Source organism: Delftia sp. JD2 (assembly GCF_001682645.1).
Classification (GTDB): domain Bacteria; phylum Pseudomonadota; class Gammaproteobacteria; order Burkholderiales; family Burkholderiaceae_C; genus Comamonas; species Comamonas acidovorans.
The window spans coordinates 1-55,805 of sequence record NZ_LFJT01000009.1; the positions used below are offsets into that span (position 1 = coordinate 1).

A 55,805-nucleotide genomic window follows, 5' to 3' on the forward strand; every position below is an offset into this window, starting at 1 on the left:
GGCGTGGCGCCGGTCAGCGAAGCCGTTGCCACGCCGGAGCTGGTCAGCGCCGAGGTGCTGACGCCTGTGGCTGCGCTGAAGCCCACCACGGTTCCATCGGCGGCATTCACGCCATCGGCCAGAATACCTGCGCGCAGGGTCAGTGCCGAGCCTGCAGTCACCACGTCCCTGGCAGCCGGGGCCGTCCATTGCACGGTGACCGAGGTCACTCCGGGCTGGCCGGTGCCGCCGTCACCCCCATTACCGCCATTGCCACCGCCAGCGTTGCTGTCACCACCGCCGCCTCCGCCGCAGGAGGCCACCGAGGCGGCCAGGGCGAGCATGCCGAGTCGCAGGACAAGAGGAGAGGGAGCGGGGGAGCGTTGCATGACAGAGGAGGGCTGAGCGGGGGAAAGGCTATATTCAAGCATGAAAGTTACATCTTCCTTTCCCGCAGTAACAGCTTTACCTGCGGCCGCGCAAGCTCCCGGCGCCTGCGCTGATGCATGGCAGGGCCTGCCCGCCATCCGCCTGCGCCTGGCCTGCGGCGATACCGCCCTGGTGGCCTTGCAGGGCGCGCAGCTGCTGTCCTGGCAGGCAGGTGGCGAGGAGCAACTGTTCCTGAGCCCTCATGCCGCCCATGACGGCCACACACCCATACGCGGCGGTATTCCGGTCTGCTTTCCCCAATTCAACCAACGCGGCCCGCTGGTCAAGCACGGCTTTGCGCGCACCCTGCCGTGGCAGGCTGATGCAGCACAGGCCGAGGTTCTTGCCGGCGATGGCTTGTTCCTGCGGCTCAAGCTCGCCGACACGCCGCAGACGCGCGCTGTCTGGCCGCATTCCTTCGAGACCTGGCTGGAGGTGACGCTGTTGCCTGGCCGGCTTGACGTGGACCTGGTCGTGCACAACCGGGGAGACACGCCTTTGGCCTTCACTGCCGCCTTGCACAGCTACCTGCGCGTGGCGGACGTGGAGCAATGCCGGCTGCAAGGCCTTGACGGCCTGCCCTACTGGGATGCCGTGGCCGACACCCATCCCACGCAGCAAGGCGACGTGCGCTTTGGCAAAGAGCTCGATCGCGTCTACCCCCGGCCCGGGAAGACCATGGAACTGGCCGTTCCTGCCGGAGGCTTGCGCATCTCGCAGGATGCCGCCTGGAGCGAGACCGTGGTCTGGAACCCCGGCCCCGCGCTGTGTGCCCGCCTGGCCGACATGCCGCCACAAGGGTGGCGGCAGATGCTGTGCGTGGAGGCCGCCGCCATCGATGCGCCCGTGCATGTGGCGCCCGGCGCGCATTGGCGCGCGGCGCAGCGTTTGCACAAGCGGTAGTCCGGCACCCGCTCTTGAACGAAAAAAGCGCCTGTGAACAGGCGCTTTTTCCATGGGTTCGTAAGCCGGGTCAGCGGCGCTGCATGCGTTGTGCCGACTGCGCAGGGCGCAGGCCCGGGGTGATCTGCAGCTCCACGGGGCCTTCGCCACGGCGCACATCGAATTTCGCAGCCTCGCCGGGCTTGAGCGCGGCCACCGCGGTCAGCAGCTCGGACACATTGCGGATGGGCTTGTCGCCCACCTGCACGATCACATCGCCCGGGCGCATGCCGGCCTGGGCCGCGGGGCCTGCCTGCAGCACGCCGGTGATGATCACGCCGGAGTCGGCCTTCACGCCAAAGGTCTCTGCCAACTCTGGCGACAGTTCATTGGGTTCCACGCCGATCCAGCCGCGCACCACGCGGCCGTCCTTGACGATGCCGTCCAGCACCAGCTTGGCCGTGGATACGGGAATCGCAAAGCCAATGCCCATGCTGCCGCCCGAGCGCGAATAAATGGCGGTATTGATGCCAAGCAGATTGCCGCTGGCATCCACCAGTGCGCCGCCCGAATTGCCGGGGTTGATGGCGGCGTCGGTCTGGATGAAGTTCTCGAAGGTATTGATGCCCAGCTGACTGCGGCCCAGTGCACTGACGATGCCGCTGGTCACCGTCTGGCCCACACCGAAGGGGTTGCCGATGGCCAACACGCGGTCGCCCACGTCGATCTGGTCGGAATTGCCCAGAACGATGACGGGCAGCTTGTCCAGGGCGATCTTGAGCACGGCCAGGTCGGTCTCGGGATCGGTGCCGATCACCTGGGCCTTGGCCTGGCGGCTGTCGGTCAGCGTGACCTCGATGTCGTCCGCACCCTCGACCACGTGGTTGTTGGTCAGGATGTAGCCGTCGGTGCTGATGATCACGCCGCTGCCCAGGCCTGCCTGCTCCTGCGTGCCCTGGTCGCCGAAGAAAAACTGGAACCACGGATCGTTGCTGCGCGGATGGCGCACCGCCTTGCTGGTGTTGATGCTCACCACGGCCGGCGCTGCCTTCTTGGCGGCAGGAGCAAAGCTGCCGGGGCTGACTTCTCCGACGGGCGTGGCCGGCGCCTCCAGCAACGCGATGCCGGCATTGCTGCGCACGGCTCCACGGCGCAGCCAGTCCGGCTGCAGGGTGGCGACGACAAAGTAGGCAGCCACCAGGATGGTGACCGCCTGCGAAAACAGCAGCCAGGTGCGTTTCATGAAGTGTGGTGTTCTGTGCGGGAGTACAAGGCCTCATTGTGAGGCATGTCGTGTAAGGGCTAGCACCGGCAGACCGGCCCCCAAAGCCGCGCTCCCCACACAGCTACAGTACAAACCCTAGAATCCCCCGACGACTGCGCCACGCCGCGTTCGCTGTTGCGCCGGCCCACAAGCCGGCCCCAAGAGAGAGCCAAGTCCTCCGATCCCGAAGTCTTGCAGAACGATCTGCCACCGCACGCCCATCCGTTGCCGTGGCATCCACCGCGCCGTCCTGCTGTTCGACCCCTGGAAAAAAACCATGACTACGCTTGACCAAGCGCAGCCGGGCATGGCCCCTGCTGTTGCGACCGCACGTCCTCTCAACCGACAGGACTACAAGACCCTGGGCCTGTCGGCCCTGGGCGGCACCCTGGAGTTCTACGACTTCGTCGTTTTCGTTTTCTTCGCCAACGTCATCGGCAAGCTGTTCTTCCCGGCCGAGATGCCGGACTGGCTGCGCCAGTTGCAGACGCTGGGCATTTTTGCGGCGGGCTACCTGGCCCGGCCCATCGGCGGCATTCTGATTGCGCACTTTGGCGACATCCTGGGCCGCAAGAAGATGTTCACGCTGTCCATCTTCCTGATGGCCGTGCCCACGCTGGTGATCGGCCTGCTTCCCACCTATGCATCCATCGGCATTGCCGCGCCGATTTTGCTGCTGGCCATGCGCGTGCTGCAGGGGGCGGCCATTGGTGGCGAGATGCCGGGCGCCTGGGTCTTCGTGGCCGAGCATGCGCCGGCGCGCCACTATGGCTTTGCCATCGGCTCGCTGACTTCGGGCATCACGGGCGGCATTTTCCTGGGCTCCATCATCGGTGTCTGGCTCAACAGCACCTACAGCGCCGAGGAGATCCACGACTGGGCCTGGCGCATGCCCTTCATCCTGGGCGGCGTGTTCGGCCTGGTGTCGGTCTACCTGCGCAAGTTCCTGCATGAGACCCCCATCTTCCAGGAGCTGATGGCTCGCAAGCAGGCCGACCGCGAACTGCCCCTCAAGACCATCGTGCGCGACCACCGCCAGGCCTGCGTGCTGGTGGCGCTGATGACCTGGGTGCTGTCCACGGCCATCGTGGTGGTGGTGCTGTTCACGCCTGCCTATCTGCAGAAGGTCTTCCACATCGACGCGGCCCTGGCCATGAAGGCCAACGCCGTGGCCACGGTGACGCTGACGCTGGGCTGCGTGTTCTGGGGCTGGCTGTCCGACAAGATGGGCACGCGTGTGGCCATGGTCACGGGCTGGCTGGGCATGACGGTGACGGCCTATGCGTTCTATCTGAACCTGCCGGGCACGGCGTCCTCGCTGGTGTGGAGCTATGCGCTGGTGGGCTTTTTCGTGGGCAGCATTGCGCTGCTGCCGGTGGTGGGCGTGCGCGCCTTCCCGGCCGAGGTGCGTTTCACGGGCCTGTCCTTTGCCTACAACATGGCCTATGCGGTGTTCGGCGGCATGACGCCCATGCTGGTGTCCGTGTGGCAGCAGGTGGATGTGATGGCGCCTGCGCACTATGTGGCGGCCATGGGCATCCTGGGCGCGGCCATCGGCTTCTGGCCCCTGGCCTGCCGTGGTTGGCAACCCAAGCGCGGCTGAGCTTGGCAGTGGAATGAAGGGCAGCATGGCTGCCCTTTTTCTTGGGCGCCGCATGGATCGCTGACAATCCTTTCATGAGCACCACGCGACAAGAACTCCTGGCCCACTTCGACGGTTTGCTGCAGCCCGAGCGCTTCAAGGACTATGGTCCCAACGGCCTGCAGGTGGAGGGGCGCGGCGAGATCCGCCGCATCGTCAGCGGGGTGACGGCCAGCCGCGCGCTGATCGAGGCGGCCATCGAGGCGCAGGCCGATGCCATCTTCGTGCACCACGGCCTGTTCTGGCGCGGCATGGATGGCCGCATCACGGGCTGGCTCAAGGAGCGCATCCGCCTGCTGCTGGCCCACGACATCAACCTCTTTGCCTACCATCTTCCGCTGGATGCCCATCCGCAGTGGGGCAACAACGCGCAGTTGGGCGTGCAGCTGGGGCTTGAGGGCCAGGCAACGTTTGGCGAGCAGAACCTGGGCTGGATGGCCGCGGCGGAGTTTGCCGACGCGGCGGCGCTGGGCAGGCATGTGGAGCAGGCGCTGGGGCGCACGCCTGTCTGCGTGGGGGGAGAGCGCCCCATTCACCCCATTCGCCGCATTGCATGGTGCACGGGCGGCGCGCAAGGTTTCTTCGAGGCCGCGATTGCCGCTGGGGCGGATGCCTTCATCACGGGCGAGATTTCCGAGCCGCAGGCGCACCTGGCCCGGGAAACGGGCGTGGCCTTTCTGGCGGCAGGCCACCATGCCACGGAGCGCTATGGTGCGCCGGCCCTGGCGGGGCAGGTGGCATTGGAGCTGGGGCTGGAGCACCGTTTCATCGAGATCGACAATCCGGCCTGATGCTGGCCTGTTAGTGGCCCACTATTGGCCCGCCCAGGGGGCGAGGCCTTTTGCTGCAAGCGCGGTGCGAATGACCGGCTTGCCTGATCCGGATACCGAAAATGCCTGATTCCACACACCCCCAAGCCGCGATTGCCATCACCCAGGGCGACTCTGCAGGCGTAGGGCCCGAGACCATCGCCAAGGCATTCATGGAAGTGCCCGAGGTCATGCGCGGCTGCTTCGTCGTCGGCGAGTTGCAGACGCTGCGCCGGGCAGCCGCCGTGGCGGCGCGTGCGCGCGATGGCGACAACGCCATTCCCCTGCCCGTGGCCGTCATCGAGTCGGCTGAGCAACTGTGGCAGGTGCCGCGCCACTGCATCCCTTTGCTGGAGCTGCCCGGGCTGCCCGGTCCCGCGCCCTGGGGCCAGGTGAGTGCCAGCGCCGGTGACGCGGCTGCGCGCTGCGTGGTCTGGGCCGCGCGGGCTGCCTTGCGCGGCGAGATCGCGGCGCTGGTCACGGCGCCTCTGCACAAGGAGGCGCTGCATGCTGCGGGCGTGGACTTTCCTGGTCATACCGAGCTGCTGCAGTTCGAGGCTGCGCAGCATGCGGGTGTGGGTCTGGACCGCATGCCGGTGCGCATGATGCTGGCCAACGATGAGCTGCGCACGGTGCTGGTCAGCATCCATACCTCGCTGCGCAAGGCGATCGATGCGGTAACGAAGGACAACCTGCTGCAGACCTTGCGCATCACGCATGAGGCCCTGTCTCGCAGCCTGGGCCGCCCGCCGCGGATCGGTGTGGCAGGGCTGAACCCGCATGCGGGCGAGGGCGGCCTGTTCGGCAGCGAGGAGGTCGAGATCATCGCCCCAGCCATCGCCCAGGCGCGCGCCGAGGGCCTGGACGCCCATGGACCTTTTGCGCCCGATACGGTGTTCATGCGCGCCCGCAATGCGCCCGGCCACCCCGGCGAGTTCGACGTGGTGCTGGCCATGTACCACGACCAGGGACTGATTCCCGTGAAGTACCTGGGCGTGGAAAAGGGCGTGAATGTCACATTGGGACTGCCGCTGGTGCGCACCAGCCCGGACCACGGCACGGCTTTTGATATTGCGGGGCAGGGCGTTGCAGAGGCGAGTAGCCTGATTGAGTCCGTGCGAATGGCGCGCAAATTGGCGGCTTGAATGGCTAGCCCAAGCATCGGGAATCTGCAGTAATGGAAAACGCCCGTGGCAACCGTGCCACGGGCGTTTTGATTTGCATCAAAACACGGATTTCAGCGCTTGAGGCTGTCGCGAATCTCGCGCAGCAGCACGATGTCTTCAGGTGTGACGGGGGCCGGCGCGGGGGCGGCCGGGGCCTCGCGGCGCAGGCGGTTGATCTGCTTGACCATCATGAAAATGATGAAGGCCAGGATGATGAAATTCACCGCCACCGTGATGAAGTTCCCATAGGCAAATACGGGGACGCCGGCCTTCTTGAGGGCATCGAGCGTCATCGCTGTTCCGGGGGGCACGCTGCCCAGCACGACGAACAGATTGGAGAAGTCCAGCTTGCCGAAAACCAGGCCAACGACCGGCATGATCAGGTCGTTTACCACGGAATCGACGATTTTGCCAAACGCTCCGCCGATGATGACGCCCACGGCGAGATCTACCACGTTTCCCTTAACTGCGAACTCACGAAATTCCTGCATCATGCCCATGGCTGGCTCCATCTGGAAAGAGTTTGAGATAGCGCAGTATTGCGCGGCTTTGGAGCCTGTCAATGTCGGAGTCGGTATGGAATAACCATACTCGCCCCGCTACAATTTATTGTTGACCCCAACTCAAGCGACGTAGTTCGAGGAACCCCATGAGTGACACTCCAATCGACTCCAGCAAGCGGACGTGGATCATCACGTCGGCGTGTGCTGGCGCGGTGGGCGGCGTGGCGACAGCCGTCCCGTTCGTGAGCACCTTCCAGCCATCCGAGAAGGCCAAGGCCGCCGGGGCTGCAGTGGAGGTCGATATCTCCGCACTCAAGGACGGCGAGAAGCTCACGGTCGAGTGGCGCGGCAAGCCAGTCTGGATCATCAAGCGCACGCCGGAACAGATCAAGGAACTGCCCGAGCTGGACAGCCAGCTGGCCGATCCCCAGTCCAAGCGCCACCCTGAAGAGTTCACGCCGCCCTACGCGATGAATGAAGCCCGCTCGATCAAGCCCGAAGTGCTGGTCGTCGTCGGCATCTGCACGCACCTGGGCTGCTCGCCTTCCGACAAGTTCCAGCCCGGCGCGCAGCCTTCGCTGCCCAATGACTGGAAGGGCGGCTTCCTGTGCCCCTGCCATGGCTCGACCTTTGACATGGCTGGCCGTGTCTTCAAGAACAAGCCGGCCCCCGACAACCTGCAGGTGCCACCGCACATGTATCTGTCGGAGACCAAGCTCCTCATCGGTGAAGACAAGGCTTGAGGGAGACAAGAACAATGGCCCACGAATTCAAGGACATCGATCCGAACGCGCCTGCGGGCGCCAAGCTCACGAACTGGTTCGAGAACCGTTTTCCAACGGCTTTCGACGCCTACCGTGTGCACATGTCGGAGTACTACGCTCCGAAGAACTTCAACTTCTGGTACATCTTCGGCTCGCTGGCGCTGCTGGTGCTGGTGATCCAGATCGTCACCGGCATCTTCCTGGTGATGCACTACAAGCCGGACGCCGAGAAGGCGTTCGCCTCGGTCGAGTACATCATGCGCGATGTGCCCTGGGGCTGGCTGATCCGCTACATGCACTCCACGGGCGCGTCCGCCTTCTTCGTCGTCGTCTATCTGCACATGTTCCGCGGCCTTCTGTACGGTTCGTACCGCAAACCGCGTGAACTGGTCTGGATCTTCGGCTGCGCCATCTTCCTGGTGCTGATGGCCGAGGCCTTCATGGGCTACCTGCTGCCCTGGGGCCAGATGTCGTACTGGGGCGCCCAGGTGATCGTGAACCTGTTCTCGGCGATCCCCTTCATCGGCCCTGACCTGGCGCTGCTGATCCGTGGTGACTATGTGGTGGGCGATGCCACGCTCAACCGCTTCTTCAGCTTCCACGTGATCGCCGTGCCCCTGGTGCTGCTGGGCCTGGTCGTGGCCCACTTGCTGGCGCTGCACGACGTGGGCTCCAACAATCCGGACGGCATCGAGATCAAGGGCCCCAACGCGCCCAAGGACGCCAAGGGCCATCCGCTGGACGGCATCCCCTTCCATCCCTACTACACGGTGCACGACATCTTCGGCGTGACGGTGTTCCTGTTCCTGTTCTCGGCCGTGGTGTTCTTCGCGCCCGAGTTCGGCGGCTACTTCCTGGAGTACAACAACTTCATTCCGGCCGATCCGCTGAAGACGCCTTCGCACATTGCGCCGGTCTGGTACTTCACGCCGTTCTACTCGATGCTGCGTGCCATCACCAGCGAGATGATGTATGTGCTGATCGCCTGCGTGTTGCTGGGTGCGGGCTTTGGCGTGCTCAAGTCGCGCCTGCCGGCCGCCGTCAAGGGCGTGGTCGCCATCGTGGCCCTGGGCGTCATCGCCATGATGCTGTCCATCGACGCCAAGTTCTGGGGCGTGCTGGTGATGGGTGGCGCCGTGATCATCCTGTTCGCGCTGCCCTGGCTCGATTGCAGCCCGGTCAAGTCCATCCGCTACCGTCCGAGCTGGCACAAGTACCTCTACGGCATCTTCGTGATCAACTTCGTGATCCTGGCCTATCTCGGTGTGCAGCCGCCTTCGCCCATCGGCGAGCGCGTGTCCCAGGTCGGAACGCTGTTCTACTTCGGCTTCTTCCTGCTGATGCCCTGGTGGAGCCGCCTGGGCAAGACCAAACCCGTTCCCGATCGTGTGACGTTCAAGCCGCACTGAAGCTGGAGAGAACAACAATGAAGAAACTGATTCTCACGTTGATCGCGGCCCTGGGCATCATGACCGGTGCACAGGCTTCCGAAGGCGGCATCGCCTGGGACAAGGCCCCGGGCAAGACCAATGACACGGTATCGCTGCAAAACGGCGCCAAGCTGTTCGTCAACTACTGCCTGAGCTGCCACTCGGCCGCATTCATGCGCTTCAACCGGCTGCAGGACATCGGGCTGACCGAGCAGGAAATCAAGGACAACCTGCTGTTCACCACCGACAAGGTGGGCGAGACCATGAAGGCGGCCATCAACCCGAAGGAAGCCAAGGAGTGGTTCGGAGCCAATCCGCCGGATCTGACGGTGATCGCGCGCTCGCGCGCAGGCCACAACGGCACGGGCGCCGACTACCTTTACACCTTCCTGCGCACCTTCTACCGCGATGACACCAAGGCCACGGGCTGGAACAACCTGGCCTTCCCCAGCGTGGGCATGCCCCATGCACTGTGGCAACTGCAGGGCGAGCGCCGTGCCATCTTCGAAGAAGCCGAAGAGCACGGCGTGAAGACCCAGGTTTTCAAGGGGTGGGAGCAGGTCTCTCCCGGCTCCATGAGCCCAGTGCAGTACGATCAGGCAGTTGGCGATCTGGTGAACTACCTGCAATGGATGGGTGAGCCGGCACAGAACAGCCGCATCCGCATTGGCGTGGGCGTGCTGCTTTTCCTGGCGGTCTTCATCTTCATTGCATGGCGCCTCAACGCCGCGTTCTGGAAAGACGTCAAATAAAACCGTGACTGCAGAAGGTCGTGCAAGCGATTGCGCGGCTGAACTGTGTGCAGAGTGGGCGCCGCGAGCGACCCACTCTTTTTGATTTTTAGGAGCCTCCACCATGATGGTGCTTTATTCGGGAACGACCTGCCCCTTTTCACACCGTTGCCGTTTCGTCCTGTTCGAAAAAGGCATGGACTTCGAGATCCGCGATGTGGACCTGTTCAGCAAGCCTGAAGACATCAGCGTGATGAACCCGTACGGCCAGGTGCCCATCCTGGTCGAGCGCGACCTGATCCTGTACGAATCGAACATCATCAACGAGTACATCGACGAGCGCTTCCCGCATCCCCAACTGATGCCCGGCGACCCGGTGGACCGCGCCCGCGTGCGCCTGTTCCTGCTGAACTTCGAGAAGGAACTGTTCGTGCACGTGAGCACGCTCGAGGAGCGCAACGTCAAGGGCAACGAAAAGGCCATCGAAAAGGCGCGCGCCCACATCCGCGACCGCCTGACGCAACTGGCTCCCGTGTTCCTCAAGAACAAGTACATGCTGGGCGAGAACTTCTCCATGCTGGACGTGGCCATTGCCCCGCTGCTGTGGCGCCTGGACTACTACGGCATCGAGGTGTCCAAGAACGCCGCCCCGCTGCTCAAGTACGCCGAGCGCATCTTCTCGCGCCCTGCCTACATCGAAGCGCTGACGCCTTCCGAGAAGGTGATGCGCAAGTAATTCGCATCGGTTGACGACTGATTGCGCGGGCAGGGAAGGCGGTCAACCGGTCGCCATCCTGCCCGTTTTCGTATTACGACCACTCTTTTCCTGGGATCGTCATGACTGCCCCCGAAGCAACTTCCACCCGCCCCTACCTGATCCGGGCCCTGTACGAGTGGTGCACCGACAACGGCTTCACACCCCACATCGCAGTGCGCGTGGACCGCAACGTGCAGGTGCCGCGCGAGTTCGTGCGCGACGGCGAGATCGTGCTCAACGTCAGCTACGACGCCACCAGCGGCCTGCAGATGGGCAATGACTTCATCAGCTTCACGGCCCGCTTTGGCGGCAAGCCACGCGAAATCATGGTGCCTGTCGAGCAGGTGATGGCCATCTACGCACGGGAGACCGGCCAAGGCATGGCTTTCCCGGCGCCGGAGTCGGATGCCGACGCCGACAACGAAGTTTCGGTCGAGCAGGAATCCGATGAGCCTGTGTCGCAGGACGCAGCTGCTGAAGTGCCGGCCGAGCCAGCTGCCGACGAACGTGTGGTGCAGTTGGTGAGTATCCAGAACGAGGGTGATGATGAAGAGCCCCCGCGCACGCCGCCGCCCTCGGGCACGCGGCCCTCGCTGAAGCTGGTGAAGTAGGTTTTTCGTATCCCGGGCCTGCGATCACGCGCGCAAGCGTGTTCGCAGACGCCGGGAACGGCTGAAGCAGTCTTTTTCTGCGCTAGAATTCGTGCTTCGCCGGTTTAGCTCAGTTGGTAGAGCACCCGCCTTGTAAGCGGTAGGTCGTCAGTTCGAATCCGACAACCGGCACCAAAAGGTCTCCTTCGGAGGCCTTTTTTCATTGCTTTCTTCATTTCCGGCCGCGTTTGTTTCAGCTGCCGATCAGGCCTGCACTTTGAGCCGGATCTCGGTCACATCCCACCCCTTGGTGCGCAGGTGGGCGGCCATGGCGGGCAGCAACTGGCGGATCTTGGCGGCGGCCGCATTGTTTCGCACCAGCAGGCACCAGGTGCTGCCCTCGATGGGGCCCGCCTGAAGGCTGGCGCGCAGCAGCGGCGGCACCAGGGGCAGGATGGCCGTCAGGCGGTTGCTGGAGTCCCGGGTGAGCTGTGCGAGCCGCGCCAGCGTGGGCGAGTTCTCGACGGCGTGCAGGGCGGTGACGGCGTGGTGGCGGCGTGTGAAGGTCATGGGCTTGAAGGGCTGGACTGGCAGCGTTGGCATGCGCCGGCCCGGAGGGTCGTTATAGCAGCATCTGCGGTGTGGCGCGGGTCCGGGGATTCGGGTTCGGGGCTGTGCGGCTGCATGCGTCGGCCTGCCTGAGAGAGGGTTGGACAGAGGCAGTTAGAATCAATTGTTCGGTTCTCGCTTCGGCCCGGTCGCATGTGTTCTTCAGAAGAGCACTTGCAGGCAGGTGGAGCGGCCCCATCTGAAATCCAACAATCTAGGGATTCCAGGCACACCGCAGTCCGCTTCAGCGGGCGGCGGTGTGTCTTTTTCGCATGGCCACCAACTTCCTCACCAAACTATTCGGCAGCCGAAACGATCGGCTTCTCAAGCAATACCGCAAGACGGTTGTTCGCATCAATGCGATGGAGCCCGACTACGAGAAGCTCAGCGACGAGGCTCTGCGTGCAAAGACGCAGGAGTTCAAGGAACGTGTGGCCAAGGGCGAGTCGCTGGACGACCTGCTGCCCGAAGCCTTCGCCGTGGTGCGCGAGGGCTCCAAGCGCGTCATGAAGATGCGCCACTTCGACGTTCAGCTGCTGGGCGGCATGGCGCTGCACTACGGCAAGATCGCCGAAATGCGCACCGGCGAAGGCAAGACGCTGACCGCCACGCTGCCGGTCTACCTGAACGCACTGTCGGGCAATGGCGTGCACGTGGTGACCGTGAACGACTATCTGGCCAATCGCGATGCGACCTGGATGGCCAAGCTGTACAACTTCCTCGGACTGTCGGTGGGCATCAACCTGCCCAACATGCCGCGCGAGGAAAAGCAGGCCGCCTACAACAGCGACATCACCTACGGCACGAACAACGAATACGGCTTCGACTACCTGCGCGACAACATGGTCTACGAGTCGGGCGATCGCGTTCAGCGCGTGCTCAACTACGCCATCGTCGACGAGGTGGACTCCATCCTGATCGATGAGGCCCGCACGCCGCTGATCATCAGCGGCCAGGCCGAAGACCACACGGCCATGTACGTGGCCATGAACAAGATCGTTCCCAACCTGGTGCGCCAGGAAGGCGAGGCCGACCCGCGCACCGGCGAAGGCGTGACCAAGCCCGGCGACTTCACCGTGGACGAGAAGAGCCACCAGGTGTTCCTGACCGACCAGGGCTACGAGGCTGCAGAGCGCCTGCTGGGCCACGCCGGCATGATTGCCGAGGGCGCCTCGCTGTACGACCCGGCCAACATCACCCTGGTCCACCATCTCTACGCGGCGCTGCGTGCCAACAACCTCTACCACCGTGACCAGCACTATGTGGTGCAGAACGGCGAGATCGTCATCGTTGACGAGTTCACGGGCCGCCTGATGGCAGGCCGGCGCTGGAGCGACGGCCTGCACCAGGCGGTCGAGGCCAAGGAAGGCGTGACCATCCAGGCCGAGAACCAGACCATGGCCTCGATCACCTTCCAGAACTACTTCCGTCTCTACGGCAAGCTGGCTGGCATGACAGGCACGGCCGATACCGAGGCCTACGAATTCCAGGAAATCTATGGTCTCGAGACCATGGTGATTCCACCCAACCGTCCCAGCAAGCGCGACGACCAGCTTGACCGTGTCTACAAGACCACGCGTGAGAAGTACGAGGCGGCGATCCGCGATATCCGTGAATGCCATGAGCGCGGCCAGCCCGTGCTGGTGGGCACGACTTCGATTGAGAACTCCGAAATCATCGACGAGCTGCTCAACAAGGAAAACCTGCCCCACCAGGTGCTCAACGCCAAGCAGCACGAGCGCGAGGCCGACATCGTGGCCCAGGCCGGTCGTCCCGGCATGATCACCATCGCCACCAACATGGCCGGCCGCGGCACCGACATCGTGCTGGGCGGCAACATCGAAAAGCAGGTGGCTGCTGTCGAGGCCGATGAGTCCCTGTCCGAAGCCGAACGCCAGCAGCGCATCGAACAAATGCGCGCCGACTGGAAGATCGAGCACGACAAGGTCTCGGCCCTGGGTGGCCTGCGCATCATCGCCACCGAGCGCCATGAATCGCGCCGTATCGACAACCAGCTGCGTGGCCGTTCGGGCCGCCAGGGCGATCCCGGCTCCTCGCGCTTTTACCTGAGCCTGGACGATGCGCTGATGCGCATCTTCGCGGGCGACCGTGTGCGCGCCATCATGGACCGCCTGAAGATGCCCGATGGCGAAGCCATCGAAGCCGGCATCGTGACCCGCTCCATCGAAGGTGCGCAGCGCAAGGTCGAGGCCCGCAACTTCGACATCCGCAAGCAGCTGCTCGAATACGACGACGTGTCCAACGACCAGCGCAAGGTGATCTACCAGCAGCGCAACGAGATCCTCGACGCCTCGGACCTGTACGAGATGATCACGGTGATGCGCGACGACGTGGTGTCCGATCTGGTGCGTCAGTACGTTCCTGCCGAGTCCATGGAAGAGCAGTGGGACTTGGCCGGTCTGGAAAAGGCGCTGGAAAGCGAATGGCGTATCCAGCTGCCGCTGCAGTCGCAGGTGCAGTCCGCGCACGCCATCACCGACGAGGAAATCCTCGAAAAGGTGCTGCAGGCCGCCCGCGAAGTGTTCGATGCCAAGGTCGAGCTGATCGGCCGCGAGAACTTTACGCAATTCCAGCGCGCCGTTCTGCTGCAAAGCTTCGACACCAACTGGCGTGACCACCTGTCTGCACTCGACTATCTGCGCCAGGGCATCCACCTGCGCGGCTATGCGCAAAAGCAGCCCAAGCAGGAATACAAGCGCGAGGCCTTCGAGCTGTTCCGCCAGCTCATCGACCAGGTCAAGACCGAAGTCACGCGCGTGTTGATGACCGTGCAGGTGCAGTCGCGCGAACAGGTGGAGCAGGCCACCGAGGCCCTGGAGCAGCGCAGCGCCCACAGCCTGGAGCACATGACCTATGGCGCTCCGTCGGATGGCGACATCGGTGGCTCCGTCGAAGACGAGCCGCTGGAGCTGCCCGAAGGCGCTCGCGTGGGCCGCAATGATCCCTGCCCCTGCGGCAGCGGCAAGAAGTACAAGCAGTGCCACGGCAAGCTGTCGTGATGCGGCGGGCGTCGTAAGACACCGCAAGACACGGAAAACGGCACGGATGCACTCCGTGCCGTTTTCTTTTTTAAGGTCGATGAAATACGTGCCGCTCCGGTTTGTTCCGATAATGGAGCGCGTTTTTCTTTCACTGTAGGAAGCCCCTCAATGCCTGTGAATCTCTCCGCTCCCGTGCACGCCGACCTGTTGGCGATCGACGGCGTTCGCATCGGCGTCACCGAAGCCGGTGTGCGCAAGGCCAACCGCAAGGACCTGTCCGTGTTCCTGCTCGACGAGGGCGCTTCGGTGGCTGGCGTGTTCACACAGAACCGTTTCTGCGCAGCGCCTGTGCAGGTCAGCCGCGAGCATCTGGTTCAGACAGCGGGCGCCATCCGTGCCATGGTCATCAACACAGGCAATGCCAATGCAGGCACTGGCGCCGACGGCCTGGCACGTGCGCGCCGTACCTGCGCAGATCTGGCAGCGCTGCTGCAGCTCAAGCCCGAGCAGATCCTGCCGTTCTCCACTGGCGTGATCATGGAAGAGCTGCCTGTGGACCGCATTGCAGCCGGCCTGCCGGCCGCCATTGCCGCAGCCAAGGCCGACAACTGGGGCACGGCTGCCGAGGGCATCATGACCACCGACACCCTGCCCAAGGCCTTCAGCCGGGCCGTGGACATTGGCGGCAAGCGTGTGAGCATCACCGGCATCAGCAAGGGCGCGGGCATGATCCGCCCCAACATGGCGACCATGCTCGGCTTTCTGGCCACCGATGCGGCCATCGCTCCCGAGCTGCTGCAGCCCCTGGTCAAGGAGTTGGCCGACGGCTCGTTCAACCGCGTGACCATCGACGGCGACACATCGACCAACGATTCCTTTGTGCTGGTGGCCACGCACAAGGCCGGCAATGCGCAGATCACTTCGCTGACCAGCGCCGAAGGCCAGGCCCTGAAGGCTGCATTGCTGGATGTGTCGCGTTTGCTGGCCCAGGCCATCGTGCGCGATGGCGAAGGTGCCACCAAGTTCATCACCATCAAGGTGGAGGGTGGCAAGACCGAGGCCGAATGCCGCCTGGTGGCCTACTCCATCGCGCATTCGCCCCTGGTCAAGACGGCGTTCTTTGCCAGCGACCCGAATCTGGGCCGCATCCTCGCGGCGGTGGGCTATGCTAGCATCGACGATCTGGACCAGACCAAGATCGACCTGTACCTGAACGATGTGCATGTCGCAGTCAATGGCGGCCGCAATCCTGCCTATCAGGAGGAAGACGGCCAGCGCGTGATGAAGCAGCAGGAGATCATCGTGCGCGTGCTACTGGGCCGAGGGGAGGCCGAGCAGACCGTGTGGACCTGCGATCTGAGCCACGACTACGTGAGCATCAACGCCGACTACCGCTCCTGACTCTCCACCCACCGTGCCGCCGGCAGCCGCAGGCTTTGTGCCTGGCTGCTGCCAGCTTTCAATGGCGGCCGGCGCGCAAAAGCTCTGGCGTTGGCATGAGATCCATCTCGATACCCGGGCATATCCAGCGTCGGTGGCCGTGAGATCCGTATTCGAGAGACATCCATGACTTTGCCCACACAAGCTGTTGCTGCCCCTTTGCTGCAATTGGTGCAGCGCGCCGAGCAGCTGATGCAGCGCATCGAGGCCATCCTGCCCCAGCCGCTGCAATCCCCCGCAGACTGGAATACCGCGATCGCCTGGCGCTATCGCAAGCGCGCCAACGGCTGCGGTTTGCTGGAGCCCGTGCGCCACGTCGGCGCCATGCAACTGTCCGACCTGCAGAACATCGATGTGCAAAAGGACAAGATCGCGCGCAACACCGAGCAGTTCGTGACCGGCCGCACGGCCAACAACGTGCTGCTCACCGGCGCGCGCGGCACGGGCAAATCCTCGCTGATCCGTGCCTGCCTGCATGCCTTTGCTTCGCAGGGGCTGCGCCTGATCGAGGTGGACAAGGCCGATCTGACCGACCTGCCCGACATCGTCGATGTGGTGGCCGGCCGGCCCGAGAAGTTCATCATCTATTGCGACGATCTGAGCTTTGAGGAAGGCGAGCCTGGCTACAAGGCCCTGAAGTCCATTCTGGATGGATCGGTCAGTGCCGCCAGCCCGAACGTGCTGGTCTATGCGACCAGCAATCGCCGCCATCTGCTGCCGGAGTACCAGTCCGAGAATCTGACCTACCAGCGCGGCGAGGATGGGGAGCTTCATCCCGGCGAGGTGATTGAGGAAAAGATCTCCCTGTCCGAGCGCTTCGGCCTGTGGGTGAGCTTCTATCCCTTCAGCCAGGACGAGTACCTGCGCGTGGTGGCGCAATGGCTGGAGGCCCTGGGGCTGGACCAGGCCACGATCGAGGCCGCGCGTCCTGAGGCCTTGGTCTGGGCGCTGGAACGAGGCTCGCGCAGCGGCCGCGTGGCCCATCAGTTCGCCCGTGACTATGCGGGCCGCGCCGAGCGCCCGAACCAGCGCCAGACCGGCATCGCCGATGTCCAAGGGCTGGCCGAAGAGGCCGAGCTCTGACAAGCCTGCTGCCCGGCCTTGGGGTCGGGCGGTTTTTTGCGAAAGATCAAGTGACTGAAAAAGAAATCTCCCTGAACACCGGCGCCGATGCTGCCCAGTCTCAACCGCCGTCTCAAGCGCCGGCCCAGCGCAAGCACACCGAAGTCGCCGTTGGCGTGCTCCTGCGCGAGTCCGATGGCGCGCTGCTGATCACCAGCCGGCCGCCGGGCAAGCCCTATGCCGGCTATTGGGAGTTCCCTGGTGGGAAGATCGAATCCGGCGAGACCGTGGAGCAGGCATTGCGTCGCGAGCTTCAGGAAGAGCTGGGCGTCGAGATCGCAGCAGCCCCCGTCTGGAAGGTGACCGAGCATGACTATCCGCATGCCCTGGTGCGCCTGCACTGGTGCAAGATCACGCGTTGGAGCGGGGAGTTCGAGATGCGAGAAGGCCAGCAGATGGCCTGGCAGCAACTTCCGCTGCAGGTGCAGCCGGTGCTGCCTGGCGCCTATCCGGTGCTGCAATGGCTCAGCGAGGAACGCGGGCTGCCTTTTGATGCCGGCTTCTACGAGGCAGGCCAACCGAAAGTCTGATCAGGCCTGATCAGGGTTCAGTACGAGGATCGCCGAAGGGCGAATCCTCGGGAGGCATGGGCGCAGGCACGCGGAATTCCTCGTTGGCCCAGGCGCCCAGGTCGATCTGGTAGCAGCGCTCGCTGCAAAAGGGCCGAAAGCGGTTGGCCGGCGCGAACAGGCTGGGGCCGCTGCAGGTCGGGCAGCGCACCGTGGGCCCAGCGGATGCGGATGATGCATCGACAGAGGGCGTGGCTTTCGTGGACATGCCGGCAGTCTTTTTCATCAGCTGCAAAGCGTGACCTCGAACGAGGCATCTTCGCTGCAAGGCTGGGGTTTGGCGCCGCTCTCGGGGCGAAGCAGGCGCACTGAAACCAGCAGGCGGTTGCCGCTGATTTCCGGAACAAGATTCAATGCCGGGTCTATGCGAAGGCGCAGCAGCTGAAAGCTGCGACCGGGCGGCATGGCCTGCTGGAACACGCCCTTTTCTGCGGCCACCCATTGCGGCACGCCGGTTTCGCGCAGCATCTTGAGCAGCAGCTGCAGCGACTGACCCAGCGGGGTCAGTGTGCTGGCCCAGTCCTCCAGATCACGCAGGCGCACCTGGGGGTCATGGAACTGCCAGGCGTGATAGGCCGGCAAATCGAAACCGCAGGTGCCGCCAGGGATGCCGATGCGGCTGCGCACGGCCATCAGCCATTCGTTGTCGGTCAGGGACTGGCCGGCCTTTCCGTTCTGGGCATTGAGCTGGGCAAAGCACTGCTCCACATGGCGGGACACCTGGTCGAGCATGTGCTCGGCGATATCGGGGTTGCCGCGCAGGCTGTCGAGCAGGCTCTTGTGGCGTTCGAGGTCTTTGAGCACGTCCGTCTTCAGGTCGGTGCGTGCTGCCACGTCCATGATCTCGAAGATGGTGACCAGCGCGAAATGGTGATCGATGGAATGAGCGCGCGACAGCAACTCGCCCAGGCGGCGATACAGCTGCTCCAGCCTGAGGTAGGTCCTCAGGCGCTCATTGAAAGGATATTCGTACAGGATCACGCTTGCTGGGCTCCTCGGGGTGCTCAGGAATCAGCTGTCTACGTCGTGCACATGCTGAATTACACGCACAGGCCAAGCCATGGCGTGCATCATAGCCCGAACCATGCCGAGATTCGATCGGTGCATGCGTGCAAAGCCTCTATCGTCATGGCTTCGTCGTTGTAGATCACCCAGTCGGCTGCCGCCAGCCGTGCCGCGCGGGTGGCCTGGGCGGCGATGATGGCTTGCACGGCATCGCGGGGCAATCCGTTGCGGGCCATGACGCGTGCGATCTGTGTTTCCGTCCGGCAGTCCACGACCAGCACGGCATCGAGCAGGGCAGGCCAGCGGCCGGACTCCACAAGCAGCGGGATGTCATGCACGATGAGCGCGCATCCGGCATCGGTGGCCTGCTGGACTTCAAGGGCCGTTTGCCGAGCCACCAGGGGGTGGATGATGGCTTCCAGCTGCTGGCGTGCGGCAGGCTGCTGGAAGACCAGTTCGCGCATGCGCGCACGGTCCAGAGCACCGTTCGCATCGATCAGTTCAGGTCCGAAGATGCGCGCAATCTCGGGCAATGCGGCGCCTGCCGGGGCGGTGAGGCTGCGCGAGATCTGGTCTGCATCGATGATGCTTGCTCCGCGCAAGGCAAGCTGTGCGGCCACGGTGCTCTTGCCGCTGCCGATGCCGCCGGTCAGGCCCAGCCGGAAAGGGCGCGGGTGCGGACGTGGTGGCGGAGCGTTGCTGGATTCCATGCCGCAGTGTCGGATCAAAGACCGATGGCCGCCAACAGGGATTGCAGCATCTGCTGGGGTCCGAACACCATGGCGGCAAAGCCGGCTCCCGCAAGAAAGGGGCCGAAGGGAACATAGCCACCTTCGCGCAGGCGGCTGTTGATCTTCAGCGCAATGCCCACGATGGCGCCAATCACGGACGAGATCAGGATGATGGGCACAAGAGCCTGCCAGCCGAACCAGGCCCCCAGCGCGGCAAACAGCTTGAAGTCGCCGTAGCCCATGCCTTCCTTGCCGGTGACCAGCTTGAAGGCCCAGTAGACCAGCCACAGCGAAAGATAGCCCGCTGCGGCACCCCAGACCGCGTCGGCCAGAGGCACGGCGGTCCAGTGCAGTGCCGATGAAAGCAGCCCGGCCCACAGCAAGGGCAGGGTGATGTCATCGGGGAGCAGTGTGGTATCCCAGTCGATCAATGCCAGGCTCAGCAAGGCGGCGCTGAACAGGCACCAGATGGCGCCCGTGGGCGTGATGCCCCATTGCATCGTGCAGTAGGCGAATAGCGCAGCGCAGGCCAGTTCCACCAGCGGGTAGCGGATGCTGATCGATGCCTTGCATTCGGAGCACCGGCCCCGCAGCGCCAGATAGCTGAGCACGGGAATGTTCTCGTACCAGTGGATGGCATGGCCGCAATGCGGGCAGCGCGAACGGGGGCGGCTCAGGCTCAGGGGAGGCTCGGCAGGGGCAGGCGCAGCAGAGGGGGGGGCGGCGCCGGATTGCTCCTGTGCCCATTGGGCGCATTCCGCGTTCCATTGCTGTTCCATCATGCGTGGCAGCCTGTGCACCACCACGTTGAGAAAGCTGCCCACCAGCAGGCCAAGCAGGCCGCCCAACGCGGCCTGCATCCAGGGATCCAAGGGCATCAAACCACCTGGCCCAGCTTGAAGATGGGCAGGTACATGGAAACCACGATGCCGCCGATGAGGGTGCCCAGGAAAACGATGATGATGGGTTCCATCAGGCTGGACAGGCCTGCCACCATGTCATCGACTTCCTCTTCGTAGAAATCGGCCGCCTTGCCAAGCATGTGGTCGATGGAGCCGGATTCCTCGCCGATGGCGCACATCTGCAGCACCATGGAGGGAAAGACGTTGGCATTGGTCATGGCCACCGTGAGGCTGGTGCCGGTGGAGACTTCCTGCTGGATCTTCTCGGTGGCATTGGCGTAGACGGCATTCCCGGAGGCGCCGCCGACGGAATCCAGTGCCTCGACCAGCGGAACGCCTGCCGCAAACATGGTCGACAGCGTGCGCGTCCAGCGTGCAACGCAGGATTTCTCGATCAGCACGCCAAAGACCGGCACCTTCAGCAGCGTGCGGTCCATGAATTGCTGCATGCGCTCGTTGCGCTTCCAGGCCTGCATGAAGAAGTAGAAGCCGCCTCCGATCACGCCGAAGATCACCCACCACCATTGGACAAAGATGTCGCTGATACCCATCACGAACAGCGTCGGTGCCGGCAGATCCGCGCCGAAGGAGGTGAACACTTCCTTGAAGGCGGGAATCACGAAGATCATGATGATGGTCACGACGATGAAGGCCACGACGACCACCGAGATTGGATACATCAAGGCGGACTTGATCTTGGACTTGATGGCCTCGGTTTTTTCCATATAGGTGGCCAGCCGATCGAGCAGGGCCTCCAGGATACCGGCCGCTTCCCCGGCCTCCACCAGATTGCAGTAGAGGCTGTCGAAGTACATGGGGTGCTTGCGATAGGCTGCATTCAGCGAGGTGCCCGTCTCCACGTCGGAGCGGATATCGGCCAGCAGGCGCGTGACACTGGGGTTGGTGTTGCCGCGCCCGACGATGTCGAAGGCCTGCAGCAGCGGGACGCCGGCCTTCATCATCGTGGCCATCTGGCGCGTGAACAGCGCGATGTCCTTGGGTTTGATCCTCTTGCCGCCGCGCGTACGGCGCTTCTTGATCTTGCTGGGAAGCACGCCCTGGCGGCGCAGCATGGCCTGGACCTGGTTGATGCCTCCGGCCCGGGTTTCGCCTCGAATGATCTTGCCGTTGCGATCCTTGCCTTCCCACTCGAAGACAAAGTCCTTGATTCCCTTGGACGCGGCTGTGGCCATCGTGCTCCCTCTTTTGTTGTCTGCGCTGTCCGCGCTATTTACTCATTGGTGACTGCCAGCACTTCTTCGAGCGAGGTCAGTCCTAGTCTGGCCTTGTGCAGTCCGGATCCGCGCAGAGACCGCACGCCTTCACGCTTGGCCTGTGCCGCGATCTCCAGTGCGCTGCCGTCCTGCAGGATGATGCGCTGGATTTCTTCGCTGATCGGCATCACCTGGTAGATGCCGACGCGTCCCTTGTAGCCGTTGTTGCATGCCTGGCAGCCCACGGGCTTGTAGGTGACCCAGCTGCCATCGATGTCCGCCTCGTCATAGCCCGCCTCCAGCAGCGCCTCCCGCGGGATATCCGCAGGCTCCTTGCACTGGGGGCACAGGCGCCTGGCCAGCCGCTGGGCGGTGATCAGGATCACGCTCGATGCGATGTTGAAGGGGGCAATGCCCATGTTGCGCATGCGCGTCAACGTGGTCGGTGCGTCGTTGGTGTGCAGCGTGGACAGCACCAAGTGACCGGTCTGCGCGGCCTTGATCGAGATGTCGGCGGTTTCCAGGTCGCGGATTTCACCGACCATGATGATGTCGGGATCCTGGCGCAGAAAGGCCTTGAGCGCGGTCGCAAAGGTGAGGCCTGCCTTTTCGTTCACGTTAACCTGGTTGACGCCGGGCAAGTTGATTTCCGAGGGGTCTTCTGCCGTCGCGATGTTCACCCCGGCCTTGTTCAGCATGTTCAGACAGGTGTACAGCGACACCGTCTTGCCCGAGCCCGTGGGGCCTGTCACCAGAATCATTCCGTAGGGGCGCCCGATGGCTTCGATCAGGCGAGCCTTTTCCTCGGGTTCGTAGCCCAGGGCATCAATGCCCATCTTGGCCGAGCTCGGGTCAAGGATACGGATCACGATCTTCTCGCCGAAGAGCGTGGGCAGGGTGCTCACGCGAAAGTCGATGACGCGGTCCGGACCCACCTTGAGCTTCATGCGCCCGTCTTGCGGAACCCGCTTTTCCGAGATGTCCATGCGCGAGATCACCTTGATGCGCGAGGCCAGCTTCTCCTTGATTGCAATGGGGGGGGATGCAATCTCACGCAACTCGCCGTCAATCCGGAAGCGCACGCGGTACTGATGTTCGTAGGGCTCGAAATGCAGGTCCGACGCGCGCATGTTGAAGGCGTCGAGCAGCATTTTGTGCAGGAACTTGACGATGGGCGCGTCCTCGACGTCCGTTGCCGCCGTGTTGTCCTTCTCCTCGGCAACCTCGTCGGGCTTGAGGTCGCCGAACTCGAAATCGCCGCCCCCGCTGTAGCTCTCCATGGTTTCGCTGGCGCTTTTGCTCTGCTGAGCTATCAGGCGTTCCAGCTTGTCGGCCTCGACGATGATCCAATCCACGCCTAGCTGGGTGGTGAACTTGATCTGCTCTGCAGCTTCCTGTTGTGTCGGGTCGGCCGTGGCCACCGTGATGCGGTTGCCGCGCTTGCTCAAGGGGAGGACGCGATAGGAGCTGATGATCTTGGCGTCCAGCAACTCATGCGGCAGGCGCGCGGCGTTGACGGCATCAAGATCGAGCAGCGGCGCGCTGAACATGGTGGAGACCGTCTCGGCCACTTCCAGGGCCGAGAGGATGCCCGCGTTGCTCAACTCGGCAATGAACGAGGTGCGGTTGGCGCCGGCCTTGCTGGCGGCGGCTTCCGCTGCCTGCTGCGATACCTTGCCTGCTGATATCAGGGCTCGCCCGATGCCGGGAAGCGATGCAACAGCGGAAGCATTCTTGAGCGAGGAGTCAGCAACAGCCATGTAGCAAGACGTTTGAGAGGAAAGGACATTTATCCTATCATCCCTGAAGGCTTGAAAGGCCAGACGCACTGTTGCGCACCCAGGTCTTGAACCTGGCTCAATGGTGGCATGGTAATGAAGTGACCAGAAATGGTCGGGGTGAGAGGATTCGAACCTCCGGCCTCTACGTCCCGAACGTAGCGCTCTACCAGGCTAAGCTACACCCCGTTGCTTTTGTAGACAAAGCAATGCAGCCTGAAATCAGGTGCGTCGCTCCAAAAGCTGAGAGGCTAATTGTAGCAAACTTGCCCTATGCAAATTGCTCGGGAGCACATTTATTGCGTCGATGGCGCGGCGTGCCTCGGCGTGTGCAGCCTCGCGTGCCACGTCCAGCGCGCCTGTGCTGCGCACGATATCCACCACGGCAGACAACTGCTCGGTTGAGCCCTGCTCGATGGCGTTGCGCACGATGGCAGCCTGCTCCGGAGTGCCGCGCTGCATGGCGGCAATCAGCGGCAGGGTGCACTTGCCTTCGCGCAGGTCGTCGCCCAGGTTCTTGCCCATTTCCTGGGTGTCGCCTGTGTAGTCGAGCACGTCGTCAATGATCTGGAAGGCGGTGCCCAGGGCCTGGCCATAGATGGCGCAGGCCTGTTCGATCTCACGGGGGGCGTCAGCCAGCACGGCGCCCAGCTGCGCGCTGGCCTCGAACAACTGGGCGGTCTTGGAGCGGATGACGTGTAGGTAGCCAGCTTCGTCCAGCGAGGCGTCGTGCGTGTTGATGAGCTGCTGCACCTCGCCCTCGGCGATCACGTTGGTGGCGTCCGAGAGGATCTTGAGCACACGCATGCTGCCCACTTCCACCATCATCTGGAAGGAGCGCGAGTGCAAGAAGTCCCCGACCAGCACGCTAGCCGGATTGCCGAAGGTCTCGTTGGCCGTCGGGCGGCCACGGCGCAGGGTGGACTCGTCCACCACGTCGTCGTGCAGCAGGGTGGCGGTATGAATCAGCTCGACCACCGCCGCCAGGACATGCCTGTCCCTGCCTTCGTAGCCCAGCGCATTGCAGACCATGAGCAGCAAGGCCGGGCGAAGGCGCTTGCCGCCGGCAGCGATGATGTACTGGGAGATCTGGGCAATCAGCGGGACGGTGGTCGTCAGGCGCTGGGCGATCACATGATCCACCTCGCGCATGTCGTCAGTGATCAGGGCAAGCGGATTGGGGGTGGAGAGAGCTGTGGTCAAGGTACTGTGGCCGCCAAGTGGATCGGCAATTATAGGAAGAGCGATCCCGCCTGCGGCCCGCCCTGGCGGTTGTTTGGGCGCGGGGTGGGAGCGCTTCATGCAAAGAATGTGAGTGCGTGCTAGAATCCTCGGCTTCCGTGGAAATTCGTTCGCGGAACTCTCAAATTCAAGAGGTTTAAATGTACGCAGTCATAAAAACCGGCGGCAAGCAGTATCGCGTTGCAGCCGGCGAAAAGATCAAGGTAGAACAGATTGCTGCGGACGTAGGCCAAGAAGTTGTGATCGATCAGGTTCTGGCAGTCGGCAACGGCGCTGAAATCAAGGTCGGCACACCTCTGGTGTCCGGTGCGTCTGTCAAGGCAACCGTGGTTGCTCACGGCAAGCACGACAAAGTGCACATCTTCAAGATGCGCCGTCGTAAGCATTATCAGAAGCGCCAAGGCCATCGCCAGCAGTTCACAGAGCTGCAGATCGTGGCGATCGCTGCTTAATTCAGGAGCTGAGTCATGGCACAGAAAAAAGGCGGCGGCTCTACGCGAAACGGGCGCGATTCCAAGCCCAAAATGCTCGGCGTGAAGGCTTTCGGTGGTGAACTGATCACGGCCGGCTCGATCATCGTGCGCCAACGTGGCACAAAGTTCCATCCCGGCGACAACGTCGGCGTGGGCAAGGACCACACTCTGTACGCTCTGGTGGACGGCCACGTGTCGTTTGCTGTCAAGGGTGCACTGTCCAAGCACACGGTCAATGTGACGGCTGCCTAAGCCCTGTCACTTCGACGCTCGAAGCCCCGACCTGTCGGGGCTTTGTCGTTTCAGGAGGGTTGTGCATCGTGCCTTCGCCCTCTTTTCCGTCTCTGAGGTGTGGCCTGGGGCTGTCTGGTGCACACTGCTTTTTGTAAACTGGATGCCTCATGAAGTTCGTCGACGAAGCTTATATCGACATTTCCGCCGGTGACGGCGGCAATGGCTGCGTGTCATTCCGGCACGAAAAATACAAGGAATTTGGCGGTCCCGATGGTGGAGACGGTGGCCGTGGCGGCCATGTCTACGCGGTGGCCGATGTCAACCTCAACACCCTGGTGGACTACCGCTTCTCGCGCCGGCACGATGCCACGCGCGGTGAGCACGGCAAGGGCTCGGACATGTTTGGTGCGGCGGGCAGCGACATCACGCTGCGCATGCCGGTTGGCACCATCATCAGCGATGCCGAAACCGGCGAGGTGCTCTACGAGCTGCTGACGGCCGGTGAGGTGGTCACCATTGCCAAGGGTGGCGACGGCGGATACGGCAACCTGCGCTTCAAGAGCGCGATCAACCGCGCGCCTCGGCAAAAGACACCGGGCTGGCCTGGCGAGCGCAAGAATCTCAAGCTGGAGCTCAAGGTGCTGGCCGACGTGGGTCTGCTGGGCATGCCCAATGCGGGCAAGTCCACCTTCATTGCCGCGGTCTCCAATGCACGCCCCAAGATTGCCGACTACCCATTCACCACGCTGCATCCCAATTTGGGCGTGGTGCGTGTCGCTGCCGAGCAGAGCTTTGTGGTGGCCGACATCCCTGGCCTGATCGAAGGCGCCTCGGAAGGTGCGGGCCTGGGTCACCAGTTCCTGCGCCATCTGCAGCGCACCCGATTGCTGCTGCATGTGGTGGACCTGGCGCCGTTCGATGACAGCGTGGATCCTGTGGCCCAGGCCAAGGCCATCGTGGGCGAACTGCAGAAGTACGACGCCGAGCTGTACAACAAGCCGCGCTGGCTGGTGCTCAACAAGCTGGACATGGTGCCGGCCGAGGAGCGCGCCGCACGCGTCAAGGACTTCGTCAAGCGCTTCAAGTGGAAGGGGCCGGTCTTCGAGATTTCCGCCCTGACGCGCGAAGGCTGTGAAGTGCTGATCCGCACCATCTACAAACATGTGCATGAGCAGCAGCAGATCGAGGCCGGTCCCAAGGAAATCGATCCGCGCTTCGTCGAAGTCGAGGGTGATGGCGTGGATCTCACCGATCCGCGTTTTGCTCCCCGCGATTCCGAGTAAGAGCCGCCTGCCGCTCCCATCGCCTTGATCACAACAGCGGCGCGGCCTGCCTGGGCCTGCGCTGCAAGAATCACTATCCATCCATGTCTTCCAACTTGTTGCGTGATGCCCATCGCATCGTGGTCAAGGTCGGCTCCAGTCTGGTGACCAATGAAGGTCGCGGTCTTGATGAAGCCGCCATCCAGGAGTGGAGCCGCCAGCTGGCGGCCCTGGTGCGCGGGGATGAGAGCCATGGCGGTCAGCGGCGCGAGGTGATCATGGTCTCCAGCGGCGCGGTGGCTGAAGGCATGAAGCGCCTTGGCTGGGCCGCGCGGCCCAAGGAGATCCATGAGCTGCAGGCCGCTGCAGCCGTGGGCCAGATGGGGCTGATACAGATGTACGAGTCCAAGCTGCGCGAGCAGGGCATGGGCAGTGCCCAGGTGCTGCTCACACATGCCGACCTGGCGGACCGCGAGCGCTATCTGAATGCGCGCAACACCTTGCTGACGCTGCTGGAGCTGGGCATCGTGCCGGTGATCAACGAGAACGACACCGTGGTCAACGATGAGATCAAGTTCGGCGACAACGACACCCTGGGTGCTTTGGTGGCGAACCTGATCGAAGCCGATGCCCTGGTCATCCTGACCGATCAGCGAGGCCTTTACAGCGCCGATCCGCGCAGCAATCCCGATGCGCGTTTCATCGACGTGGCAAATGCCGGCGATCCTGCACTGGAGGAGATGGCGGGCGGCGCGGGCTCGTCCATTGGCAAGGGCGGAATGATCACCAAGATCCTTGCGGCCAAGCGTGCGGCGGGCTCGGGTGCCTCAACCGTCATCGCCTGGGGCCGTGAACAGGACGTGCTGGTGCGTCTGGCTGCGGGCGAGTCCATTGGCACGCTGCTCGTGGCGCAGACCCACAAGAACCAGGCGCGCAAGCAGTGGATTGCCGACCATCTGCAACTGCGCGGTTCCGTGTCCGTGGATGCCGGTGCCGTGGCCAAGCTGCGCGACGAAGGCAAGAGCCTGCTGCCCATCGGCATGGTGAATGTGGATGGCGAATTCGCCCGCGGCGATGTGATCGCCGTGCGCGATGCGCTGGGCATCGAGGTGGCGCGTGGTCTGGCAAACTATGCAAGTGCCGAGGCGCGCCTGCTTTGTCGTAAGAGCTCGGTGGAGATCGAGCGCCTGCTGGGCTATTCCGCAGGCCCGGAGATGGTGCACCGCGACAACATGGTGATTGCCGGGCACTGATGCCTGCGCAATCGGGGCAAAGAAAAAGCGCACCCTCGGGTGCGCTTTTGCATGGAGCCTTTGGCTTCAGGCCTTGCCTGGATCGGGGTGCAAGATATGCTGCTGCCCTGACTGTGGATCAGGGTCGAAGCAGGCACCAGGCGGCAGCTCCATGCCGGGATTGACGCGAAAGCTGCCTGAGCGCGCCGGATGCAAGCCTGGAGCGCCATAGGTCTCGGGGCCTGTTTCATGGGCTTCCCTGGGGCGCATGCCGCTGCGAAGATAGCGGTTGCGCTGCTGCTCGCCCCGTGGCAGAAAGCGTGCCAGCTCGGTCAGGGCCATCTCGTAGACGCCGCGTTTGAACTCCACCACCACATCCAGTGGTACCCAGTAGTCGTTCCAGCGCCAGGCGTCGAATTCGGGGTGGTCCGTGGCACGCAGGTTCAAATCCCAGTCGTGACCCATGAGTTGCAGCAAATACCAGATCTGCTTCTGGCCTTTGTAGTGTCCGCGCGCATCGCGGCGGATGTACCGGTCTGGCACCTCGTAGCGCAACCAGTCCCGGGTGCGGGCGACCACGCGAACGTGGTTGGGCATCAACCCCACTTCCTCATGCAGTTCCCGGAACATGGCCTGTTCGGGTGTCTCCCCCCGGTCAATGCCGCCCTGTGGAAACTGCCAGCTGTGGGTGCGGATGCGCTTGCCCCAGAACACCTGGTTCTTTTGGTTGAGCAGGATGATGCCGACGTTCGGGCGAAATCCGTCCCGGTCAAGCATAATCGAACCCCAATTTTCTGAATTGTGTCCATTATGCACGGTGCCTTGCCAGCGGCAAGCACGCTGCCCCGATTCCCGCGAAGCCCCTGATCCATGAAAGCCTCCCAATTTTTCATCTCCACCCTCAAGGAAGCTCCGGCCGATGCCGAAGTGGTCAGCCACAAGCTCATGACGCGGGCCGGCCTGATCAAGAAGCTGGGCGCAGGCATCTATAACTACATGCCCATGGGACTGCGCGTGATCCGCAAGGTCGAGGCCATCGTGCGCGAGGAAATGAACCGTGCCGGTGCCGTGGAGGTGACCATGCCCGTGGTCCAGCCTGCCGAGATGTGGGAGGAGACCGGCCGCTTCGAGAAGATGGGCCCCGAGCTGCTGCGCATCAAGGACCGCCATGGCCGCGACTTCGTGATCCAGCCCACCAGCGAAGAGGTGGTGACGGACATTGCGCGCCAGGAGCTCAAGAGCTACAAGCAGCTGCCCAAGAATTTCTACCAGATCCAGACCAAGTTCCGCGACGAGCGCCGCCCGCGCTTTGGCCTGATGCGTGGCCGCGAGTTCATCATGAAGGACGCCTATTCCTTCGACAAGGACCGCGACACCGCCCAGATCAGCTACCAGACCATGCGCGCGGCCTACAAGCGCATCTTCGATCGCTTCGGCCTGCAGTACCGTGCCGTGCGTGCCGACAGCGGCGCCATCGGCGGTGATCTGAGCGAGGAATTCCAGGTGATCGCCTCCACGGGCGAAGACGCCATCGTCTACTGCCCCAGCAGCGACTACGCCGCCAATATCGAGAAGGCCGAGGCCCTGGCGCCTGCAGGCCCCCGTCCCGCTGCAGCCCAGGCCATGGCCCGTGTGGCAACGCCGGGCAACAGCACCTGCGAATCCGTGGCTGCCCAGCTGGGCCTGCCGCTGTCGCAGACGGTGAAGTCCCTGGTGCTGGCCACCGACAAGCTCGACGACAAGGGTGATGTGGCGGGAAGCCAAGTCTGGTTGCTGCTGCTGCGTGGCGACCATGAGATGAACGAGATCAAGGTGGCCAAGGTGCCTGGCCTGGACGTGGGCTTCCGCTTTGCCACCGTGGCCGAGATCGAGGAGCACTTCGGTTGCCAGCCCGGGTACCTGGGCCCCATCGGCCTGAAGCAGCCCGTGAAGCTGGTCGTGGACCGCGAGGTCGCCGTGATGGCCGACTGGGTCTGCGGCGCGAACGAGGCCGACTTCCACATCACCGGCGTGAACTTCGGCCGTGACCTGCCCGAGCCTGATGTTGTGGCCGACCTGCGCAATGTGGTGGCCGGCGACAAGTCCCCCGATGGCGCAGGCGAGCTGGCCATTGAGCGCGGCATTGAAGTCGGCCATGTGTTCTACCTGGGCACCAAGTACTCCCAGGCCATGAACGCCACCTTCCTGGCCGAGAACGGCAAGCCCTCGCTGTTTGAAATGGGTTGCTACGGCATTGGCGTGACACGCCTGCCGGCTGCCGCCATCGAGCAAAACCATGATGAGCGCGGCATCATCTGGCCCGACGCGATTGCGCCCTTCACCGTGGTGGTCTGCCCCATCGGCATGGACCGCAGCGAGCCCGTGAAGGAAGCTGCCGAGAAGCTGCATGCCGAGCTGCTGGCACTGGGCGTGGACGTGATCCTGGACGACCGCGGCGAACGCCCGGGCGCCATGTTTGCCGACTGGGAACTGATTGGCGTGCCGCACCGCGTGGTGCTGTCCGACCGGGGCCTGAAGGAAGGCCAGGTCGAGTACCAGCATCGCCGCGACACGGAAGCGACCAAGATGGCCGCTGCCGATGTGCTGGGCCATCTCAAGCAGAGGCTGGGTCTGTGAGCCAGGCCCCCGTGATAGCGCGCCGCGATTGCCTGCGCCTGGCGGCTTCGCTGGGTGCTGCGCCGTTGCTGGGCGCGGTGGCCGCGCCCGCCTGGGCTGGCGGGCAGCTGGAAGAGCCGCTGGCCGATTCGGTGCGCACCGCGCTGAGTTCGGCCGTCACGGGATCGGCGCCGCCCGAGCTGCGCTTTGCCTCCACCGAGGCCCGCATGGACTACCTGCGCTGGCTCACGGCCAGCAGCGAGCGCCTGCGCTCGCGCAAGCCCGAACTTGCAACACGGCTGGAGTTCCTGCAGACCGTTTGGTACGAGGCCAAGCGCGCCGGCCTGGAAGTCTCGCTGGTGATGGGACTGGTGCAGGTGGAGAGCGCGTTCCGCAAGTTCGCCATATCCAGCGTGGGCGCGCGCGGCTATATGCAGATCATGCCGTTCTGGATGCGGCTGATCGGCGATGGCGACATCGGCAAGCTGTTCCATATGCAGACCAATCTGCGCTTTGGCTGCGTCATCCTGCGCCACTATCTGGACCGTGAAAACGGCGATGCCTACATGGCGCTGGGCCGCTACAACGGCAGCCGCGGCCAGCCCCAGTATCCGAATGCGGTGTTTGCTGCGCAGCGCCGCTGGGAGATCGAGCCCTCGCGCTCGGCATGAGGGGGCGCAGACTGGCGCCTGGCGGCAGTCCTGCAGGCCTGCCTTGCTGCGTTTTCAGGACGACGTGTCCGGCGACATGCTGGACACCTTGGCTACGGCCGCGGCCGTGTCGCCTGCGTTGGGCGGGGCGGCCGGGCTGCTGCCGGACATGCGTGTGACCAGCACCTGGTCGATACGGTAGCTGTCCACGTCCATGACCTCGAAGCGGTAGCCGCCCCATTGCACGGTGTCCGTGCGCCTGGGAATGCGCCTAAGCATGACCATGAGGAAGCCCCCCAGGGTTTCGTAGTCCTCGGAATGCGGCAACTCGTCGAGCTCCAGGGCCTGCATCACATCCTCGACCGGCGTGACGCCATCGATCAGCCAGGAGTTCTCGTCGCGGCGCAGGATCTGTTCCTCGTCGCCGGGGCTGACGAGGCCGCCCATCACCGTGCTCATCACGTCATTGAGCGTGACCACGCCGACCACCAGGCTGTACTCGTTGACGATGACGGCAAAGTCCTCATGCACCTGGCGGAACTGCTCCAGCACCTCGGCCAGCGTCAGGCGGTCCGGCACGACCAGCACCTTGTGGACCAGCGAATCGTCCATGAGCGATAGGGACTGGTTGTTCAGCGCCCGCTGGAACAGGTCCTTGGCATCGACATAGCCGACGATGTGGTCGATGTCGCCGTCGCACACGGGGTAGGTGGAAAAAGGCTCCTCGGCAATGCGGACCCTGATCAGTTCGTCGGGGTCGTCGCGGTGGAAGTAGGCGATGCGGTCGCGCTGCGTCATGGCCGAACCGATGGTGCGCGAGTCCAGCTCGAACAGGTTGGCAATCACCTGCTGCTCCTTCGCGGCCAGTACGCCTGCGCGCGCGCCGGCTTCGGTCATGGCCAGGATGTCTTCGTGGGTGATGCGGTCATCGCGCACCGTGGGCAGGCCGAACAGCTTGGCAACGGCGTCGGCCAGATGGTTGAAGCACCAGACCAGGGGCTTGAGCACCGCCATGCACCAGAGCATGGGACGCAGCACGCGGATGGCCAGGGCCTCGGGCTCGGCCATGCTCAGGCGCTTGGGCAGCAGGTCGGCGAACAGGATGAACAGGGAGGTGACGCTGGCGAACGAGAGCAGGAAGCCCACGGTCTGCGCACGGCTGTCGGGCAGCCAGAGCATCAGCAGCTCGGCCAGATAGGGGGTCAATGCCCCTTCGCCCACCACGCCGCCCAGGATGGCGACGGCATTGAGCCCAATCTGCGTGACCGTGAAATATTCGCCCGGCTGGGCCTGCATCTTCATGACCAGTTCGGCGCGGGGTTCGCCGTCCTCCATCATCTGCCGCAGTCGCAGGCGCCGCGAGGCGGCCAGCGAGATCTCGGCCACGGAGAAGAAGGCACTGGTCAATATCAGCGCGACGATCAACAGCAGACTTTGGGACAGACTCATAGGCAGGGCGGAGAAGCGGGCGCAGGCGCGCTTTTCCGGATGTGAAAGATGTGACCATTCGACCACACATCGCATGCCCCTGGCCCTGAGGCATGCCCGGGGAGTCCGCCGGCAGCGCGGCACAGGCGAAAAAAAGCCACCCGAAGGTGGCTCGATGCTGCGCCGAAGGCGCGTGGTGCGAGAAGGCTCAGGCCTTGGGTGCCAGCAGCTGCTGCAGCTCGCCCGACTCGTACATCTCCATCATGATGTCCGAGCCGCCGATGAACTCGCCCTGCACGTAGAGCTGGGGGATCGTGGGCCAGTTGCTGTAGTCCTTGATGCCCTGGCGGATTTCCTGGTCTTCCAGCACGTTGACGGTGGAGATGTCCTTGGTTTCCACGCCGCAGGCCTTGAGGATCTGGATGGCGCGGCCAGAGAAACCGCACATGGGAAAGCTGGCGCTGCCCTTCATGAACAGCAGGATGTTGTTGCTCTTGACCAGTTGGTCGATGCGTTGCTGGGTGTCGCTCATCTGTGTGGTGCTCCGGGGTCGTGGTGGGCGCCGCAGGCGCGGCGGCATGGATGGGATTATTTCACTCTCGGCGCGGACTTTGAAAGCATGCGGGATTGCTGCGCTCAGGCCAGAGCTCAGGTCAGAGCTCTGGCCTGCCCTTGCCATTGCCCGCCCGTGCAGCGGGCAATGCCGCCCAGGTCGTGGCGATGTTGCACGTCGCCAAAGCCGGCATGGCACAGCAGGGCGGCCACGGCATCGGCCTGGTCCCAGCCATGCTCCATCAGCAGCCAGCCGCCGCGGGCCAGCAGCGCGGGCGCCTGAGCGATGATGGCGCGGATATCGGCCAGGCCATCGGCACCGCTGGCCAGTGCCGACAGCGGCTCATGCGCCAAGGCCTGCAGGTGCGGATCGTCGTCGCGGATATAGGGCGGGTTGCTGACGATGAGGTCGAACGGTGCTTGCCCTGCCAGCGGCTGGAGCCAGCTGCCATGTGCGAACTGCACGCCCAGTTGCAGGCGCGTGGCATTGGCGCTGGCCACGGCCAGTGCGTCGGCGCTGGCATCCACGGCCCAGACCGTGGCGCCGGGGCGCTGGCTTTGCAGGGCAAGGGCTATGGCGCCGCTGCCGGTGCCCAGGTCCACCGCGCGGCAAGCGGGGGCTGCCTGGGACTGAATTGGCATGAGCTCCAGCGCCCAGTCCACCAGGGTCTCGGTATCGGGGCGTGGGTCGAGCACACGCGCGTCCACGGTCAGATCGAGCCCGTAGAACTCCTTGTGGCCGAGCAGGTAGGCAACGGGTTCCGCGCCAAGACGGCGTGCGCACAGCGCGGCATAGGCCTCGGCCTGGGGTCCGGTCAGCATGTCCTCGTCATGGGTCAGCAGCCAGGCGCGGCCGCCAGACTGGCGCCCGAGCACATGCAGCAGCAGCATTTGCGCGTCGATGCGCGCAAGCCCCAGGGCCTGGGCCTGCTGCAGCGCTTCTTTGACGATGGGTGGATTGGCCATGGCCCGGGCCTCAGTTGTTGACCTGCAGCTCGGCCAGCAGTTCGGCCTCGCGTGCGGCCTGCAGCGCGTCGAGCACATCGCCCAGGTCGCCTTCCATCACGGCCAGCAGTTTGTAGATGGTGAGGTTGATGCGGTGGTCGGTGAGCCGGCCCTGCGGGAAGTTGTAGGTGCGGATGCGGTCGCTGCGGTCGCCGCTGCCGATCAGGCCCTTGCGCAGTGCGGCCTCCTTGGCTTCGCGCTCGCTGCGCTCCTTCTCCTGCAGGCGCGCCTGCAGCACCTGCAGGGCCTTGGCCTTGTTGCTGTGCTGGCTGCGGCCGTCCTGGCACTCGGCGACGATGCCCGTGGGCAGGTGGACCACACGCACGGCCGAGTCGGTCTTGTTGATGTGCTGGCCGCCGGCGCCGCTGGCGCGGAAGGTGTCGATGCGCAGGTCGGCCGGGTTGAGCGTGATGGCCTGGGTTTCGTCCGGCTCTGGCATGACGGCGACGGTGCAGGCGCTGGTGTGGATGCGGCCCTGGGTCTCGGTGGCCGGCACGCGCTGCACGCGGTGGCCGCCGGATTCGAAGCGCAGGCGACCGTAGACGTCGGTGCCTTCCACGCGCAGCACCACTTCCTTGTAGCCGCCCAGCTCGCTTTCATTGGCGCTCATGATCTCGACCTTCCAGCCCACGGCGTCGCAGTGGCGCGTGTACATGCGGGCCAGGTCGCCTGCGAACAGGGCCGATTCGTCGCCGCCCGTGCCTGCGCGGATTTCGAGGTAGGCGTTGCGCGCGTCATCGGGGTCCTTGGGCAGCAGCAGGCGCTGCAGCTCGTCCTCAAGCTGGACCAGCTCGGCCTCGGCGCTGGCGATTTCCTCCTGCGCCATGTCGGCCATGTCGGGGTCGGAGAGCATGTCCCGCGCGGCGGCCAGATCGGCCTCGCGCTGGCGGTGGCGCGCATAGCGGCCTGCAATGGCGGTGACGTCCGCGTGCTCGCGCGAGATGGCGCGGTACTGCTTCATGTCGCCCATGATGTCTTCGCGCGAGAGCAGGAAGTTGAGTTCTTCAAGGCGCTGGGCGTAGCGCTCCAGTTGTTGGCGCAGAAAGTCTTGCATGGTGTGGGCGGTGGTGCGAAGGGCTGCTCGGGCAGCACTGCGGCGGGAAACGTGGGGGCCTGGAAGGGCGGATGGGCCTTAAAAACCGGGAGGGGCGGGGAGGGGCCGCAAGTGCGGCCGGGGCGCCACAGGCCCGCTGGCACGCAGCCCTGCGCAGGGGCGGCGAGCGCCGCTAGAGCGCCTTGTCGGGGGCCGTGCCGCGCGGGCCGCTTTGGGCCGAGCGCAGGAACAGGCGCGAGACCGTGTCCATGGTCTGGCTGCGCTGGTCGGCATCGCCCTTGTGCAGCTCGGCCAGGGTGCCGTGCAGCATTTTCTGCGTGAGGCCGCGCGACAGGGCCTCCAGCACGGTGTCGATGTCTTCGCCCTTGGCCAGCAGCTTCTTGGCGCGCGCAATCTCCAGCGCACGCCATTCATCGGTCTGGGTGTTGAGCTGGCGGATCAGCGGCACAACGCCGGCCTGCGGGCGGCGCTGGTCCAGCCAGTGCATGAAGCTTTGCACGCCATGGTCGATGATGACTTCGGCCTGCTCGACCGCTGCCTGGCGCTGGGCCTGGCCCGTGCGCACCACGGTGGCCAGATCGTCCACGGTGTAGAGGTAGACGTCGCGCAGGTCCTTGACCTCGGATTCGATATCGCGCGGCACGGCCAGATCGACCATGAACATGGGGCGGTGCTTGCGCTTCTTGAGCGCGCTTTCCACGGCGCCCAGGCCGATGATGGGCAGGCTGGACGCCGTGCAGCTGATCACGGCATCGTATTCATGCAGATGGTCGGGCAGGTCGGCCAGCCGCATGGTGCCGGCGCCGAACTGGGCAGCCAGCTTCTCGCCGCGCTCCAGCGTGCGGTTGGCGATCATGATCTGCTTGGGGTGGCGGGCCGCGAAGTGGGTGGAGACCAGCTCGATCATCTCGCCCGCGCCCACGAACAGCACGCGGATCTGGGACAGGTCTTCGAACAGCTGGCCGGCCAGCCGCACGGCGGCAGCGGCCATGCTGATGCTGTGGGCGCCGATCTCGGTGGAGCTGCGCACTTCCTTGGCCACCGCGAAGCTGCGCTGGAACAGCTGGTTCAGCGTGCTGCCCAGGGCGCCTGCGTTCTCTGCGGCGCGCACGGCATTCTTCATCTGGCCCAAAATCTGGGCCTCGCCCAGCACCATGGAGTCGAGCCCGCTGGCCACGCGGAAGGCATGGCGCGCCACATGGCCGTCTTCCAGCAGATAGGAGTGCGAGCGCAGCAATTCGGACGAAATACCGCCGCTGTTGGCCAGCCAGTGCAGGGTGTGGTCCATGGCCGGCATCTCGGCCGCGCAGTAGATCTCGGTACGGTTGCAGGTGGAGAGAATGGCGGTCTCGACGGCGCTGTGCTGGCGGCCCGGGCCGGTCAGCGATTCGCGCAGACCCTGCAGCGTGGGCACGATCTGGTCAAGCGCGAACGCGAAACGTCCCCGCATATCAAGCGGAGCCGTGTGGTGGTTGATGCCGAGTGCCCAGACTGCCATAACCCGGGATTATAAAATTTCGCGCAGTTTCAGGCATCCCTGATCACAACACCCTGGAATCGGAGCCCGCACATGGGATGGATTGCGAGTACGAATCATTGGCTGAACTTCCTGGCGCCTGCACTTTTCCTGTCGCCGGCCCTGATGTTGTGCGCGCTTTTGATCTATGGAAAATCGCAGCAATCCCTTGCCTGGTGGTTGCAGGTTGCTATCAATTTGGTTGTTGGTGCGCTGGTATTGCTGGCCGGTTTGTGGTGGTTCGGGCGCGATGCAAAGATGGCCACCTACACCGCCCTGGTGCTCGTGATGGCGCTTTGCCAGTGGGTGCTTTCGCGCGGCTGGCGCTGATGGCTGACAGCAAAGATTGATGCAGATCAACGGAAGAGGGCGTTTCTCCCGGCGATCAGGGGCCTGAGACTGCGGCTGGAGGCACCCGGCGCGGCCTGCTCCAGCAGCCATGCGCGGAACTGCACAAACGCTTCGGAAGGCGCCCGCGCGGCCGGCCGGCACAGAAAGTAGCCGCGTTCGATGTGGACGGGTGCAGGCAAGGCAAGGGCCACGCGGCCGGCGGCCAGGTCTTCCTCCACCAGGCAGCGCTGCACCAGGGCCACGCCCATGCCGGCGGCCACGGCCTGGACCAGCAGAGCCACCAGTTCGAAGTCCGCCGCAGGCGCGGGGCAGGGCCCGGGCAGGCCGAGGTGGCTCATCCAGCGCGCCCAGTTGCCCGGATAGTTGGTGTGAAACAGCAAGGGGCGCGCAAGCACATCCGCTGCGCTGCGAATGGCTTGCGGGCCCTGCAATTCGCGCGGATGGCAGATGGGCACCAGATCGCGGCCCACCACATAGTCGGCCACCACATGGGCGGGCCAGGGTTCGCTGCCCACGCGCAGCCAGCCGTCGATCTCGGCGGCGGACAGCGGGTCATCGCGCCGGTAGGGGGCGAACGAAAGGACGATGCCCGGATGCAGGGCGTTGAATCGTGGCAGGCGTGGAATCAGCCAGTGGCTGAACAGCGTGGGAACGACCGACAACCGCAGTTGCGGGCCGAAGTGGCGCCTGCGTGCGGCGGCCGAGGCCGATTCGATGGCGTGTACGGAGGGCTCCACGGCTTGCAGGTATTCCCGGCCAGCCTCGGTCAGCACGCTGCGCCGGCCCTGGCGCTCGAAGAGGGCAAAGCCCAGGTGCTCTTCCAGCCGGGCGATGGCGCGGCTGATGCCGCCCTGGGTGACATACAGCTCCTGGGCTGCCAGCGAGTAGCTGCCCAGGCGCGCAGCCGCCGCAAAGGCGTGCAGCTCGGAAAGCGAGGGAGAGTGCATGCGCATGACGGACGCAATTATGACGGTTTGTCATAGTTGCTTGCCGTCTTGTCTCTTTTCGCGCGTGCGGCGGCTGTCCAGAATCGGCGCCTGTTCCGCGAAGCCCTGCCCTGCCGCAGGCCGCTCTTTCATCCATCACGAGAGGAAACACACCATGGCAATGCGCCGCACCCTGTTGTCCAGCCTGGCCGCCTGCGCCGCCGCTGCTCTTTTGGCTCCCGTCGCCTGGGCCCAGGGCCCGGCTGCCGACTATCCCAGCCGACCGATCCGCCTGGTCGTGCCGTTTGGCGCGGGCGGCTCCACCGACATGGTGGCGCGTCTGCTGGCCGAGAAGATGAGCGTGATCCTGGGCAAGTCCGTGGTGGTGGACAACCGGGGCGGGGCGGGCGGCTCCATTGGCGCCTCCGAAATTGCGCGTGCTGCGGCCGATGGCTACACCATCGGCATGGCCACGGTGAGCACGCATGGCTCCAACCCGGCCATCTTCCGCAAGCTGCCCTACGACCCGATCAAGGACTTCGCGCCCATCACCAATGTGATGTCCGTGCCCAGCGTGTTCGTGATCAACGCCAGCGTGCCCGCCAAGACCATGAAGGAGTTCATCGCCCTGGCCAAGGCCCACCCGGGCAAGTACAGCTTTGCCTCGCCGGGCACAGGTTCCCTGGGCCACGCCAACATCGAGAATTTCATGAACCTGGCTGGTATCGACCTGCTGCACATCCCCTACAAGGGCGCGGGCCAGGCCATCACCGACGCGCTGGGTGGCCAGGTCAACGCCATGACGGACAACCTGCCCTCCACGCTGCCCCACATCAAGGACGGCAAGCTGCGCCCGCTGGCCGTGCTGGCCTTCAAGCGCGCCGACGTGCTGCCCGACGTGCCCACCTACACCGAGCTGGGCTTCCCGCAGATGGGTGATGGCGGCTGGTTCGGGCTGGTCGCACCTGCCGGCACGCCGCGCCCCATCATCGACAAGCTCAATGCGGCTGCGCACAAGGCCATGGCCATGCCTGACTACCTGGAAAAGCAAAAATCCATCTCGGGCGAGTCCATGGGCAACACGCCCGAGGAATTTGCCAAGCAGATCAAGGCCGCCATCGAGCGCTACACGGCCGTGGCCAAGCGCGCCAACATCAAGCTCGACTGATGAACCGCATGGCACAGACCGATTTTCTGCGCCCCCGGCCGGACACCCCGGTCGTGGTGCATCCCGCCACCGGCGAGGTGCTGCCCATCGTCTGCGACTCGCCGCACAGCGGCACGTCCTATCCCGAGGATTTCGGCCATGCCGTGCCCATGTCCCTGCTGCGCCGTGGCGAGGACACGCATGTGGCCGCGCTCTGGGACCAGTGGCCCGCGCATGGCGCAACGCTGATCGAGGCCACCTTTCCGCGCACCTACATCGACCCCAACCGCAGCGAGGCCGACCTGGACCCCGCCCAGATCGACGGCCAGTGGCCCGTGCCCCTGGCGCCCAGCGTCAAGACCCGCCAGGGCCTGGGCCTGATCTGGCAGCGCATCAGCCGGGACGGCGTGGCCACGCCGCTGTATGAACGCCCGCGCACGGTGGCCGAGGTGGAGCACCGCATCGCGCGCTACTGGCGTCCCTACCATGCGGCGCTGGCGCAGGCCATCGATGACAGCGTGCAGCGCTTTGGCGGCGTCTGGCACCTGAACCTGCACTCCATGCCCAACGATGTCTACAAGCGCCTGGGCCGTACCGACGCGCCGCCGCTGGCCGACTTCGTGCTGGGCGACCGCGACGGCACGACCTGCGCGCCCGAGTTCATCCAGCTGGTGGGCGAGACGCTGGCGGGCTTTGGCTACAGCGTGGCCTACAACGAGCCCTACAAGGGCGTGGAGCTGATCGGCCGCATAGGCCAGCCGCACCTGGGCCGGCACAGCCTGCAGATCGAGATCCGCCGGCCGGTCTACATGGACGAGGACACGCGCGAGCCCAACGCGGGCTTCGAGCCGCTGCGCGGCCATCTGCGTGAGCTGATGGCCGTGGTTGCGGCGCATGTGCGATCTGAAATGGCAGGGCGAGGCTAGGCCGGGCTGGCGGGGTCGCCGGGCATGGGCGGCGTGCCTGGCGAGCCCGGCATGCCTGTCACCACCGGCGCCGCCACCGAGGTGGTGGCCGGTGGCGACAGGTACAGGCCCGCGCCCTTGAGCGAGGCCAGGATGCTGAACAGCACATCGCTGCGCACCCCGCCCGCATTGCGCGGGTTGCCCACGTAGCCGATGGCCAGAAAGGTCAGCGTGCCGTTGGCAATGCCTTCGAGCTGCACCAGAGGCTCGGGCGTGTCCAGGATGCCTTCATGCGTGCGAAAGGCCTCCAATATCAGGGTGCGCATGCGTTCGGCATCGGTGTCCAGCGGTGCGGGCAGGCGCAGCAGCACGCGCCCGGGCGCGCCGGCCAGCGTCATGTTGCGCACGGTCTTGGTGATGAATTCCGAGTTGGGCACGATGACGGTGGAGCGGTCGCCCAGCTGGATCTCGGTGGCGCGCACGTTGACGCGGCGCACGTCGCCCTCGGTATCGCCCAGCACAACCCAGTCGCCCACTTTCACGGGCCGCTCGGCCAGCAGGATCAGGCCCGAGATGAAGTTCTGCACGATAGCCTGCAGGCCAAAGCCAATCCCCACCGACAGCGCACTGGCCACCCAGGCAATGCGCTCCACGCTGATGCCCAGCCCCGCCAGCGCTACGGCCACCACGAAGATGCCGCCCACATAGCCCAGCAGCGTGGTGATGGAGCTGCGCATGCCCGGCTCCAGCGAGGTGTTGGGGAAGTAGCGATCCGTCAGCCAGCGCTTGATCACGCGGATCACGATCAGGCCCGTGACGATCACGGCGAATGCGGTGAACAGGGCCTGCGGCGCCATGGTGAAGTCGCCCACCTTGAGGCTGTGGTTCACCGTGCTGCCGCGGCGAAATACCTCGTCCGGCCCCGTGCCCAGCGGGGCCAGCAGGGCGATCACCATGTAGAACAACAGGGCCACGCGAAGCAGGCCCGAGACCAGCACCGAGGCCTGGTCCAGCAGCCGGCCCTCGATGCCCAGGCTCTGGTTCAGCCGGGTGCCGAAGCTGCCCTTGGACGACAGCAGGGCCTCGCACAGATCGTCGCCCAGCTGGAACAGCAGGTAGGTGGTGGCGAACACCACGCCGGTCCACACCATCTGGCGCGCCAGCGTTCCGGCCAGCGCCACATAGCCGGTCACGGCCAGCGCAATGGTGGCAATGCTGGCCACCGCCGCACAGGCCACGAGCAGGCCCACCCACAAGGGCCGGGGCGGCACGGGCTCTGCCTGGGCGCCGTCTTCCTGCGCGACCGGCGCCGGCGCGCGCAGATGCCGCAGGGCCAGCATGACCACGGCCGAAATCACTAGGGCCGACAGGGCGTGCACCGTGACCTCGGCGGCCAGGCTGGCGCCGATGATGGCGTTGACCTCGGTCACCAGGCCGTTGAGCGCGGCTCCGGCGGCAATCCACCAGGGATAGGGGCTGAGCCGCTCGGCCAGCTCGTCCGACACGCCGGGCAGGCGCCAGGAACTGCGCCTGCGCGACAGCAGGGTCTGGCCCAGCGACACCACGAAGGCGCCGAACAGCGTGACCTGCACACTGGCCTTGGCCAGCGCGTCCAGCGATTCGCTGAAGCCATCGCCGGCCTTGAGCACGCTCCAGGCCAGTTGCGCTGCCAGGCCGATCAGCAGCGTGTTGATCAGCACGGTGGCCGCCGCGCGCAACGAGCGGCGCAGGCGGCCGCTGGGTAGGCGCGCGGGCGCGGCGCGCACCAGCAGACGCTCGGCCAGCCAAGGGCCGAGCAGGGCGATCAGCAAGGCGGCGGCCAGGCTGGCGATGAAGCCGCCCCGGCGATCGGACGCCATGGTGGAGGCGACGGCCTGGCGCAGCTCGCGCCCCAGGCCCTGCAGGCGCGCCGCGTCCAAAGGCGCGGCAGCGCGCAGGTTGCGCCAGAAGGGCCGGCCCAGCGGCGAGTCGGTGCGGGCCGTCAGCGCGGCCTGGAATTGTTCGCGGCGCTGGCGTATCAGCTCGTTGCCGCGCTGGTCGGCATCGACCGACACCAGCCGCGCGAGTTTGAGTTCGGAATCCACGGCGCTGCGCTGCCTGGCCAGGCTGGCGCGCTGCTCGGCCACATCGGGCGCATCGGCAGGGGCGCCTTTTTCGGGCGCGGGGCCCAGGCCGGCCAGGCGCGAATCGATGTCGGCCAGTTCCTCGGTGCGGCGGGCCGCCACCTGGTCGGCCGCAGTGCCTATGGCCGCAGCCTCGTCCAGCAGCTTGCGGCCGTCATCGTCCTCGGCCAGCTTGCGGGGAATGGCGTCCAGCTGCTTGCGCAGATCGTCCACGCTGGGCAGGGCGGGCCGGCCGTCGGGCGCCGCCGTGGCCTCCGCTGCCGTGCGGTCCTGCGCATGGGCCGGAGCGGGCGCAGTGAGGACCAGCATGGCCAGGACCATCAGGCCGGTGGCCAGGCATTGGCGCAAGGCCTGCGCCCACGTAGGGCGCAGCGGGAGAGGGCACGGGCGGGGCGGTGTCATGGACGCACATTGTGCGGCGGGCCGCCGCGACGGTTGTTTCCAAAGGTCCGGCCCCGCCAGCCGGCAGCCGCCTCAGCGCGATGCGGGACTGAACATATCGACACGGTCGGTGATGACGCCGTCCGTGCCCAGGTCGATCAGGCGCTGCGCGGCCCATTCGTCGTTGACCGTATAGCTGCTACAGCGCAGGCCCGCGCCATGCACCTTGGCGACCAGCGCGGCGTCCCACAGCGCATGGTTGAGCACCATGGCCGCGCAGCCCAGGTCCAGCGCGGTGCGCAGGTCGGCGTCTCCCGTGGCATCGGCCAGCTTGTCCACCAGCAGGCCGCGCGGAATGTGCGGTGCCGTGTCGCGTGCGCCCTTGAGCGCATCGGTCTTGAACGAGGTGAACAGCGGCTGGATGCGATTCCTGGGCCAGATGCGGTTCATCAGCTCGCCCGTGGCGCGGCCCGTGGCCTCTTCCTGGCCGGGCGTGGGCTTGATCTCCACGTTCAGGAAGAAGTGGTTGGCCAGGCACCAGCGCGCCAGGGCTTCCAGCGTGGGCAGGGCCTCGCCCGCAAAGGCGCGCGAGTGCCAGCTGCCGGCGTCCAGCTGGGCGATCTCGCCCATGGACAGGTCGCCACCAGCGCCGTGGCCGTTGGTGGTGCGCTCCAGCGTGGCGTCGTGCATCAGGAACAGCACGCCGTCGGCAGACAGCTTGGCATCGCACTCGAACATGCGATAGCCATGCGCGGCGCCCAGGCGGAAGGCGGCCATGGTGTTCTCGGGCGCCAGCTTGCCTGCGCCGCGGTGGGCCACCCACAGGGGGTAGGGCCAGGATTTCAGGTTCTCGGTCATGGCGAGTCCGTCAAAAGAAGGGAGCTTGGATGGAAAAAGAGAGCCTCTGGGGCTCTCTTGGAAAAGGTCGGAGAACCGGCCTTCAGGGGATCAGATCCGCTTTCCGGATTCTGCGTCGAACCAGTGCAGGCGACGCTCTTCGGAAGGACGCACGCGCATGGTCTCGCCGGACTTGGGGAAGGGCGCGCCTTCGTCGATGCGCACCGTCATCGTCTCGCCATTGAGCGAACCATAGACCAGGCGTTCGGCACCCAGCATTTCAACGGTGTCCACCTTGATTTCCCAGCCGCCTTCGCTGACGACGACCAGATGCTCGGGGCGGATGCCCAGGATGCGGCCGGCCGTGCCGCCGGGCGCGTTCTTGAGCAGGTTCATCGGGGGCGAGCCGATGAAGCTGGCCACGAAGGTGGAGGCGGGCGTGTGGTAGACCTCTTCGGGCGTGCCGAACTGCTCCATCACGCCGCCGTTCATGACGATCATGCGCTGGGCCAGGGTCATGGCCTCGACTTGGTCGTGGGTCACGAACAGGCTGGTGATGCCCAGCTCGGCGTGCAGCTTCTGGATCTCGATGCGGGTCTGGCCGCGCAGCTTGGCGTCCAGGTTGGACAGCGGCTCGTCGAACAGGAAGACCTTGGGCTGGCGCACGATGGCGCGGCCCATGGCCACGCGCTGGCGCTGGCCGCCCGACAGCTGGCGCGGCTTGCGGTCCAGCAGATGGGACAGCTCCAGGATCTTGGCGGCCTTGTCCACGCGGCGCTTGATCTCCTCGGGCGGCACCTTGGCGATCTTCAGGCCGTAGGCCATGTTCTCGTAGTTCGACATATGCGGGTACAGCGCATAGTTCTGGAACACCATGGCGATGTCGCGCTTGGCCGGTTCCACGTCGTTGACCACCTTGTCGCCGATCAGCAGCTGGCCGTCGGAGATCTCCTCCAGGCCCGCCACCATGCGCAGCAGGGTGGACTTGCCGCAGCCCGAAGGGCCGACGATGACGACGAACTCGCCGTCCTTGATTTCGGCGTTGACGCCGTGCAGTACCTGGTTGGCCGACGGGCCCTGGCCGTAGCGCTTGATCAGGTTGCGAAAGGAAATGGATGCCATACGAAGATTCTGGTTGAGTCGCAGAGCGAAGGGCGCTGGCGCTTGCTCTGCGGGGTTCTATACGGTGGGTTGGGGCGGCGGCGGGCGGTTTACTTTTCGGTGTCCACCAGGCCCTTGACGAACCAGCGCTGCATCAGGATCACCACGGCGGCGGGCGGCAGCATGGCCAGCAGGGCCGTCGCCATCACCACGTTCCAGTCGTTGCCGGTATCGCCGCTGGCCACCATGCGCTTGATGCCGATGACCACGGGGTACATGTCTTCCGAGGTGGTCACGAGCAGCGGCCACAGGTACTGGTTCCAGCCGTAGATGAACTGGATCACGAACAGCGCCGCGATCGAGGTCTTGGACAGCGGCACCAGCACATCCTTGAAGAAGCGCATGGGGCCTGCGCCGTCGATGCGGGCGGCCTCCACCAGCTCGTCCGGCACCGTCAGGAAGAACTGGCGGAACAGGAAGGTGGCCGTGGCCGAGGCGATCAGCGGAATCGTCAGGCCGGCGTAGCTGTTGAGCATGCCCAGCGTGGAGACGACTTCGTAGGTCGGGCCGATGCGCACTTCCACGGGCAGCATCAGGGTCACGAAGATCAGCCAGAAGCAGATCTTCTTGAACGGGAAGCGGAAGTACACCAGCGCGAAGGCCGACAGCAGCGAGATCGCGATCTTGCCCACGGTGATCACCATGGCCGAGACGAAGCTGATCCACATCATGCGTGCCACGGGCGCGCTGGAGCCGGGGCCCGAGCCGCCGAACAGCGCGGCCTTGTAGGTTTCCCAGAAGTTGCTGCCGGGCACCAGGGGCATGGGCACCTGGATGATGTCCTGCGGCGTGTGCGTGGAGGCCACGAAGGCCAGGTACAGCGGAAAGCCGACGATGATCACGCCCAGCACCATGATCAGGTGCGAGAAAAAGGAGAGAAGGGGACTGCGTTCAACCATGATCAGTACTGCACTTTCTTCTCAACATAGCGGAACTGGATCACGGTCAGTGCAACCACGATCACCATCAGCACGACCGACTGCGCGGCCGAGCCGCTCATGTCCATGGCCTTGAAGCCGTCGTGATAGACCTTGTAGACCAGGATGGAGGTGTCCTGTCCCGGACCGCCCTGGGTCGTGGCGTCCACGATGCCGAAGGTGTCGAAGAAGGCATAGACCACGTTCATCACCAGCAGGAAGAACGTGGTGGGGGACAGCAGCGGGAACTGGATGTCCCAGAAGCGGCGCATGGGGCCCGCGCCGTCTATGGCGGCGGCCTCGATCAGCGACTTGGGGATGGACTGCAGGCCCGCAAGGAAGAACAGGAAGTTGTAGGAAATCTGCTTCCAGATCGCGGCGATGACGATCAGCGTCATGGCGTTGCCGGAGTTCAGCAGGTGGTTCCAGTCATAGCCGATCATGCGCAGCGCATAGGCCACGACGCCGATGGACGGCGAGAACATGAACACCCACAGCACACCCGCCACGGCGGGCGCAACGGCATAGGGCAGCAGCAAGGCGGTCTTGTAGGCAAGCGCGCCCTTGATCACGCGGTCCGCAAAGATGGCCAGCATCAGCGACAGCGCAATGCCGAACACCGCCACCAGCACGGAAAAGATGGCCGTGGTCTTGAACGAGGCCAGGTAGGCAGGGTCATCCAGCAGGTGCTGGAAGTTGGCAAACCCCACCCATTCGGTGGAGAAGCCAAACGTATCCTGCGCCTGGAACGACTGCACGATGGCCTGGCCTGCAGGCCAGAAAAAGAAGACCAGCACGATGACCATCTGTGGTGCTATCAGCAACCACGGCAGCCAGGCGGATCGAAAAAGAACGCGTTTTTCCATGACGGAACTCGGTAGAACAAAACAGCCCGCAAACCGGATGGCCGTGGGGCCGCCGGTTGCGGGCCTGTGATGCACGGTGCGGGCTGCCTGCGCAGCGGCCACACCGCAGATCACATGGGAGGATTACTTGTTGGCCCGGGCGAAGCGGCCCAGTTGCTCGTTGCCACGGGTGACAGCGGTGTCCAGGGCTTGCTGGGGAGTCTTCTTGCCAGTCCAGATCTGTTCGGTTTCCTCATCGATGATGGTGCGGATCTGAACGAAGTTGCCCAGGCGGATGCCGCGCGACTTGTCGGTGGTCTTGCGGATCATCTGCGTCACGGCGGTATCGGTGCCGGGATGCTTTTCGTAGAAGCCCGAAGCCTCGGTCAGCTTGTACGCAGCGGTGGTCACGGGCAGGTAGCCGGTGCGCTGGTGGCTGGCGGACTGGATCTTGGTGTTGTTCAGGAAGTTGAAGAAGTCAGCCACGCCCTTGTAGCGTTCGGCGCTCTTGCCGGCCATCACCCACAGGGAGGCACCGCCGATGGCAGTGTTCTGGGGCGCGCCCTTTACATCGGCGTAGTAGGGCAGTTGCGACTGGCCGAAGGCGAACTTGCCTTCCTTGACCACGCGGGCATACAGGCCGGAGGAGCCGGTGATCATCGCGCACTCGCCGGAAGCGAAGGCGGCGTCAGGCACGTTGCCGCGGCCCTTGTAGACGAAGCTGCCATCCTTGGCGGCCTTGGCCAGGTTCTCGAAGTGCTTGACGTGCAGCGGCGAGTTGAACACCAGCTTGGCATCGGTGCCGTCAAAGCCGTTGTTCTTGGTCGCGTACAGGGTGTTGTGCCACAGCGAGAAGCTCTCCAGCTGGGTCCAGCTCATCCAGCTCGTGGTCAGTGCGCAGCGGTGGCCCGAGGCCTTGAGCTTTTCGGCGGCGGCGAACACTTCGGGCCAGGTCTTGGGCGGCTTGTTCTCGTCCAGGCCTGCCTTCTTGAAGGCGTCCTTGTTGTAGTAGAAGATGGTGGTCGAGCTGTTGAGCGGGTAGCTCATCATCTGGCCGTTGGGGGCGGTGTAGTAGCCGGCCACGGCGGAGATGTACTCGCCCTGGTCGAACTTGAAGCCGCCGTCGTTCATGATCTTGGTGACGGGCACCACGGCGCCCTTGGAGGCCATCATGGTGGCCGTGCCCACTTCGAAGACCTGCAGGATGTCAGGCGCGTTGCCGGCGCGGAACGCGGCGATGGCGGCCGTCATCGACTCGTCATACTGGCCCTTGTATGTCGGCACGATCTTGTACTGGGTCTGGCTGGCGTTGTACTCCTTGGCCAAGTCGTTCACCCAGTCGCCCAGGGCTGCGCTCATCGAGTGCCACCACTGGATTTCGGTTTGGGCTTGTGCCGAGATGGTGGTGGCCGCGATCGCGGCTGCCATGGCCAGTTGCTTCAGTTGCATGAGGACTCCTCTAGTTCGGTGACGGTTTCAGACCGCTGCCACGGTAAGGCAGGGGCATGACATGTCTGTGTCATTGTTTTCGGATGCTTCGTACCGCACTACAGGCCAAACCCGGTGAGCCGCTGGTCCCGTATGTCAGTCGTGTGACAAAAAATGACACGCGAAGCGGCGCTATTTTAGGTCAATACCATTTCGTTTCAAAAGCCGGGTTGTTCGTATTGGCTCGTTTGTGCTCTTTCTGTATAAGGCACCTTCACCGGGCTCCGTAAGATCCCGCCACGTTGGCGAGGGCTGGCTTCGCGGGCCAAGACGGCGCGCCGTCCAGAGCCCCGTGGGAAGCGCATCCTCGGGGCGCTCGCTTAAAATTGCGCTCCCACTTGGCTTAGCGGCGCCCCGAGAGCGCCAGACACGGTCTACCCCATGAATGTACCGATTGCGTTGGCAGCCCTGCAGGCACAGGCTGCCGAACCTGCACGTCTGCGAGAGATTCCCTACAACTACACCTCGTTTTCCGATCGCGAGATCGTGATCCGCCTGCTGGGCACGTCCATGTGGGATGTGCTCAACCAGCTGCGCCAGGAGCGGCGCACGGGCCGCTCCGCCCGCATGCTCTATGAGGTGCTGGGGGACATCTGGGTCGTTCAGCGCAATCCCTACCTGCAGGATGACCTGCTGCACAGTCCCGACCGCCGCAAGTCGCTGGTGGAGGCCCTGGAGCACCGCCTGGGCGAGATCGACAAGCGCCGTGCTCCGCAGCAGGACCCCGTGCGCGATGCGCTGGTGGGCCAGCTGGTGGATGCGGCGCGCCGCGCCGTGCATGAGTTCAACGCCACCTTCGTCGAGGCCGAGCAACTGCGCCGCCGCGTGCAGAAAAGCCTGGGCCGCCACACGGCCAAGGACAACATCAAGTTCGACGGTCTGTCGCGCGTGGCCCATGTGACGGACGCCACCGACTGGCGCGTCGAGTACCCCTTCGTCGTGCTCACCCCCGATACCGAAGCCGAGATGGCCGCCCTGGTGCGTGCCTGCATCGAGCTGCGCCTGACCATCATTCCGCGCGGCGGCGGCACGGGCTACACGGGCGGTGCGATCCCGCTGACCTGGCGCAGCGTGGTGATCAATACCGAAAAGCTTGAAGCCATGACCGAGGTGGAGATGCGCCGCATTCCCGGCGTGGACCACGAGGTGCCCACCATCTTCACCGAAGCCGGCGTGGTCACGCAGCGCGTGGCCGATGCGGCCGAGCGCGCGGGCTTCGTCTTCGCCGTGGACCCCACATCGGCCGAGGCCTCGTGCATCGGCGGCAATGTCGCCATGAATGCGGGCGGCAAGAAGGCCGTGCTCTGGGGCACGGCGCTGGACAACCTGGTGTCCTGGCGCATGGTGACGCCCGATGCACAGTGGCTGGAAGTCACGCGCGTGGGCCACAACCTCGGCAAGATCCATGACGCCGAGATGGCCAGCTTCGAGCTGCAGTACTTCGAGGCAGACGGCAAGACCCCCATCCGCAGCGAGCGGCTGGACATTCCCGGCCAGAAATTCCGCAAGGAAGGCCTGGGCAAGGACGTGACCGACAAGTTCCTGTCGGGCCTGCCGGGCATCCAGAAGGAGGGCTGCGACGGCCTGATCACCAGCGCGCGCTGGGTGGTGCACCGCATGCCCGAGCACACGCGCACGGTCTGCATGGAGTTCTTCGGCAACGCCAAGGACGCCGTGCCCAGCATTGTCGAGATCAAGGACTTCATGTTCGCCGAGCAAAAGCGCTCGGGCGTGCTGCTGGCCGGCCTGGAACACCTGGACGACCGCTACCTGAAGGCCGTGGGCTACGCCACCAAGAGCAAGAAGGGCAACGGCCATCTGCCCAAGATGGTGCTGCTGGGCGACATTGCCGGCGACAACGCCGACGATGTGGCCCGCGTGGCCGCCGAGGTGGTGCGCATTGCCAACTCGCGCAACGGCGAAGGCTTCACGGCCGTCAGCGCCGAGGCGCGCAAGAAATTCTGGCTGGACCGCAAGCGCACGGCCGCCATCTCGCGCCACACCAACGCCTTCAAGATCAATGAAGACGTGGTGATCCCGCTGCCCCGCATGTGGGAGTACACGGACGGCATCGAGCGCATCAACATCGAACTGTCGCTGCGCAACAAGCTCAAGCTGTGCGATGCGCTGACGGACTTCTTCCAGCACGGCGACCTGCCGCTGGGCAAGCAGGACGATGCGGGCGACATCCCCTCGGCCGAGCTGCTGGAGGACCGCGTGCAGCAGGCCCTGGCCCTGGTGGCCGACGTGCGCACGCTGTGGCAGGGCTGGCTCGACGATGTCGAGAACCTCTTCTCGCAGCTGCAGGACCACACGCTGCGCGCCAGCTGGAAGACCCAGCTGAAGGCGCCCATGGCCCAGATCTTCGCGGGCGCGGCCTTCCAGCCGCTGCTGGCCGAAGTCAACGCCATCCACCAGCGCGTGCTCAAGGGCCGTGTCTGGGTGGCGCTGCACATGCACGCCGGCGACGGCAACGTGCACACCAATATTCCGGTCAACAGCGACGACTACGAGATGCTGCAGACTGCCCATGAGGCCGTGGCACGCATCATGGTGCTGGCCCGCCATCTGGACGGCGTGATCTCGGGCGAGCACGGCATCGGCATCACCAAGCTGGAGTTCCTCAGCGACGACGAGCTGGCGCCCTTTGCCGCCTACAAGCAGCGCGTGGACCCCGAAGGCCGCTTCAACAAGGGCAAGCTGATCCGCAACGAGAAGCTGCAGGCCGTGGTAGGCCAGAGCCATGACGGCCGCTCGCCGCGCGAATCGCTGATGTTCGCCGACCTGACCAACGCCTACACGCCCAGCTTCGGCCTGATGGGGCACGAGTCGCTGATCATGCAGCAGAGCGACATCGGCGCCATCGCCGACTCGGTCAAGGACTGCCTGCGCTGCGGCAAGTGCAAGCCCGTGTGCGCCACCCACGTGCCGCGCGCCAACCTGCTGTACAGCCCGCGCAACAAGATCCTGGCGACCTCGCTGCTGGTCGAGGCCTTCCTCTACGAGGAGCAGACGCGCCGCGGCGTGTCGCTGCGCCACTGGCAGGAGTTCGAGGACGTGTCGGACCACTGCACGGTCTGCCACAAGTGCTTCAACCCCTGCCCGGTGAAGATCGACTTCGGCGACGTGACCATGAACATGCGCAATTTGTTGCGCAAGATGGACAAGAAGAGCTTCAGGCCCGGCAACAAGCTGGCCATGGCCATGCTCAACGCCACAAATCCGGACACCATCAAGTTCATGCGCTCGGCCATGGTCGGCGTGGGCTTCAAGGCCCAGCGCCTGGCCTCCGACGTGCTGCACAGCCTGGCCAGGAAGCAGACCCAGCGTCCGCCGGCCTCGGTGGGGCGTGCTCCCCTCAAGGAGCAGGTGATCCACTTCGTCAACAAGAAGCTGCCGGGCGGCCTGCCCAACAAGACGGCGCGCGCCCTGCTGGACATCGAGGACAAGGACTACGTGCCCATCATCCGCAGCCCGCAGACCACGAGCGCGGACACCGAGGCGGTGTTCTACTTCCCCGGCTGCGGCTCCGAGCGCCTGTTCAGCCAGGTGGGCCTGGCCACCCAGGCCATGCTCTGGCATGCCGGCGTGCAGACCGTGCTGCCACCCGGCTACCTGTGCTGCGGCTATCCCCAGCGCGGCAGCGGCCAGTTCGACAAGGCCGAGAAGATGATCACGGACAACCGCGTGCTCTTCCATCGCGTCGCCACCACGCTCAACTACCTGGACATCAAGACCGTGGTGGTCAGCTGCGGCACCTGCTACGACCAGTTGCAGGGCTACGAGTTCGGCAAGATCTTCCCGGGCAGCCGCATCATCGACATCCACGAATACCTGCTGGAAAAGGGCGTGACGCTGCAGGGCAAGGAGGGCTACCTCTACCACGACCCCTGCCACTCGCCCATGAAGCTGCAGGACCCGATGAAGACCGTCAAGGCGCTGGTGGGTGAGGGTGTGGTCAAGAGCGAGCGCTGCTGCGGCGAATCGGGCACGCTGGGCGTCACGCGCCCCGACATCTCCACGCAGATCCGCTTCCGCAAGGAAGAGGAACTCAAGAAGGGCGAGGCCGCGCTGCGCGCCAGCGGCGCCCTGGCCGAGAAGGACAACGTGAAGATCCTCACCAGCTGCCCCAGCTGCCTGCAGGGCCTGTCGCGCTACGGTGGCGACATGAACAACGGCCTGCTGGAAGCCGACTACATCGTGGTCGAGATGGCGCGCCAGATCCTGGGCGAGAACTGGATGGCCGAGTACGTGCAGCGCGCCAACGCCGGCGGCATCGAACGGGTTCTGGTCTGATGGCTGCTCCCGCTTCCTGCCTCCTGTGCGCCACAGAAGGCGGCCTGCCTGTCTGGCGCGGCCGGTGCCTGCGCGTAATCCGCGCGCAGGAGGAGGGCTTCCCGGCCTTCTACCGCGTGGTCTGGAATGCGCATGCGGCCGAGTTCTCCGACCTGGACGCCGCCGACCGCCAGCACTGCATGGATGCCGTGGTCGTGGTCGAGCGCGTCTTGCGTGAGCGCCTTGCTCCGGCCAAGATCAACCTGGCGGCACTGGGCAACATGGTGCCGCACCTGCACTGGCATGTGATTGCGCGCTTTGACTGGGACAGCCATTTCCCGGGCGCGGTCTGGGCCCCGGCCCAGCGCCCGCGCAATGGCGAGCGCGAGGCCGAGGTGGCAGCGCGCTTGCCAGCCATAGACACGGCGCTGGTCCAGGCACTCGATGCCTGGCAGCAGCACCCCGCCACTGAATGAGGAGCACCGCATGGCCGGCCTGACCCCTGACACCCCAACCCCCGAAGCCCTGACCGTGCACGGCGCATCGCGCGTGCTGGAAGTCGCCTACTCCGACGGCGCAAGCTTTCGCATCCCCTTCGAGCTGCTGCGCGTGTACTCGCCCTCGGCCGAAGTCCAGGGCCACGGCCCGGGCCAGGAAGTGCTGCAGACGGGCAAGCGCGAGGTGTCCATCACGGCCATCGAGCCCGTGGGCAACTACGCCATCAAGCCCTTCTTCAGCGACGGGCATGAAAGCGGCCTGTACACCTGGGAATACCTCTACGAACTGGGCCGCCGCCAGGACGAGTTCTGGGCGCAGTACCTGGACCGGCTGCAGGAGTCCGGCATGGACCGCGACACGCCCATGCCCGGCAAGGCCAGCGGCGGCGGACACGGCTGCGGCAGCCACTGACGCCGCGCACGGGTGCGCGCTGTATGGCGCCGTTCCCCTCGCACCACATTCCGGACCTCTGTACGGCACAGGGTTATTGGGGGTGGTGCTATATTTAAAATAGCTTGAAAGTCTTTGTTTGAAGGCGTTTCAAGCGGTTTGTTCTTGATAACCCTTGCACGGCAAAGCCCGTGGCCACACGGGGTTGTCGCTGTACGCATTACTACTGCTTGCTTAGCATCGTTGTTATGAGCATCACACATTTCGGATTCCAGTCGGTGGATGAGCGCGAGAAGGCCAGCCGCGTGCGCGGCGTGTTCGACTCGGTCGCTTCGCGCTACGACGTCATGAACGACCTGATGTCGGGTGGTCTGCACCGTGCCTGGAAGGCCTATACGGTGATGGTGGCCAACCTCAAGGAAGGCGACAAGGCGCTGGACATCGCGGGTGGCACGGGCGATCTGGCCCTGGCCTTCGCCAAGAAGGTCGGCTCCACCGGCCAGGTGGTGCACACCGATATCAACGAAGCCATGCTGCGCGTGGGCCGCGACCGCCTGATCGACAAGGGCGTCATCCTGCCCACCATGGTCTGCGATGCCGAGGCTCTGCCATTTCCCGACAACCATTTCGATCTGGTCAGCGTGGCCTTCGGCCTGCGCAACATGACCCACAAGGATGCGGCGCTCAAGGAAATGAACCGTGTCCTGCGCCCCGGCGGCAAGCTGCTGGTGCTGGAGTTCTCCAAGGTGGCCAAGCCCCTGGAGAAAGCCTACGACTGGTACTCCTTCAAGATTCTTCCGGCCATGGGCAAGCTCGTGGCGGGCGATGACGCCAGCTACCGCTATCTGGCCGAGTCCATCCGCATGCACCCCGGCCAGGAAGATCTCAAGCGCCTGATGCAGGAATGCGGCTTCGGCCATGTGGACTATCACAACATGACGGGCGGCATTGCGGCCCTGCATGTGGGAATCAAGTGCTGAGCGCGTGAGGCGTTCGGTGAGGTGACGGCAACACGATTATTCGAGGAGATGACATGAAAAAGCTATGGTCTATGGTCTTGGTCGCGATGCTGGTGGTGGTCCACGGCACGGCCGACGCCAAGCGCATGGGCGGTGGCGGATCGGTGGGCAAGCAGTCGAGCAATGTGACGCAGCGTGAAGCTACGCGCGCGCCGGCGCAGAACACGCCGCCGCAGAACGCCGCCACACAGAACGCTGCGGGCAAGCCTGCCACGCCGCCTGCGGCCGCTCCGGCCAAGAAGCCCTGGGGCGCCATGCTCGGCGGCCTGGCCGCCGGCCTGGGTCTGGCATGGCTGGCCCACTCGCTGGGTCTGGGCGCCGCCTTCGGCCAGTTCCTGCTGATCGCCCTGCTGGCCCTGGTCATCATGGTCGTGGTGGGCATGGTCATGCGCTCGCGCCGTGCAGCGGCCGGCGCGCAGCAGGCATCGTCCAGCCCCTTCGCCTTCCAGAACGCCGCCCCTGCGGGCGCGGGTAACATGGGTGGCAACGTGGACAGCGCACCGCTGGCACGCCAGTACAACCCCGAGAAGGTCGGCAACGACGCCTCGGCCCGCCCCTGGGAGCAGAACCACCAGCCGGCCGCCCTGGCCTCGGGTTCCGGCGTGCAGATCGGCTCTGCCCTGGCAGGCTCGCAGAACTGGGGTGTGCCTGAAGGCTTCGACACCGAAGGCTTCCTGACGGCTGCCAAGCGCAACTTCGTCACCCTGCAATCGGCATGGGACCGCTCGGACATCGCTTCGCTGCGCGCCATGATGACCGACGAGATGCTGACCGAGATCCGTGGCCAGCTCAGCGAGCGCGAGGTGCAGCGCCCTGGCCAGCCCAACCAGACCGACGTGGTCATGATCGATGCCCAACTGCTGGGCATCGAGGATCTGGGCAATGACTACATGGCCAGCGTGGAATTCTCCGGAATGATCCGCGAGGACGCCTCGGCAGGCCCCACGCCCTTCCGCGAGGTCTGGAACATGACCAAGCCCAAGAGCGGCAGCAGCGGCTGGCTGGTCGCTGGCGTCCAGGCACTGCAGTAAGAAATTTGCAGAGGACCGGCGCAAGCCAGGGATGCGACAGGGGGTCACGCCATGGGCTGGCCACTTGTCTCGACCGGATTTGCGTCGGCCGCATCCTCTCACTTCGGGAATAATCGGGGACTATGGCAACACAGTCCCCTTTTTCTTTTCTGAACGGTCTCATGGAACGCGTGATGGCCGGTCCGCAACCGCCGCAATGGCTGGTCAGCGAGGTGCATCAGCGCCTCGTGCTGTTCCTCAACCATGTGCTGATGCAGGAGAAAGAGGCGATGGAGCGCCTCGTGCGGCAAAAGGGCCGCGTGGCGCGCGTGCAGTGGCGCGGCTACTCCATGGCCCTGCAGATCACGCCCGCCGGCCTGTTCAACGTGGCGCCCGAAGGCGCGCAGCCCGACCTGCTGCTTGAAGTCACCGAGACCTCCCCGCTGGCCCTGGCCCAGGTGGCCCTGCGCGGAGACAAGCCCTCCATCCGCATCGAGGGCGACGTGCAACTGGCCGCCGACATCAACTGGCTGGTGGACCACGTCGAATGGGACGTGGAGGAAGATCTGGCCCGCATCATCGGGGATGCGCCCGCGCACACCGTGGCCAAGGTCGCGCGCAGCGCCGCCCAGGCACTACGCCAGTTCGTAGGCGCCCGCATGGCCGGCAAGCCCGATGCCGATGCCCCCGCCCCCGAGGCCGCACGTGCGGCAGCGCCCGCCAGCGCGCCCGTTGGTTCCCCCGTGGTATCCCTGCCCGGTTTCGAGAACGACAAGCCATGAGCCGGTTTCTTCGCGGGCTGACCATCCTCTGGGTGGTGTTCCGCTACGGACTCGACGAACTGGTGCTGTCGAGCTTCGAGCATCCCTGGATGCGCCGCGCACGCGCGGTGCTCACGCTGGGCCGGCGGCTGGACAAGCCGCGCGGCCAGCGCCTGCGCGAGGCCCTGGAGGAGCTGGGGCCCATCTTCG

At 64.8% G+C, this 55,805-nt stretch carries 52 protein-coding genes, 2 tRNA genes and 1 pseudogene (1 of these 55 running past the window's edge); 30 read left to right on the forward strand and 25 right to left on the reverse strand.

Features of this window, described 5'->3' with window-relative positions; all coding sequences use genetic code 11:
- A pseudogene (locus ACM14_RS07085) lies at positions 1 to 323 on the reverse strand (hypothetical protein); the annotation flags it as partial.
- An 85-nt stretch (positions 324 to 408) separates the two neighbouring features.
- Here ACM14_RS07085 and ACM14_RS07090 point away from each other — a divergent pair.
- Positions 409 to 1,311, forward strand: coding sequence for a D-hexose-6-phosphate mutarotase (locus tag ACM14_RS07090; protein WP_065345734.1), 903 nt, complete (start codon positions 409 to 411; stop codon positions 1,309 to 1,311).
- 70 nt (positions 1,312 to 1,381) lie between these two features.
- Here ACM14_RS07090 and ACM14_RS07095 read toward each other — a convergent pair whose 3' ends face one another.
- Positions 1,382 to 2,533, reverse strand: coding sequence for a S1C family serine protease (locus tag ACM14_RS07095; RefSeq protein WP_012207313.1), 1,152 nt, complete (start codon positions 2,531 to 2,533; stop codon positions 1,382 to 1,384).
- Positions 2,534 to 2,831: 298 nt separating this feature from the next.
- Here ACM14_RS07095 and ACM14_RS07100 point away from each other — a divergent pair, with 298 nt between their 5' ends.
- The 3 genes from ACM14_RS07100 (at position 2,832) to pdxA (ending at position 6,150) form a co-directional block, all read left to right on the forward strand.
- A complete protein-coding gene (locus ACM14_RS07100; protein ID WP_065345735.1) occupies positions 2,832 to 4,157 on the forward strand; it encodes an MFS transporter in 1,326 nt (441 codons plus the stop codon).
- A gap of 74 nt (positions 4,158 to 4,231) precedes the next feature.
- Positions 4,232 to 4,987: a Nif3-like dinuclear metal center hexameric protein gene (locus tag ACM14_RS07105; RefSeq protein WP_065345736.1), complete on the forward strand. Its 756-nt coding sequence runs from the start codon at positions 4,232 to 4,234 to the stop codon at positions 4,985 to 4,987.
- A gap of 101 nt (positions 4,988 to 5,088) precedes the next feature.
- Positions 5,089 to 6,150, forward strand: a complete 1,062-nt coding sequence (pdxA, locus tag ACM14_RS07110; RefSeq protein ID WP_065345737.1) for a 4-hydroxythreonine-4-phosphate dehydrogenase PdxA — start codon at positions 5,089 to 5,091, stop codon at positions 6,148 to 6,150.
- A gap of 92 nt (positions 6,151 to 6,242) precedes the next feature.
- Here the strand turns inward: pdxA and mscL are convergent, their stop codons facing one another.
- Positions 6,243 to 6,671 carry a large conductance mechanosensitive channel protein MscL gene (gene mscL / locus ACM14_RS07115; protein WP_012207302.1) on the reverse strand — a complete coding sequence of 143 codons (429 nt, stop codon included), beginning with the start codon at positions 6,669 to 6,671 and terminating at the stop codon, positions 6,243 to 6,245.
- A gap of 149 nt (positions 6,672 to 6,820) precedes the next feature.
- Here mscL and petA point away from each other — a divergent pair, with 149 nt between their 5' ends.
- The 6 genes from petA to ACM14_RS07145 all read left to right on the forward strand — a co-directional run bounded on the left by petA (position 6,821) and on the right by ACM14_RS07145 (position 11,141).
- Positions 6,821 to 7,417, forward strand: coding sequence for a ubiquinol-cytochrome c reductase iron-sulfur subunit (gene petA, locus ACM14_RS07120; protein ID WP_012207301.1), 597 nt, complete (start codon positions 6,821 to 6,823; stop codon positions 7,415 to 7,417).
- A gap of 14 nt (positions 7,418 to 7,431) precedes the next feature.
- Entirely contained in the window at positions 7,432 to 8,847 is a 1,416-nt protein-coding gene (locus ACM14_RS07125; protein ID WP_013800811.1) for a cytochrome bc complex cytochrome b subunit, read from the forward strand.
- 17 nt (positions 8,848 to 8,864) lie between these two features.
- Entirely contained in the window at positions 8,865 to 9,620 is a 756-nt protein-coding gene (locus ACM14_RS07130) for a cytochrome c1 (protein WP_065345738.1), read from the forward strand.
- Between the two features lie 103 nt (positions 9,621 to 9,723).
- Entirely contained in the window at positions 9,724 to 10,335 is a 612-nt protein-coding gene (locus ACM14_RS07135) for a glutathione S-transferase N-terminal domain-containing protein (RefSeq protein ID WP_012207298.1), read from the forward strand.
- Between the two features lie 101 nt (positions 10,336 to 10,436).
- Positions 10,437 to 10,967 carry a ClpXP protease specificity-enhancing factor gene (locus tag ACM14_RS07140; RefSeq protein ID WP_065345739.1) on the forward strand — a complete coding sequence of 177 codons (531 nt, stop codon included), beginning with the start codon at positions 10,437 to 10,439 and terminating at the stop codon, positions 10,965 to 10,967.
- 98 nt (positions 10,968 to 11,065) lie between these two features.
- Positions 11,066 to 11,141, forward strand: a tRNA-Thr gene (locus ACM14_RS07145).
- A gap of 69 nt (positions 11,142 to 11,210) precedes the next feature.
- Here ACM14_RS07145 and ACM14_RS07150 read toward each other — a convergent pair.
- Positions 11,211 to 11,516, reverse strand: a complete 306-nt coding sequence (locus ACM14_RS07150) for a hypothetical protein (RefSeq protein WP_034396930.1) — start codon at positions 11,514 to 11,516, stop codon at positions 11,211 to 11,213.
- A gap of 311 nt (positions 11,517 to 11,827) precedes the next feature.
- Here ACM14_RS07150 and secA point away from each other — a divergent pair, with 311 nt between their 5' ends.
- From secA to ACM14_RS07170, 4 genes are all read left to right on the forward strand, one after another.
- A complete protein-coding gene (secA, locus tag ACM14_RS07155; protein ID WP_013800813.1) occupies positions 11,828 to 14,575 on the forward strand; it encodes a preprotein translocase subunit SecA in 2,748 nt (915 codons plus the stop codon).
- A gap of 150 nt (positions 14,576 to 14,725) precedes the next feature.
- Entirely contained in the window at positions 14,726 to 15,958 is a 1,233-nt protein-coding gene (gene argJ / locus ACM14_RS07160) for a bifunctional glutamate N-acetyltransferase/amino-acid acetyltransferase ArgJ (protein WP_013800814.1), read from the forward strand.
- Between the two features lie 165 nt (positions 15,959 to 16,123).
- Complete coding sequence (locus ACM14_RS07165; RefSeq protein ID WP_065345740.1) at positions 16,124 to 17,080, forward strand: ATP-binding protein; 957 nt, start codon at positions 16,124 to 16,126, stop codon at positions 17,078 to 17,080.
- A 50-nt stretch (positions 17,081 to 17,130) separates the two neighbouring features.
- The gene (locus tag ACM14_RS07170; protein ID WP_065345741.1) at positions 17,131 to 17,649 is read left to right on the forward strand and encodes a (deoxy)nucleoside triphosphate pyrophosphohydrolase; all 519 of its coding nucleotides are present in this window, start codon (positions 17,131 to 17,133) and stop codon (positions 17,647 to 17,649) included.
- Positions 17,650 to 17,659: 10 nt separating this feature from the next.
- Here ACM14_RS07170 and ACM14_RS07175 read toward each other — a convergent pair whose 3' ends face one another.
- The 8 genes from ACM14_RS07175 to ACM14_RS07210 all read right to left on the reverse strand — a co-directional run bounded on the left by ACM14_RS07175 (position 17,660) and on the right by ACM14_RS07210 (position 24,470).
- Entirely contained in the window at positions 17,660 to 17,896 is a 237-nt protein-coding gene (locus ACM14_RS07175; protein WP_123691054.1) for a DNA gyrase inhibitor YacG, read from the reverse strand.
- Between the two features lie 17 nt (positions 17,897 to 17,913).
- A complete protein-coding gene (gene zapD / locus ACM14_RS07180; RefSeq protein WP_012207290.1) occupies positions 17,914 to 18,669 on the reverse strand; it encodes a cell division protein ZapD in 756 nt (251 codons plus the stop codon).
- A gap of 89 nt (positions 18,670 to 18,758) precedes the next feature.
- A complete protein-coding gene (gene coaE, locus ACM14_RS07185; RefSeq protein ID WP_065345742.1) occupies positions 18,759 to 19,403 on the reverse strand; it encodes a dephospho-CoA kinase in 645 nt (214 codons plus the stop codon).
- A 14-nt stretch (positions 19,404 to 19,417) separates the two neighbouring features.
- The gene (locus tag ACM14_RS07190; RefSeq protein WP_065345743.1) at positions 19,418 to 20,302 is read right to left on the reverse strand and encodes an A24 family peptidase; all 885 of its coding nucleotides are present in this window, start codon (positions 20,300 to 20,302) and stop codon (positions 19,418 to 19,420) included.
- A complete protein-coding gene (locus ACM14_RS07195; RefSeq protein ID WP_065345744.1) occupies positions 20,302 to 21,519 on the reverse strand; it encodes a type II secretion system F family protein in 1,218 nt (405 codons plus the stop codon). Before ACM14_RS07195 ends, ACM14_RS07190 begins: the two co-directional genes overlap by 1 nt.
- 38 nt (positions 21,520 to 21,557) lie before the next feature.
- Positions 21,558 to 23,300, reverse strand: a complete 1,743-nt coding sequence (pilB, locus tag ACM14_RS07200) for a type IV-A pilus assembly ATPase PilB (protein ID WP_065345745.1) — start codon at positions 23,298 to 23,300, stop codon at positions 21,558 to 21,560.
- A 130-nt stretch (positions 23,301 to 23,430) separates the two neighbouring features.
- Positions 23,431 to 23,507 (reverse strand) — tRNA-Pro (locus ACM14_RS07205).
- A gap of 33 nt (positions 23,508 to 23,540) precedes the next feature.
- The gene (locus ACM14_RS07210; protein WP_065345746.1) at positions 23,541 to 24,470 is read right to left on the reverse strand and encodes a polyprenyl synthetase family protein; all 930 of its coding nucleotides are present in this window, start codon (positions 24,468 to 24,470) and stop codon (positions 23,541 to 23,543) included.
- Between the two features lie 230 nt (positions 24,471 to 24,700).
- On the opposite strand from ACM14_RS07210, the gene rplU reads away from it, so the two are divergent.
- The 4 genes from rplU to proB all read left to right on the forward strand — a co-directional run bounded on the left by rplU (position 24,701) and on the right by proB (position 27,782).
- Positions 24,701 to 25,012, forward strand: a complete 312-nt coding sequence (gene rplU / locus ACM14_RS07215) for a 50S ribosomal protein L21 (RefSeq protein WP_012207284.1) — start codon at positions 24,701 to 24,703, stop codon at positions 25,010 to 25,012.
- Between the two features lie 15 nt (positions 25,013 to 25,027).
- Positions 25,028 to 25,285, forward strand: a complete 258-nt coding sequence (rpmA, locus tag ACM14_RS07220) for a 50S ribosomal protein L27 (RefSeq protein ID WP_012207283.1) — start codon at positions 25,028 to 25,030, stop codon at positions 25,283 to 25,285.
- Between the two features lie 149 nt (positions 25,286 to 25,434).
- On the forward strand, positions 25,435 to 26,550 hold the full coding sequence (gene cgtA / locus ACM14_RS07225) for an Obg family GTPase CgtA (RefSeq protein ID WP_065345747.1): 1,116 nt from the start codon (positions 25,435 to 25,437) through the stop codon (positions 26,548 to 26,550).
- Between the two features lie 83 nt (positions 26,551 to 26,633).
- Positions 26,634 to 27,782, forward strand: a complete 1,149-nt coding sequence (proB, locus tag ACM14_RS07230; protein WP_012207281.1) for a glutamate 5-kinase — start codon at positions 26,634 to 26,636, stop codon at positions 27,780 to 27,782.
- A 66-nt stretch (positions 27,783 to 27,848) separates the two neighbouring features.
- On the opposite strand, the gene ACM14_RS07235 is transcribed toward proB, so the two are convergent.
- A complete protein-coding gene (locus tag ACM14_RS07235) occupies positions 27,849 to 28,538 on the reverse strand; it encodes an RNA pyrophosphohydrolase (RefSeq protein WP_065345748.1) in 690 nt (229 codons plus the stop codon).
- A 93-nt stretch (positions 28,539 to 28,631) separates the two neighbouring features.
- Here ACM14_RS07235 and ACM14_RS07240 point away from each other — a divergent pair, with 93 nt between their 5' ends.
- Both ACM14_RS07240 and ACM14_RS07245 read left to right on the forward strand, forming a co-directional pair.
- Complete coding sequence (locus ACM14_RS07240; RefSeq protein WP_065345749.1) at positions 28,632 to 30,377, forward strand: proline--tRNA ligase; 1,746 nt, start codon at positions 28,632 to 28,634, stop codon at positions 30,375 to 30,377.
- On the forward strand, positions 30,374 to 31,027 hold the full coding sequence (locus ACM14_RS07245) for a lytic transglycosylase domain-containing protein (protein WP_034396910.1): 654 nt from the start codon (positions 30,374 to 30,376) through the stop codon (positions 31,025 to 31,027). Before ACM14_RS07240 ends, ACM14_RS07245 begins: the two co-directional genes overlap by 4 nt.
- A 54-nt stretch (positions 31,028 to 31,081) precedes the next feature.
- On the opposite strand, the gene ACM14_RS07250 is transcribed toward ACM14_RS07245, so the two are convergent.
- The 5 genes from ACM14_RS07250 to hemA all read right to left on the reverse strand — a co-directional run bounded on the left by ACM14_RS07250 (position 31,082) and on the right by hemA (position 36,543).
- Positions 31,082 to 32,455, reverse strand: a complete 1,374-nt coding sequence (locus ACM14_RS07250; RefSeq protein ID WP_034396907.1) for a hemolysin family protein — start codon at positions 32,453 to 32,455, stop codon at positions 31,082 to 31,084.
- 187 nt (positions 32,456 to 32,642) lie between these two features.
- Positions 32,643 to 32,966 (reverse strand): Grx4 family monothiol glutaredoxin, encoded by a 324-nt coding sequence (gene grxD / locus ACM14_RS07255; protein ID WP_012207276.1) that lies wholly within the window; start codon positions 32,964 to 32,966, stop codon positions 32,643 to 32,645.
- 116 nt (positions 32,967 to 33,082) lie between these two features.
- Entirely contained in the window at positions 33,083 to 33,952 is an 870-nt protein-coding gene (gene prmC / locus ACM14_RS07260; RefSeq protein WP_065345750.1) for a peptide chain release factor N(5)-glutamine methyltransferase, read from the reverse strand.
- A gap of 10 nt (positions 33,953 to 33,962) precedes the next feature.
- The gene (gene prfA / locus ACM14_RS07265) at positions 33,963 to 35,045 is read right to left on the reverse strand and encodes a peptide chain release factor 1 (RefSeq protein WP_063328226.1); all 1,083 of its coding nucleotides are present in this window, start codon (positions 35,043 to 35,045) and stop codon (positions 33,963 to 33,965) included.
- A gap of 172 nt (positions 35,046 to 35,217) precedes the next feature.
- On the reverse strand, positions 35,218 to 36,543 hold the full coding sequence (hemA, locus tag ACM14_RS07270; protein ID WP_012207273.1) for a glutamyl-tRNA reductase: 1,326 nt from the start codon (positions 36,541 to 36,543) through the stop codon (positions 35,218 to 35,220).
- A gap of 72 nt (positions 36,544 to 36,615) precedes the next feature.
- On the opposite strand from hemA, the gene ACM14_RS07275 reads away from it, so the two are divergent.
- On the forward strand, positions 36,616 to 36,891 hold the full coding sequence (locus tag ACM14_RS07275; RefSeq protein WP_013800828.1) for a hypothetical protein: 276 nt from the start codon (positions 36,616 to 36,618) through the stop codon (positions 36,889 to 36,891).
- A gap of 26 nt (positions 36,892 to 36,917) precedes the next feature.
- Here the strand turns inward: ACM14_RS07275 and ACM14_RS07280 are convergent, their stop codons facing one another.
- Complete coding sequence (locus ACM14_RS07280) at positions 36,918 to 37,865, reverse strand: LysR substrate-binding domain-containing protein (protein ID WP_139093387.1); 948 nt, start codon at positions 37,863 to 37,865, stop codon at positions 36,918 to 36,920.
- Between the two features lie 148 nt (positions 37,866 to 38,013).
- On the opposite strand from ACM14_RS07280, the gene ACM14_RS07285 reads away from it, so the two are divergent.
- On the forward strand, positions 38,014 to 39,006 hold the full coding sequence (locus ACM14_RS07285; protein ID WP_065345751.1) for a tripartite tricarboxylate transporter substrate binding protein BugE: 993 nt from the start codon (positions 38,014 to 38,016) through the stop codon (positions 39,004 to 39,006).
- Positions 39,006 to 39,911 carry an N-formylglutamate amidohydrolase gene (locus ACM14_RS07290; RefSeq protein WP_065345752.1) on the forward strand — a complete coding sequence of 302 codons (906 nt, stop codon included), beginning with the start codon at positions 39,006 to 39,008 and terminating at the stop codon, positions 39,909 to 39,911. The genes ACM14_RS07285 and ACM14_RS07290 overlap by 1 nt, the downstream gene beginning before the upstream one ends.
- On the opposite strand, the gene ACM14_RS07295 is transcribed toward ACM14_RS07290, so the two are convergent.
- The 6 genes from ACM14_RS07295 to ugpB form a co-directional block, all read right to left on the reverse strand.
- Complete coding sequence (locus ACM14_RS07295) at positions 39,908 to 42,334, reverse strand: DUF3772 domain-containing protein (RefSeq protein ID WP_065345791.1); 2,427 nt, start codon at positions 42,332 to 42,334, stop codon at positions 39,908 to 39,910. The two genes, ACM14_RS07290 and ACM14_RS07295, sit on opposite strands and share 4 nt — an antisense overlap.
- Positions 42,335 to 42,487: 153 nt before the next feature.
- Complete coding sequence (gene ugpQ, locus ACM14_RS07300) at positions 42,488 to 43,252, reverse strand: glycerophosphodiester phosphodiesterase (protein ID WP_065345753.1); 765 nt, start codon at positions 43,250 to 43,252, stop codon at positions 42,488 to 42,490.
- Between the two features lie 90 nt (positions 43,253 to 43,342).
- A complete protein-coding gene (gene ugpC / locus ACM14_RS07305) occupies positions 43,343 to 44,353 on the reverse strand; it encodes a sn-glycerol-3-phosphate ABC transporter ATP-binding protein UgpC (RefSeq protein WP_034396898.1) in 1,011 nt (336 codons plus the stop codon).
- Between the two features lie 89 nt (positions 44,354 to 44,442).
- Positions 44,443 to 45,291 carry a sn-glycerol-3-phosphate ABC transporter permease UgpE gene (gene ugpE / locus ACM14_RS07310; RefSeq protein ID WP_012207265.1) on the reverse strand — a complete coding sequence of 283 codons (849 nt, stop codon included), beginning with the start codon at positions 45,289 to 45,291 and terminating at the stop codon, positions 44,443 to 44,445.
- Positions 45,292 to 45,293: 2 nt separating this feature from the next.
- The gene (gene ugpA, locus ACM14_RS07315) at positions 45,294 to 46,175 is read right to left on the reverse strand and encodes a sn-glycerol-3-phosphate ABC transporter permease UgpA (RefSeq protein WP_012207264.1); all 882 of its coding nucleotides are present in this window, start codon (positions 46,173 to 46,175) and stop codon (positions 45,294 to 45,296) included.
- 123 nt (positions 46,176 to 46,298) lie between these two features.
- A complete protein-coding gene (ugpB, locus tag ACM14_RS07320) occupies positions 46,299 to 47,603 on the reverse strand; it encodes a sn-glycerol-3-phosphate ABC transporter substrate-binding protein UgpB (RefSeq protein WP_013800834.1) in 1,305 nt (434 codons plus the stop codon).
- Between the two features lie 420 nt (positions 47,604 to 48,023).
- On the opposite strand from ugpB, the gene ACM14_RS07325 reads away from it, so the two are divergent.
- The 7 genes from ACM14_RS07325 to ubiB form a co-directional block, all read left to right on the forward strand.
- Positions 48,024 to 51,938 carry a DUF3683 domain-containing protein gene (locus ACM14_RS07325; RefSeq protein WP_065345754.1) on the forward strand — a complete coding sequence of 1,305 codons (3,915 nt, stop codon included), beginning with the start codon at positions 48,024 to 48,026 and terminating at the stop codon, positions 51,936 to 51,938.
- Positions 51,938 to 52,393, forward strand: coding sequence for an HIT family protein (locus ACM14_RS07330; RefSeq protein WP_065345755.1), 456 nt, complete (start codon positions 51,938 to 51,940; stop codon positions 52,391 to 52,393). The genes ACM14_RS07325 and ACM14_RS07330 overlap by 1 nt, the downstream gene beginning before the upstream one ends.
- Before the next feature lie 10 nt (positions 52,394 to 52,403).
- Complete coding sequence (locus ACM14_RS07335; RefSeq protein ID WP_013800837.1) at positions 52,404 to 52,826, forward strand: gamma-butyrobetaine hydroxylase-like domain-containing protein; 423 nt, start codon at positions 52,404 to 52,406, stop codon at positions 52,824 to 52,826.
- Between the two features lie 227 nt (positions 52,827 to 53,053).
- A complete protein-coding gene (gene ubiE, locus ACM14_RS07340; RefSeq protein WP_065345756.1) occupies positions 53,054 to 53,785 on the forward strand; it encodes a bifunctional demethylmenaquinone methyltransferase/2-methoxy-6-polyprenyl-1,4-benzoquinol methylase UbiE in 732 nt (243 codons plus the stop codon).
- A 53-nt stretch (positions 53,786 to 53,838) separates the two neighbouring features.
- Positions 53,839 to 54,855 carry a Tim44 domain-containing protein gene (locus ACM14_RS07345; protein WP_012207258.1) on the forward strand — a complete coding sequence of 339 codons (1,017 nt, stop codon included), beginning with the start codon at positions 53,839 to 53,841 and terminating at the stop codon, positions 54,853 to 54,855.
- A 122-nt stretch (positions 54,856 to 54,977) separates the two neighbouring features.
- A complete protein-coding gene (locus ACM14_RS07350; RefSeq protein ID WP_065345757.1) occupies positions 54,978 to 55,616 on the forward strand; it encodes an SCP2 domain-containing protein in 639 nt (212 codons plus the stop codon).
- Positions 55,613 to 55,805, forward strand: partial view of a ubiquinone biosynthesis regulatory protein kinase UbiB gene (gene ubiB, locus ACM14_RS07355; RefSeq protein ID WP_013800840.1) — the start only. The gene runs 1,373 nt beyond the window's last position; 193 of the gene's 1,566 nt are visible here — the first part of the coding sequence; its start codon is at positions 55,613 to 55,615; its stop codon lies beyond the right edge, outside the window. The genes ACM14_RS07350 and ubiB overlap by 4 nt, the downstream gene beginning before the upstream one ends.

Bases quoted from the DNA above. Each gene is read 5' to 3' on its own strand.
- ACM14_RS07090 (WP_065345734.1), top strand. From the start codon at position 409: ATGAAAGTTACATCTTCCTTTCCCGCAGTAACAGCTTTACCTGCGGCC.
- ACM14_RS07095 (WP_012207313.1), bottom strand. From the start codon at position 2,533: ATGAAACGCACCTGGCTGCTGTTTTCGCAGGCGGTCACCATCCTGGTG.
- ACM14_RS07100 (WP_065345735.1), top strand. From the start codon at position 2,832: ATGACTACGCTTGACCAAGCGCAGCCGGGCATGGCCCCTGCTGTTGCG.
- ACM14_RS07105 (WP_065345736.1), top strand. From the start codon at position 4,232: ATGAGCACCACGCGACAAGAACTCCTGGCCCACTTCGACGGTTTGCTG.
- pdxA (WP_065345737.1), top strand. From the start codon at position 5,089: ATGCCTGATTCCACACACCCCCAAGCCGCGATTGCCATCACCCAGGGC.
- mscL (WP_012207302.1), bottom strand. From the start codon at position 6,671: ATGGGCATGATGCAGGAATTTCGTGAGTTCGCAGTTAAGGGAAACGTG.
- petA (WP_012207301.1), top strand. From the start codon at position 6,821: ATGAGTGACACTCCAATCGACTCCAGCAAGCGGACGTGGATCATCACG.
- ACM14_RS07125 (WP_013800811.1), top strand. From the start codon at position 7,432: ATGGCCCACGAATTCAAGGACATCGATCCGAACGCGCCTGCGGGCGCC.
- ACM14_RS07130 (WP_065345738.1), top strand. From the start codon at position 8,865: ATGAAGAAACTGATTCTCACGTTGATCGCGGCCCTGGGCATCATGACC.
- ACM14_RS07135 (WP_012207298.1), top strand. From the start codon at position 9,724: ATGATGGTGCTTTATTCGGGAACGACCTGCCCCTTTTCACACCGTTGC.
- ACM14_RS07140 (WP_065345739.1), top strand. From the start codon at position 10,437: ATGACTGCCCCCGAAGCAACTTCCACCCGCCCCTACCTGATCCGGGCC.
- ACM14_RS07150 (WP_034396930.1), bottom strand. From the start codon at position 11,516: ATGACCTTCACACGCCGCCACCACGCCGTCACCGCCCTGCACGCCGTC.
- secA (WP_013800813.1), top strand. From the start codon at position 11,828: ATGGCCACCAACTTCCTCACCAAACTATTCGGCAGCCGAAACGATCGG.
- argJ (WP_013800814.1), top strand. From the start codon at position 14,726: ATGCCTGTGAATCTCTCCGCTCCCGTGCACGCCGACCTGTTGGCGATC.
- ACM14_RS07165 (WP_065345740.1), top strand. From the start codon at position 16,124: ATGACTTTGCCCACACAAGCTGTTGCTGCCCCTTTGCTGCAATTGGTG.
- ACM14_RS07175 (WP_123691054.1), bottom strand. From the start codon at position 17,896: ATGTCCACGAAAGCCACGCCCTCTGTCGATGCATCATCCGCATCCGCT.
- coaE (WP_065345742.1), bottom strand. From the start codon at position 19,403: ATGGAATCCAGCAACGCTCCGCCACCACGTCCGCACCCGCGCCCTTTC.
- ACM14_RS07190 (WP_065345743.1), bottom strand. From the start codon at position 20,302: ATGCCCTTGGATCCCTGGATGCAGGCCGCGTTGGGCGGCCTGCTTGGC.
- ACM14_RS07195 (WP_065345744.1), bottom strand. From the start codon at position 21,519: ATGGCCACAGCCGCGTCCAAGGGAATCAAGGACTTTGTCTTCGAGTGG.
- pilB (WP_065345745.1), bottom strand. From the start codon at position 23,300: ATGGCTGTTGCTGACTCCTCGCTCAAGAATGCTTCCGCTGTTGCATCG.
- ACM14_RS07210 (WP_065345746.1), bottom strand. From the start codon at position 24,470: ATGCGCGAGGTGGATCATGTGATCGCCCAGCGCCTGACGACCACCGTC.
- rplU (WP_012207284.1), top strand. From the start codon at position 24,701: ATGTACGCAGTCATAAAAACCGGCGGCAAGCAGTATCGCGTTGCAGCC.
- rpmA (WP_012207283.1), top strand. From the start codon at position 25,028: ATGGCACAGAAAAAAGGCGGCGGCTCTACGCGAAACGGGCGCGATTCC.
- cgtA (WP_065345747.1), top strand. From the start codon at position 25,435: ATGAAGTTCGTCGACGAAGCTTATATCGACATTTCCGCCGGTGACGGC.
- proB (WP_012207281.1), top strand. From the start codon at position 26,634: ATGTCTTCCAACTTGTTGCGTGATGCCCATCGCATCGTGGTCAAGGTC.
- ACM14_RS07235 (WP_065345748.1), bottom strand. From the start codon at position 28,538: ATGCTTGACCGGGACGGATTTCGCCCGAACGTCGGCATCATCCTGCTC.
- ACM14_RS07240 (WP_065345749.1), top strand. From the start codon at position 28,632: ATGAAAGCCTCCCAATTTTTCATCTCCACCCTCAAGGAAGCTCCGGCC.
- ACM14_RS07250 (WP_034396907.1), bottom strand. From the start codon at position 32,455: ATGAGTCTGTCCCAAAGTCTGCTGTTGATCGTCGCGCTGATATTGACC.
- grxD (WP_012207276.1), bottom strand. From the start codon at position 32,966: ATGAGCGACACCCAGCAACGCATCGACCAACTGGTCAAGAGCAACAAC.
- prmC (WP_065345750.1), bottom strand. From the start codon at position 33,952: ATGGCCAATCCACCCATCGTCAAAGAAGCGCTGCAGCAGGCCCAGGCC.
- prfA (WP_063328226.1), bottom strand. From the start codon at position 35,045: ATGCAAGACTTTCTGCGCCAACAACTGGAGCGCTACGCCCAGCGCCTT.
- hemA (WP_012207273.1), bottom strand. From the start codon at position 36,543: ATGGCAGTCTGGGCACTCGGCATCAACCACCACACGGCTCCGCTTGAT.
- ACM14_RS07275 (WP_013800828.1), top strand. From the start codon at position 36,616: ATGGGATGGATTGCGAGTACGAATCATTGGCTGAACTTCCTGGCGCCT.
- ACM14_RS07280 (WP_139093387.1), bottom strand. From the start codon at position 37,865: ATGCGCATGCACTCTCCCTCGCTTTCCGAGCTGCACGCCTTTGCGGCG.
- ACM14_RS07285 (WP_065345751.1), top strand. From the start codon at position 38,014: ATGGCAATGCGCCGCACCCTGTTGTCCAGCCTGGCCGCCTGCGCCGCC.
- ACM14_RS07290 (WP_065345752.1), top strand. From the start codon at position 39,006: ATGAACCGCATGGCACAGACCGATTTTCTGCGCCCCCGGCCGGACACC.
- ACM14_RS07295 (WP_065345791.1), bottom strand. From the start codon at position 42,334: ATGGTCCTGGCCATGCTGGTCCTCACTGCGCCCGCTCCGGCCCATGCG.
- ugpQ (WP_065345753.1), bottom strand. From the start codon at position 43,252: ATGACCGAGAACCTGAAATCCTGGCCCTACCCCCTGTGGGTGGCCCAC.
- ugpC (WP_034396898.1), bottom strand. From the start codon at position 44,353: ATGGCATCCATTTCCTTTCGCAACCTGATCAAGCGCTACGGCCAGGGC.
- ugpE (WP_012207265.1), bottom strand. From the start codon at position 45,291: ATGGTTGAACGCAGTCCCCTTCTCTCCTTTTTCTCGCACCTGATCATG.
- ugpA (WP_012207264.1), bottom strand. From the start codon at position 46,175: ATGGAAAAACGCGTTCTTTTTCGATCCGCCTGGCTGCCGTGGTTGCTG.
- ugpB (WP_013800834.1), bottom strand. From the start codon at position 47,603: ATGCAACTGAAGCAACTGGCCATGGCAGCCGCGATCGCGGCCACCACC.
- ACM14_RS07325 (WP_065345754.1), top strand. From the start codon at position 48,024: ATGAATGTACCGATTGCGTTGGCAGCCCTGCAGGCACAGGCTGCCGAA.
- ACM14_RS07330 (WP_065345755.1), top strand. From the start codon at position 51,938: ATGGCTGCTCCCGCTTCCTGCCTCCTGTGCGCCACAGAAGGCGGCCTG.
- ACM14_RS07335 (WP_013800837.1), top strand. From the start codon at position 52,404: ATGGCCGGCCTGACCCCTGACACCCCAACCCCCGAAGCCCTGACCGTG.
- ubiE (WP_065345756.1), top strand. From the start codon at position 53,054: ATGAGCATCACACATTTCGGATTCCAGTCGGTGGATGAGCGCGAGAAG.
- ACM14_RS07345 (WP_012207258.1), top strand. From the start codon at position 53,839: ATGAAAAAGCTATGGTCTATGGTCTTGGTCGCGATGCTGGTGGTGGTC.
- ACM14_RS07350 (WP_065345757.1), top strand. From the start codon at position 54,978: ATGGCAACACAGTCCCCTTTTTCTTTTCTGAACGGTCTCATGGAACGC.